A 57,671-nucleotide genomic window follows, 5' to 3' on the forward strand; every position below is an offset into this window, starting at 1 on the left:
GATAAAATAAGCCTTATTTTCAATATTCGTCTATTTTTTAAATGAAAGAGCCGTGGGGATGTGTTATAAATAAGTTGTTAATGTGTTGCAGGGATTATATAAATCATTACCTTTGTGACAATATAAACAATTAAAATCAACAGACTATGAAACACGCTGTAACCTTTCCACAATTTATTAATCCCGAAAGTTGACGATTTAAACAAACCTTGCTATGAAATCAATAAGTTTGTTCGTTTTGTTTTTTGTATCTATCAACATTCATGCTGTTGATAACCTCCGTATTCCCGATATCCGTAGTTTGGGAATGGGAGGAAACGGGGTTACGCAATCTGTTTTGTTTAATCCGTCATTGGTAGCTTTGCATACTGATAAAGTTCTTCATTTAGAATACTTTAACCGTTATGGAGTAAAAGAACTGGGAACGGTTGGAATTGGTTTTGTCTACCCTAATCCGTTGTTGTCGGCAGGTGTTGATATCTCTTCTTTCGGATACGATCAGTATAGGGAAACTCTTTTTCGGTTGTCGGTCGGGAAACGGTTGAATGACCGGTGGAGGATCGGCATTGGTTTCCAATATAAGATGTTACAGACCGACTTGTGGGAAGAAGTACCGAAGCAACTTTCCACAGATGTCGGAATTTTGTTTGCTCCCGTTGACAAACTGTTGATTGGAATGTTGATAATGGATTTTCCTTCTATTGCCATTCATAAACATACTGCTGAAATAAAATGTTTTATCGGTTATTCCGTACAAATAGGTTTTCAATGGGAGGTTATTAACGGGTTGTTGATAGCAGGAACCGTTGAAAGCAATAAAACGCATGTATTGACAGGAAATGCGGGCATTGAATATGCTCCGTTCGGAAACTTTCGTATACGGGCGGGAGTACAGGCCACTCCTCTCCTGCCCACTTTGGGTATCGGATACCGTCTGGTTGGATTTACAGTAGATGTCGCGACAGTTTATCATCCGGTTTTGGGAGTCAGTACCGGACTGGGTTTAAGTTATTCCTTTTAATCAGGCTTGACTATGAAACGAATGTTTATAAACCTGTTGGTATGCTTGTTAATAAGTAGTTATCAACTTAAAAGCCAGACATTATATTCTGTTGATAAGTGGATGGAATATATAGAAGAAATGGCTTCGGAAACAGAAGATGAAGAGCGTATTGAAGCACTTTATACCGATCTTTCCTACCTTGTAGAACACCCTTTCGAACTCAATACAGTGACGGAGGAACAATTGAAACGTCTCCCTTTTCTATCCGATCTACAGATACGGGAATTGTTGGCATATCGTTTGCGCTATGGAAAAATGTTGACTCTTTATGAACTTAAAAATGTGGAAGCGTTCGATTTAGAGACGATTTCCTTGCTTGTCCCGTTTGTTTATATCGGTGAAATAATAGTTGATAAACGTCCTATTACAGTGAAAAACTTGTTGAAACGAGGTTCTAATAGCCTTCAAATCAGATATGACAGATGTTTTCAACAAAAGAAAGGCTATTGTTCATATCCTGACAGTGTATTACAGCAATATCCGAATCGGAAGTATTTGGGAGAGCCGTTTTATCATTCTGTTCGTTATTCGTATGCATTCGATGAACGTATCCGGTTCGGTCTGGTCGCAGAAAAAGATGCGGGAGAACCTTTCTGGAATGAATATCATAAAGGGTATGACTACTATTCGGTACACCTCTTTCTGAAAGATATGAATAAATGGTTGAAAAGTCTTGCCATAGGCGATTATAAAATATCTTTCGGGCAAGGTCTGGTGATCAGCAATGATTTTTCTCCCGGCCGGAATGCCCTTGTCTCGCAAGCGGAAAGAAGGACGAACGGATTCCGTCGGCATTTTTCAACCAATGAAAACGACTTCTTCTGGGGAGCGGCTGCTACCGTCAACTGGAAAAAGTTAGATATCAGCCTGTTCTATTCGTATCGGAAGTTGGATGGAAGTGTGGACAGCACGATCGTTACTTCGTTCAAAACGGACGGTTTGCATCGTCTGGTGCGGGACAGGGAGAAAATGCGTGACGTTTCCATGCGGACATATGGCGGGAACATACGATATGCAACACCCGATTTATGTATCGGCCTGACCGCCCTCTCCTATTCCTTTGGAAACGATTCGATACGGCCTGATCCGAAACCTTACAACCTTTTCTATTTTCGCGGTAACCGGAATTGGAATGTCAGTGTGGATTATCTGTTGAAAAATAAGTTGATCAAGTTTTACGGCGAAACGGCTTTAAGCCGGAATAGGGCGGTTGCCTCCCTGAATGCCTTGCAGTTGACGCCTGCCTCTTATTTTTCCCTGTTGGTATTGTATCGTTATTATGATAAACGCTATCAGGCTTTTTTCGGGAATGCTTTTTCACAAAACTCGGCTGTCCGGAATGAACAGGGAGTGTATATGGGAATGCAATGGACGCCTTTTGTCCGTTGGAAGTTGTCCGCGTATGCGGATGTATTCCGGTTTCCTTGGCTGAGATATGGAGTGGATGCGCCGTCGACGGGAAAGGAATATATGCTTCAGCTCGATTATACACCGAGCCGGAACCTATCCGTGTACGTCCGTTATAAACACAAACAAAAGGAAGATATAGAACCCTACCGTCAACAGCGTTTGCGGATGCAAGTCTTGTATGCGGTTTCTTCGTCCGTCTCGTTGCGGACATCCGCAGACGGCATTTGTTATACGGAAGCAAACGAAAAGAGCAGGGGGTGGCTGATTGCCCAGGGCGTAGGTTGGAAACCGGTTGATATCCCTGTTCAGACAGATTTTTATGTGGCAGGCTTTCATACGGATAATTATCAGACCCGGATATCCTCTTATGAAAAGAATATCTTGTATGCCTTCAATATGCCTTCCTTTTATGGAAAAGGAGTCCGGCTGGCACTTTCTTTCCGGTGGGATATCGTGAAGCGACTTTCACTTTCCGCTAAATTCGGATACACGTATTATGCTGATCGCGATGTGATCGGCACCGACTTGGAAGAGATCGAAGGGCATATCAAAACAGATGTATATACATTGTTGCGCTGGAAATTCTGATAACTTTTGTAGCTTTGCATTCAAATATAAATTATTATGTCTACAATTCTTTTTGATAAAATAGTATTCGGGCCGGTCCATAGCCGTCGGTTAGGTGTTTCTTTGGGTATGAACCTGCTTCCCACAGACGGGAAACTTTGTTCGTTCAACTGCATCTATTGTGAATGCGGACTGAATGAGAACCGTCGTACGCGTAGTAAACTGCCGACCCGTGCGGAGGTAAAGGAAGCTCTGATCGATAAATTGTCTTCCATGCAGGCAGAGGGTATCGCTCCCGACGTAATCACATTTGCCGGGAATGGCGAACCTACCATGCACCCGGAATTTGCCGGTATCATCGACGATACGATCGAGACCCGTAACCGCTTTTTCCCGAAAGCAAAGATTGCTGTCCTTTCCAATTCGACCCTGCTTCATAAGGAGGATGTTTTCCTGGCATTGAATAAGATTGAAGATAATATATTGAAGCTCGATTCCGTATCGGACAGTCGCATCGGGCAACTGAATGTGCCGAATTCCCCGTCCTTTACTTTCGACCGATTGCTGGAACAGCTTTGCCGTTTCAATGGCAATCTGATTATCCAAACCATGTTCCTGAAAGGAGAGGTTGACGGCGAAAGCGTGACGAACACGACCGAACCCGAAATATCCGGCTGGCTGGAGGCTCTGAAGCAAATCAAGCCTAAACAGGTCATGATCTATACAATAGATCGCGAAACGCCCGTAAAGAACCTGAAGAAGGTGACAAAAGACGAACTGGAAGCAATTGCCGACCGTGCACGTCGGGAAGGGTTTGAGGTGACGGTATCGGCGTGAAAATTAAGAATTAAAAATTAAGAATTAAAAAATGGAAGACTATAGGATATTGCAATATCTTTCAATCTTCCATTTTTTAATTCTCAATTTTCCATTTTTAATTTTTAAAACCCTTAATCACCTTTATGTCGTCGTCCGTATGAAGACGGAAGAAGTAAATACCGGAGGGAAGGGAACCGGTTTTAATGATATTTCCCGGATATTTCAGATGCATGAATTTTTTACCATCGATAGAAAATACTTCCAGTAAATCAACCGGTTTATTGCTTGTCAATTGTATTTGTTCCTTGAATACGGTAGGAGTGAGCGATATTTCAGAAAGAGCTATATTTTCAATATCTACGCTTGCATCATAGACAATATCTTTTATATCACTCTCTTCTACGCCATATTGGGCCGATACTCCATATATGTTATCAATAACGGAGATTTGTTTGTCCGTATATTCCCTTTCGGTAGGAGCTACAGATGCGAGCTTAGTATTATTTTTGTAGATATTATATTGGGTGATTTCAGGAAACGCAGTAATTGAATTACCTTCCTGAACTAAAGATTTCAATTGAGACTCTCGGATATCAAAAGAATGTGTCGATTTCTTGATTGCAATTGGTTTACTGTCTGTACCTAAGCTCCGGAGTTGGGTTACCTTTCCTTCTTCGGAACTGACGATTGCCGATAAAACAATGTTACAATCGATATCATCCTGCAAAAGTTCCCAGGTTTTGCCATCCATAGAAATTAAATTTCCTTTTTGATCGATTGCCGGTCCTTCATCCAAATAAACAGGATAAGTTGTCTTATTATATTTTTTAACATGAAAGGCAACAATTAAATCTTCATTTGCATCGATTGTAAACGGAGTTTTTAAAGGGACTGAGTATATTTCATACGGATCATAAGATGTCACGTCTTGTTCGTATGTCCGGTCTCCTTGCACGATGTATACGGAATACTCGACATTCGCTTCAGGAAAGAAGTTTACGGAAGTAATGGTTTTAGTATCGATTGCTTCTAATTCCTTTGCTTCCCATCTTTGTCCTGCATAGAAAGGTTCACCTTCAAGTCCGATCATATAGGTGACATCCTGGCTTCCCCAGCCGATTATTTGTTTGTATACAGGTGCTTTCCAGCTTATTTTTATAGTATTGTCAGAACTAAGTGCAGCTTTTACTTCGGTTGGTTTTTGCAATGAGGTGTTATACTCTTTGCCTGATTGCGACATCCCGTTAAGTAAAGTCACTCCTGATCCGGTAGGGTCTAACCATTTATCCATACGTCCGGTATCGGCTTGGCTGTATTTGTTCCAGTGATAAAATAATTTGCCATAGAGGTTTATGCCTTCCGGATCTTCACAACTCGAATTTCCTCCGCTTAATGTTCCGATTATCAGTTTATTTTGATTGAATACGGGTGAACCGGACGAACCGCCTTCCGTGACACTGTGCCCGTTTGGCGTTTCGTCGAATATGATATTCCAGTGTGCATTTGCCGTTCCTGTTTCATCGCTATCGGAATTTTTCCAAGTGGCGCTTGAAGGCAAATGATTGCCATACGTGGATATTTTCTTATAATCTCCACCTGGGTGATGGATTCCTACTCCGGACAAGCTTATGTTGTTGGTCCGGTCCCATCCGTTAAAATAAACATCATAGTTTTCCGGAATACTTCTGTTAAGCAGTAACAATAAACCGTCTGAACCTTTTTCTATCGGTATGGAAACAACTTTCGAACATCCGACCATTGTCTTATAATTCTGAATGGGAGATGTATTGTCGCATCCTGAATGTTCAAAATGGAAATAGAATAACCATTGATTGTAATCGTCTTTGCTGGTCGACGTATTGTGTTCCAGGTCTTCCGTACAATGAAAAGCTGAAAGTATATAAGGTTTTTTGTCTTTGGCCGTATTGTTGACTAACGAACCGCTGCACAGAAAGGCATAGTTTCCTATTTTTTCAATCATCCGGCAGACTCCTTTTCCTTGGTTTTGCCATTCGTCTCCCTCTTCACAGTTTATATTTACCATGCAGGGACCCGAAAGCTCCTCTTCGGTATCTTTGAAGCGGTTAGAAACAAACAAATGATTGTACCCGTAACCTACTTCATCGATATAGATACGCGGTTTTTCACCGCTTGCAGCTGCTTCATATTCAAGGATGATATCGTCACCGGCCACAAATTCGGTTGCAAATTTTGACGTAACGGAGTTTGCGTGTGTAAAAGCGCCGATTACATGCGACTTATCAGCATTGTAAATGAATAAACGTCCTCCTTCCGGGATATAGAACTCTTTATAATAAAGCATTAATGCGATTGCATTTTTGGCTTGTAAACGTAATTGCCATATCTTTTCACCTCCGGGCAATGTTATCCAGTTTCCCGCATTGTCTATGCTTAAATCGGTCTGTATGAGTTTGGAAACTTTCAGCGGCGCCCCCTGGCTGACCTGCCATCTGTCGACTGTTTTCAGGTCTTCTACGCTGAAGTCGATGGGAATCCGGACGGTTGGCAGATCGCTTTTCAGTGTGTTTTGATACTTGAAAGAAGCGGGTGTTCCACCTTCGCTGATTTGTGCGTAGACGGATTCAGGAAAAGTCGTTCCTGCCAGTAACAGGAGCAGGCTTATCAGCGGAAAGAGAACCTTCTTGTTCATAGGTTTTATTCTTTGATGTGGTGACAAATGTAATATTTATTTCTGATTCGGATAGGGGTTTTTTCAAATTCTGTGTCTACTGAATAAAGTAAATGTATAAAACAATGGAATCACCGAATAGCAAACAGAACGTACCGCAGCTCTGGTATTGGAGCCAGCCGGAGGATGGATTTAGTTTTGAAGATGCGGAAACGATCGCTAAAGAATTCATATTTGAAGCAAAGCAGGATAAATATAAATCGGGCGACCGTTTCCTTCACATCGTGTTTATGTAGTCGCTTCGCGTGCTTTTGCCACAGCCTCGTTTATATTGCTGCAAATATTTTCCGTTCCGATCTTTTTGTCGAAACCCGATTTGACAAGTACGCGGCGTACATGCTCGTTCACACCCGAAAGGATCATGTGGATATGTTCGGCTTGTGACATGCGGAAGAGGTTCTCCAGGTTATGCAATCCGGTCGAGTCCATAAAGGGGACCTTGCGCATGCGGATGATACGGATCTTCGGTTTGTCGCCCATATTGTGCATGATATCGTCGAACTTGCTGGCCACCCCGAAGAAGAACGGGCCGTCGATTTCATATACTTCCACACCTTTAGGGAGGGAAAGGACTTCCTCGTCATGGTGGATTTCACCATCGTCCGAAAGGTCGATCTCGTCTTTTACTACCGACACATGAGTCGTTTCGGCCACACGTTTCATAAAGAGGAACATGGCGATAAGCAATCCGACTTCGATCGCGATCGTCAAGTCGAAGATCACCGTCAGGAAGAAAGTCACCAGCAACACCGACACGTCGCTTTTCGGATTCTTCATCAGCGAACGGAACGTACGCCACTCGCTCATATTATAAGAAACGATAATCAACACACCTGCCAGGCAAGCCATCGGGATATGTTTGGTCAACGGGCCTAAAAAGAGCAAAATCAGCAGCAACACGATCGCGTGGATGATGCCGGCCACCGGTGTACGTCCGCCGTTGTTGATATTGGTCATCGTACGGGCAATTGCTCCGGTCACAGGAATACCGCCGAAGATCGGCACGATGATGTTGGCAGCCCCCTGTGCGATCAGTTCGGTGTTGGAGTTATGCTTGTCGCCCGTGACACCGTCGGCCACCGTAGCGGAGAGCAACGATTCGATCGCTCCTAACATTGCGATAGTAAAGGCGGAAGGAAGCAAGAGGTTGATCGTCTCCATATTGAAGCTGATAGCTTCCGGTCCGGGCAGGGAGGCGTTGATGGTGAAACGGTCTCCGATCGTTTCGATCCCCGTGATCCCCAAATGATAACGCATGACATAGACAACGACTGTCATCAGGATAATAGCGATCAGCGAACCGGGGATTTTCTTCGAAAACTTCGGTGTGACGGCGATGATCACGATACTGGCGAGTCCGATCAATAGCGACCATAGGTTCACCGTGTCGAAATGTTCGAAATAGGCGATCCATTTGGAGATAAAATCCGCCGGAACCTTATCCATCGTCAAGCCGAAAAGGTCTTTCATCTGTGTGGTAAAAATCGTCAGGGCGATACCGCTGGTGAAACCGACGACAATCGGGTAGGGGATAAACTTGATAACCGTCCCTAATTTCAATGCCCCCATGATCACTAAGATAATACCCGCGACTACGGTGGCGATGGCCAGCCCTTCGATCCCGAAATTCTGGATAATGCCATATACGATTACGATAAACGCACCTGTCGGTCCTCCGATCTGCACGTTGTTACCGCCTAATAGCGATACGATGAACCCGCCGATAATGGCTGTGATCAATCCTTTTTCCGGGCTTACCCCCGAAGCGATACCGAAAGCAATAGCCAGTGGCAATGCTACGATCCCGACAATAATACCGGCCATCAGGTCGGTCATAAATTTCTCCTTCGAGTAGTTTTTCAGCGCCGATACCAGCTTGGGCTGAAAATCAAACTTATTCTTCATCTTTCTGCCTGATTATTAAAAAATGCTGCAAAGGTACAAAAAAAGTAGATTATATAATATATTCTTAAATAGAAAACAGAGTAACTCTGTATATGTTCGGCTTTTATTTTAAAAAAACAACAATAACCCCCTCAAAAGAGACGTTTTTTTATCTTGTTGATAATCAGTATTATAATATATGTAAGATTATTAATAAATATTACCCGCAATAGAAAATCGAAAAATATGGGATAGAAATCTCATTTTTATGGGGTAGTATTTCGATTTGGACCAACGGGTATTTTGTAAAAATAGACAATAAGGCAAGAAGGAGTGAAGACGATGGACGCAAGTTTATTAGAATCGGAATAAATTTCGATTCCCGAACCCGGAGTATGGATGGTTGGGAGATTGTGTGACGTATGTCAGATATTGACAAAATGTCGGATTAGCTATCTTCAGGTTTGCCTGTATGTGTCTGTGGCCGGAGTGATTACAAATAAGCTAAGGAAACGGAAGATACGATTGTCATTTTGTTTTCGGAATTGCTTCGATATCTATTTTTTGGCAGGCTGAAAAGCGGAATGATGGCTGAAAAACAGATTGTAGTGTCGATCGGAAGGCTATATTCCCGTCAAAATGTCAATCGCCAAATACCTTTCTGATCAGACTTGTGAGGTGTTAAAATAGCTTTTAAATGCCTTTTTCAACTCTTTCGTACTCCCTTTTTTCCTTTGTTTTGGCTCTTCCGGAAAAATCATCTAAATGATTTTCCGGATTCATCCCGTTGGTTTGCCTGAAATATCTAAATGTTTTTGGAAAAACATCCGGATCATTTTAAAAATCATTTAGATGATTTGGGGAAGAGGTTCGAAAACAAGAGGTCTTTTGCCTGAAGGTTTTGAAAATAAGAATATAGATGTTGGTAAAAATATTAAAAATAAATCAAATTGACAGCAAACATTCTGTTCTTATAATAAATCGATAAGAGGCATCACTGTCTCGTAACGCGTTATCTCATGTTTGCAGTTCATATAAGTCCAAGAACGGTGTTCGGATTTAAATTAGAAATTAATATTTTTTAGATAGTGTATAAAAAAATGCTATATAACATGTTATTATAGTGTTGTTTTTGTTTTTTAGTTATTATTTTTGAAGAATAATCAAAGAGTTGATTTTTCAAAGACATTGAAGGAAAAAATAATGTGTTTTTGAGTTTGATCAAAAAGTGGGGAAGGTATCATGAAAACTTTGTCATATAGAAGATCATAGGAAAAACTCTTTAGAGGACTTCTCGTGCGCGAAAGCAGATATGTAGATTTTATTAACGTTAAAACGTAGAAATCATGAACAAAAGAGTCTTTAAGTTAGAAGAATTGAGTCTTCCATTGGATGATTTGATTCTGGAAGACGATGAATTACGATTGGTTAAAGGAGGTATGGGAGTAACCTCTAATAATGGAAATTGTAATTGCGATTGTAGTTGTTCAACCAATGGTAATTGCAATTGTAGGTGTAGTTGCGGTGGTGCAACTACTGCTTAATTTGCGTAAATTGTATGAAAATTAGTTTTTACACTTACTTTATACCTAAAAATGAGAATGTTATTTGTTATAATACATTGTCTGATACAATAATGTTAATATCAAAAAAAACATATGATAATTTTATTGCAACTAATTTGACGGATTTTGGCGAAAAATATCCTAATGTGTTTAAAGCCTTTATAAGTAATGGATTCATTATAAATGAAGATATAAATGAATTAGAGTTGATTAGAAAAGCAAATTATGATATTATACATAAGTCAAAATATTATCATTTAGTAATACTTCCAACAATTGAATGTAATTTGAGATGTTGGTATTGTTTTGAAACTCATGTAAAAGGAAGGATTAGCGATGAAATTAAAAAGCGTATAGTCAAACATGTTCAGAAAAAAATAGACAAAAGCGAAATAGATAGCATATTTCTTGATTTTTTTGGAGGAGAACCTCTCTTAAATTTTACAGAAGACACATATCCTTTAGCAAAGGAAGTACAGAAAATAATGGAAAATAATAATTTACCATTTTCGACTTTTTTTACGACCAATGGTACATTGATTAATAAAGATATTATTGATAAGTTATCTGAAATTAATCCTTCTTTTCAAATAACTTTGGATGGATGTAAAGAAAGACACGACAAAATACGTTTTTACAAAAGTAATACAAAAGGTTCTTATGAAGATATAATCAATAGTATACATTTGATTAATACAAATATATCAAATTCAAAAATGAATATTCGTATTAATTATGATGAGCAGACATTGAATAGGATAGATGATATTTTAAATGATTTAAAAGATTTAGATAGGAGTAGAATAGAAATACATTTTGAACGGATATGGCAGATCCCTGGAAAAGTGGAAAATAGGAAATTGATTGATATGATAAACTTATTTTCTTTAAATGGTTTTCATGTTTCTTATTTAAATTGGAGAAAAGATTCTTGTGCTTGTAAGGCTGATAGAAAGAATGAAGCTGCGATTAATTATGATGGCTCCGTATATAAATGTACAGGAAGAGATTTTGTTTCAGAAAAAAGGGAAGGAATATTATTGGAAAATGGCGATATACAGTGGAAACAAGATATTGGAAAACGATTTGAAAAAGCAACATTTGAAAATAGAAAATGTTTGTCTTGCAAAATGCTTCCAGTTTGTATGGGACCTTGTTCTCAAAAAATATCAGAATTAAAAGATAAGGAAGATATATCAAGTGTGTGCATGTTTAATGCGCTTGAAATGGAATTGGGTGAATATATAGAGTTATTGTATAATAATAGACTTCTATATGATCGATATAATAGTGTGAATCAATAAAATAATATTATGCAGAATCTAAAGAATCTTTTTCTTTCCCCGAAAGGGCATCTGATGATTTTTGTCTCGAATGTCTTTTGCTTAAGCATTGCGTTTGCTGCATTTGTATTGTTGATGTTCCAGATTAGATATGAGTGGGAGTATGACGGTTTTCACAAAGATGGAGATCGTATTTTTCGATTAGAGATTCGCTTGGCTGATAAAGGGGCAGGAGTTCTTTTTGCTCGACCTATGATTGATGAGTTTCTCAAGTCTTCTTCTATGATAGAGATCGGTGCTCCGATTAGAGGATATATCGGAAAGATTTCTTTTGATATAAAAAAGGGGGAAGAGATGTTCTCTTATATCGAATCTATACGTGAGATTTATCCGCAATATCTTAAGTTGTTTAACTTTGAAGTTGTAGAAGGGGATCTTTCCGCTATGGCTCCGAATAGTTGAGCTATTCCAGAATCCATGGCGAAAAAACTATTCGGAGACGAATCTGCTATAAACCAATCTATTGTTGCCGGTGATGATCTGTTGACTGTTGTCGCTGTTTATAAGGATTTTCCTGAAAATTCTGTTGTTAGGAATATGATCTATTCGATATTGCCGGAAACTCGGGATGTAGGAGAATGGATGAATCTGAATTATCAACTTTTTGTGAAATTGGCGGATGCTAAGGCCGGAGATGAAATTTTGGCTAATTTTAAAAAGACATTTAAAGATGAGAATTATGACTGGAACCGTGGAGAACTTTTCTTTACAAATATAAGCGACATTTATTTTGAAACAGATACTAATTTTGATTCTCATACCGAAAAAGGAAGTCGAGCCATACTGTATACCTTAATTGGTATTGCCTTTCTTATTTTGGTGATTGCTGCTATTAACTTTATGAATTATTGTATAGCTGTAGTTCCGGTTCGGATAAAAAGTATAAATGTACAGAAAGTGTTGGGGCGATCGGATCGGTCTTTGCGTTTGGCTATACTAAAAGAAATTCTTGTTGTGACGATACTGGCATATTTACTAAGTATGTTATGGGTTTTTATGGCTTCTGATAGTGCTATTGCTGACTTGATCAAGCCTGATATTTCATTGTCTGCAAATTGGTATTTTGTTGTAAAATTGTTTTTTATACCATTAACGATTGCTTTTTTAGCAGGGTTATATCCCTCTTTGTATGCGACATCTTTTTCTCCTGCTTTGGTTTTAAAAGGATCTTTTGCATTGTCTCCGACCGGACGGATGTTTCGGAATTGGATGGTTGGATTTCAATTTACGGCTTCTTTTGTCCTATTTATGGCATCTTTCTTTATTTTCTTGCAAAATAAATTCATGAAAAATGGCTCATTAGGATTTGATAAAGATCAGATTGTAATTGTTGAATTAGATCAAAATTTAAATAAGAATTTATCAGTGTTGAAAGAAAAATGGATGGAGTTTAGCTCTGTTAAAAATATATCCTTTACCAGTGTTTTGTTTTGCGGATCTGATTATTATTCGGGCCGTTTTGCCGTGTACAAAGAAAATGAAATACAATTTCAAGCGATGTGGGTCGATTATGATTTTCCTGAGGTAATGGGCATCCCGGTTACAGAAGGGCGCACTTTTAGAAAAGAAGACAAGTTGCAGTTGACTGAAACATTTTTATTCAATGATATTGCTTATAAAAAATACAGTTTGAATACGAACGATTATTTAAAGATGGGGGATCAGGATGGGGTTATCGTGGGTTGTATGCCGGATATCAAATATCGTTCATTTCGGAATGTGACAGAACCTCTGGCTTTTATTTTATCAAAAAGAGATGAAAACAGTAGCTCGCAGTATGCGTATGTGCGTGTGCAAGAAGGAGTGATGATGGACAAAGCTATTACTGATATTCGTAAGGGAATCGAGACGATAGATCCGTCTTCCGAAGTAAATGTTTATCCGTTTAATTATGTATTGGATAATACTTATAAAGCAGAAACGTCTTTGAATCTGATGATTAGCTTGTTTAGTCTGGTTTCTATCTTAATCTCGTTTTTTGGAGTGATCGGGATAGTTGTTTTTGACAGCCAGTATAAGCGTAAAGAGGTTAGCTTGCGCAAAGTACATGGAGCAACAACGATTTCGATTATCAAGCGGTTTAATTCCGCCTATTTTCGGATTTTACTTTTGTCTTTTGTTCTGGCCGTTCCGATAACGGTTTATGGCATGCTTTATTGGTTACAAAATTTTGCTTATAAGATATCTTTAGATTGGTGGGTCTTTGCGGTTGTATTTCTGATAATATCTTCCATAACGGCTTTCATTGTTACAACTTTAACTTGGCGTGTGGCTAATCTGAATCCGGTAGAGAATTTGAAAACTGAATAATGTAATGAACGAGTTGACTGTCATAATCCCGTTTTTGAATGAAGGTTGGGAGATTTATAAAACCCTGGCAAGCATTCGTCGTACGGCAGGTAATCGTGTAGATATACTATTAGTCAATGATTGTTCGGACGATTTATGTAACTATGAAGAATGGTCGAAGTTTTTCGGTACATCCTATATTAGGAACGATCAGCGGAGAGGGGTTGCTGAATCCCGGAATATCGGGGTGAGGAATATACAGACCGAATATTTCCTGATTATCGACGGGCACATGCGGTTTTACGACGATCAGTGGGTGGAAAAACTGCTGTCGAATTTGAAACAGGATGAACGGGCAATTTATTGTTGTAAATGCAGGCCATTGGATGTACAGGGAAAACTGATACCGAATAAGCCGTCTTTTGGAGCTTTTGTCGGTATGGATAATCAGGTCTTATTACCTCAATGGATAAGGGAAGATATACATCCGAATGAAAGAATCGTAAAGATCCCTTGCATATTGGGAGCTTCTTATGCCGGAGCCAAATCTTACTGGGAATATCTGAAAGGTTTGGAGGGGCTTTTGAATTTCGGGTATGACGAAACTTATTTGAGCATTAAGGTATGGCTGGAAGGTGGTTATTGCTATCTGCTGAAAGATATTGAAATCGGGCATAAGTTCAGGGACACTCCGCCTTATTCGTTTGACCAGCCGAAGATATTGTTCAATAAGTTATTGATATTGGAAACTTTGTTTTCGGAAGATTATAAAGAGAGAATTTATAATATGATCCGGAAAGAATCGGGAGCATTGTTCAGAGATGCCCAAATGATTTATTTGGATTATTTGGACGAAATAGGACAGTTGCGGAGTTATTATGACAGCATACGGACAAGAGATTTCGATTCGTTTCTTTCTTTTAATGGCAAGTATTCATCTTTAAACCAGATACCGGTATGCAGGATTTGACAAATATATCTGTGCCGAAAATCAGCATCGTAATGCCTGTTTATAACGGAGCATCCTGTATAGAAGATGCTTTGTGCAGTATTTTGGGGCAGTCTTTCAGTGATTTTGAACTGATAATTCTGGATGACGGCTCTACGGATGATACGGTGGAGATCATACAAGAGTATGCTGACGAACGGATTTGTTTGTACCGTTGTCGGCATGATTTTATAGCTTCGTTGAATCGGGGTATTTCTCTGGCGAAAGGAGATTATATCGTCCGGATGGATGCCGACGATAAAATGTTTCCGGACCGGTTGGCCGAACAGTTCCGTTTTATGGAGGAACATCCCGATATTGCTGTTTGCGGTAGTTGGGCAAGAACTTTCGGAGCAAGTGACGAATTGTTGAGGACGCCTGAACAGGATGTCGATATACGGGTAGGATTGCTTTATTATAATGTCCTTATACATCCGTCCGCGATCATAAGACGGCAAGCGGTAGATAATTTTATGCGAGCGAAGAACAGGAGCGAATTGTATGACAGAGATTATATCTATGCGGAAGATTATAAGTTATGGGTAGAGATGGCTTTATCCGGATTTAGATTTGCTAATCTGTCGAAGGTGCTTTTGCTCTATCGCCGGTCTGATTCGCAGGTGACTTCCTTATTTTTGGATCAGGTTATGCGAAAGACAGGGGATGTTCAGCGTTATTATGTGGAAGCACTTATCCGGGAGCTACCGGATGATGTTTCCTCTTGGTATATTCAGAGTATGGAAATGCCGGAATCTTTGCCGGTTGTAAAGAAACGGCTTTCCGAAGCCTTGTTTTGGAAGGATGAGATTTACAATTATATCCGATGGTATAAAGGTGAGATTCCTCGGTTGTATTTTACGCCTCCCCCTTTGCCGGAACAATGTATAGAATGGGATACGGTTCAAATGTCGGCAATTTTTACATGGACAGAGTTGCATCAGAAGCCGAAATATTTGAAATCTTTGAGACTGTCACCTGATGCTTTTACTGGAAAAAAGGTGTTGGATATTGGTGCAGGGCCTGTTCCGAGCGGAACTTGTTTTGATGATTGCCAGTTGTTTTGTTTGGATCCTCTGAATCCTGTATATCGTATGTTGGGTTTTCCTCAGGATTTATATACGGATGTGGTGTTTATAAATGATCCGGCAGAACAGATATCTGTGGAAGATTGTTTTTTTGATGCTATCATATCGGTCAATGCTATTGATCATGTGGATTGTTTGGAGAAAGTCGCTGAAGAATTACAGAGGGTTGCCAAGCCAGGTTGCAGTTTTGCTATGCACGTGCATTATCATAACGCTACTGTTTATGAACCGATAGAGATTGACGACGAGATGTTCAGTCGATTGTTCGGTTGGGTAGACGGGTTGAGAAAAGTCGGTCGGTCGCAGGAATCTTATAGCCGGTCGGTCGGTGAAGGTGAAGAATTTGTTTTATGGAGTAATATGCATTCCTGATGATAAATGACTTTCCTCATATCAAGCAGCCGGATGCGATGGAATGCGGGGCGACTTGCCTTCGTATGATCTGCAAATATTACGGTAAGGATTATTCTGCCGAAACGATGCAAGATTTGTGTATTGTTACGCACGAAGGAGTCTCTTTGCTTAGTATGAGTGATGCAGCCGAATATTTGGGATTCCGTACAGTGTGTGGTCGTTTGACATTGGAAAAGTTGGTTACACAGCGTCCTTTCCCTTGTATTCTGCATTGGAATCAGGAACATTTTGTTGTTTTGTATGATGTAAAGACCAAACGGAACGGTAAAAACATCTACTATATTGCTGATCCGGGAAAAGGATTGTTGAAATTGCGAGATGATGCTTTCGGAGAAGCTTGGATCTGTACTCGGAGTCGGGGAGAGGAAAAAGGTGTTTTGATGGCTTTGCAACCTACACCGGCTTTTTACCAGAAAGAGGATGTGAAAAGACAGGGCAATCCCTTTCGGTTTTTATGGGGATATATGATGCCTTATAAACGTTTTTTTGTCCAGTTGATATTAGGGCTTTTGTTAGGTAGTTTGTTACAACTATTGTTCCCGTTTCTTACGCAAGCGATTGTTGATAAAGGAATTGCCGGGAAAAATCTGAATTTGATATATCTGATTTTAGCCGGACAGTTGATGTTGGTGTTGAGCCGGGCTTCAGTCGATTTTATACGACGTTGGATTTTGTTGCATATCAGTATACGGATAAATATATCCTTGTTATCGGATTTCTTGATTAAGCTGATGCGATTGCCCATGCAATTTTTCGACACTAAAATGACTGGTGATCTTTTACAGCGTATCGGAGACCATGAACGGGTGGAACGTTTCCTGACGGCACAGACCTTAACAGTGATCTTCTCAATATTCAGTTTTGTTGTTTTTGGAGGTGTTTTACTTTATTACAACCGGTTGATTTTTATGATATTCTTGGTTGGAAGTATGCTGTATGGAGGATGGGTTGTGTTATTTCTGAAAAAACGTCGCCTTTTGGATTACCAGGAATTTGAACAACGGGCACGTAACCAGAGTAAAACGATGCAGATGTTAAATGGGATGCAAGAAATTAAATTGCAGAATTGTGAACGTCGTCGCCGATGGGAATGGGAAGATATACAGGCTGACTTGTTCCAAACCAGTATCACATCCATGAAATTGCAACAAAATCAAGAGGCGGGGAGTATATTGGTCAATGAAATAAAAAATATAGTGATTACGGTTGTGGCTGCAACTTCTGTGGTGAGTGGGGAATTATCATTGGGCATGATGTTGTCCATTCAGTATATTATCGGACAACTGAATGCGCCGATCGAACAGTTTGTCCAATTTATTTATGGTTGGCAAGACGTGCAGATCAGCCTGGAGCGGATGAGCGAAATCCGGGAACGAAAAGAAGAAGAGACAGAAGAAAGACCGGTTACCTGCTTTACGGATGAGAAAGGATCACAAGGTATAGTTCTGCAGCATGTAACGTTTCAGTATGAAGGAATACGTTCTCCTAAAGTTTTGGATGATGTCTGCCTGACTATTCCGGAGGGGAAAATAACGGCGATAGTCGGAACGAGCGGTAGCGGGAAAACGACATTGATTAAATTGCTGTTAGGATATTATAATCCGGTTGGCGGAACTATACAAATCGGAGGGTGCGATTTGAAGTATTTTAATTTACGTTGGTGGCGTAGTCAGTGCGGTGCGGTTATGCAGGACGGATATGTCTTTTCCGAATCAATAGCCCGAAATATTGCGGTGGATGACGGAAATATTGATCAGGCTCGGCTGTTGTTGGCTGCCCGTATTGCCAATATAGAGGAATTTGTAGAACATCTGCCTTTGAAATATAATACAATGATAGGACAAGACGGACAGGGAGTCAGCCAGGGACAGCGACAACGGATATTGATTGCGCGTGCAGTTTATAAAAATCCGTCTTTCTTGTTCTTCGATGAAGCGACCAACTCATTAGATGCCAACAACGAAAGAGCTATAGTGGAAAATTTGACAGGATTTTATAAAGGTAAAACGGTTGTGATTGTTGCACATCGGTTGAGTACGGTCAGAGATGCCGATCAGATCGTTGTATTAGAAAAAGGCCGGATTGTGGAGGTCGGAAATCATGTTTCCCTGATAGAGCAGAAAGGGGCTTATTATAATTTGATACGAAATCAGTTGGAATTAGGAAATTAAACAGAGAGGAGTGTTATATGAATTATGAACAGATGAAGCGACAAGCGGAAGAGGAGCAAGATCAGATCGAATTGCGAAGTGAAAAAATCCGTAATATAATCGGCCAGATGCCGCCTTTTCTGATCAGGTGGGGAAATACGATCTTATTGGTTTTATTTTTATTGCTGGCGGCATTTTTTCTTATCTTTGTTGGCAAATGAATCATAGTACCTCTACCATAAATTTCATTTATCACCCTATAGAAATATTTTTACCTCAATATTTGTAATCCCTCTGAACATTTTCCTACCTTTGAGCGTTATTTATTCAGGGCGATTAGACAAAATCATTTTATATATACATAAATTAGCGTTATGGAAAAAAGTATTAAGGGTACTCGTACCGAGCAGAATCTGCTGAAATCGTTTGCCGGTGAATCTCAGGCAAGAAGTCGTTACACATTTTTTGCAAGTGTGGCTAAAAAAGAAGGCTACGAACAAATTGCAGGCGTGTTTATGGAAACGGCCGAACAGGAAAAGGAACATGCCAAACGTTTCTTCAAATTCCTCGAAGGCGGTATGGTTGAAATCACAGCTGCTTATCCTGCAGGCGTGATCGGAACAACTGCTGAAAACCTGGCGGCTGCTGCTGCCGGCGAAAACGAAGAATGGGCTGATCTTTATCCGGCTTTCGCTGATATCGCAGACGAAGAAGGTTTCAAGGAAATCGCCGTCGTTTTCCGCATGGTTGCAAAAGTAGAAGCCGAACACGAAAGACGTTATCGCAAGCTGTTGGCTAACGTGGAAGCAAACAAGGTATTCGAAAAAGACGAAGCTATTCTTTGGCAGTGCCGTAACTGCGGTTTCGTATTCGAAGGCAAGAAGGCTCCGATGAAATGTCCGGCATGCGCTCACCCGCAGGCTTATTTCGAACCGATGAAACAGAACTATTAATCGATAGATTTACATCGTTTTATTTATTTTGAGGCACGGATTTCACGGATTACACGGTTTAATTTGATTTAAAACTGTGAAATCCGTGTGATCCGTGCCTGTTTTTATATTATAACTCCTATCTTTAGACCCTCTATTTATATGAATCTGAATTTACCTGTTGATGAGCATATCGATAAGAAATCTCAATAAAGTGTATCCGAACGGAAACCATGCGCTGAAAGACGTCTGTCTGGAAATACCGACCGGTATGTTCGGACTTTTAGGGCCGAACGGGGCGGGTAAATCTACTTTGATGCGTATTTTAGTGGCTCTTATGGAACCGACTTCGGGCGAGGTGGATATCTGCGGGTACGACCTGATGCGGCAACGCAAGGAGATACGGGGCATATTGGGGTATCTGCCACAGGATTTCCGGTTTTTTGCCAAATATAAAACGTACGAGTTTCTGGACTACGCCGCGCGTCTTTCCGGCATGAACCGTAAGTCTTTGCGAAAGAATGCGGTGGACGAGATGTTGGAAAACGTAGGGCTTTTCGATGTGCGCGACCGGTATGCCAACAAGCTGTCGGGAGGGATGAAGCGCCGTTTGGGGATTGCGCAGGCGTTGATCCATCATCCGAAAGTGATTATCGTGGACGAACCTACGACAGGGCTCGATCCCGAAGAACGCATCCGTTTCCGTAACCTTCTCTCCGAAGTGAGCGAGAATGACGTGACCATCATCCTTTCCACCCATATCGTGGGCGATATATCGAGTACTTGCAACTGTATGGCATTGATGAATAAAGGGGAAGTTTCTTTCTACGGTTCCCCGCAGGACATGTTGAGGCAGGCGGAAGGGAAAGTGTGGCGCATACGGGTGACCGGCGACGAACTGCATGAGGTGGATAAACTGTACCCGGTTATCTCGACGATCCCGTCCGGTACGGGTTGGGAAGTGCAGGTCGTGGCCGACGAGGTGCGGGGATATGACGCGGAGTCTTATCCGCCGAACCTGGAACATGCCTATGTCTACTATATGGAAAACAAGTTGGACCGTTGGAGAAACGATTAAAAGAGTTCGCCTGCCTATGTCATTTATCACGAACATACGATCCGTAGCCAAATACGAAAGCAAGATATTGGTGAGAAGTTGGTTCTTCCGTCTCTTCACCCTGCTTGCCGCGTTTATTTTAGGTGTTCTCAGCTTTAGCTTGTTGTTGGCCGAAGATTCCGGAGGTTTTTGGTTCGGGAAAGCGGTTCCATCCAATATACCTTATCTGATCTTGTTGCTGTTGAACACGGGGCAGGCGGTGGTCGCTGTCTTCCTTTCGTCCGAATTTCTGAAACGGGACAAGAAGCTCGATACTTCCGAGGTTTTTTATGTCCGGCCGCTCAGTAATGCCGAGTATGTGGTCGGGAAGATATGGGGAAATCTCAGGGTGTTCCTGCTCCTGAACCTGCTGATATTGGCGATTGTGCTGGCTTTCAACTTTATGGCATCGGGCGTGGCGGTCGACTTGCCGGCTTATCTGGTTTATTTCTTCCTGATCAGTATTCCTACTTTGATCTTTATCATCGGGCTTTCTATTTTCCTGATGCTGCTGTTGAAGAACCAGGCGCTCACTTTTATCCTTTTGTTAGGGTATATCGGGCTGACGTTGTTTTATATACAGGATAAGTTCTACTACCTGTTCGATTATATGGTGTATAACCTGCCGTTGTTCAAATCGACGATCGTCGGGTTCAGCAATCTGGAGCTGATCTTGAACCACCGGGCGATTTATTTCTTTGCCGGACTGGGATTCATCTTCTTTACGATCTTTCTGTTCAGGCGGTTGCCGAATGCCAGGAGGAGCCATTATCCGTGGCTGTTCCTTTCGCTCTGCATGTTCTTATTGGCAGGGACGGCGGGTTTCCGGCATGTACGTTCGATTCTCAGGGAAGGGGAGGTGCGTGCTTTGTACACGAGCATCAATAATAAATATGTCCATGAGCCGAAGATGGCGATCGACCGGTACGATATTTCGGTGGAGCAGAAGCCTGAAACGATCCGTTCCGTTGTCGGGATGGAAGGGACGGCACTCGCTGCGTCGAAAGTATTTACTTTCTGCCTGAATCCCGGATTGAGGGTCGAGGAGGTGAAGGAGGGGGAGAAGCCGTTGGACTTCAAGCGCGAGGAACAGATTTTAACGGTGGATTTCGGAAGGAGGATAGCCGAGGGGGACACCGTTTCGTTTTCGGTCCGCTACGAGGGGCGGATAAAGGATGATTTCTGCTATCTGGACATCCCGGCGGAGGTCCTGCAGCAACCGTATGACAAGGAAATGCTCAAGCTCGATAAGAAATATAGTTTCCAGACTCCCGATTATGTGCTGCTTACGCCCGAAACCTATTGGTATCCGCGTCCCGGCACGGGGTATAGCGACAAGAGTCCCGACTGGGGGCAGACCTATTTCAGCCGCTTTCAACTGGATGTGAAGCCGCTTCCCGGACTGGTCTCTGTTTCGCAGTCGGCAAACAACCCTTATCAGTCCGTATCCCTGATTATCGGGAAATACGAGCAGAAAAGCGTGGAAAGCGACAGTACGCTCTATAGTGTCTGGCACATAAAAGGGCACGATTATTACGAGGCGGCGTTCGATTCGATCCGCGATACGATTCCGGGATTGATCCGCAACCTGCGGGAGAACCTCGAACGCACGTATAAGTTGAGTTACCCGTTTGACCGTTTTTCGGTGGTGGAGGTCCCGGCGCAGTTCTACAGCTATGTCCGTTCCTGGTCGCAAGCGCAGGAAGTGGTGCAGCCGGAAATGGTCCTTTTCCCCGAACTGGGCTGCATGTTCAATCAGATGGACTTTGTCAAGCAGAAGAAAAACCAGTTGAAGTGGTCGAAGCGGGGAGGGCGTGAGATCAGCGAGGAGGAGGCGGAGATTCGGGTGATGAACAGTTTCCTGTGGATTTTCTCGCAGACGGAGGGCAACTATAATTTCTCTTCCGGAAGCCGGGGCAAGTATAATATCTCTTCCCAGAACAATCCGTATTTCCTGTTTCCCGAACTCTATAACTTCCGGTATAATATCTATTCTTCCGAATGGCCCGTTACGAACCGGCTGGTCGAACTCTACCTGCAAAAGAAGTCCGATAACAACGGATGGGAACGCGAGATAAACGGGATCAGCAATAACGAGAAAGCGAACCTGCTGATGGAGAAACATTCTTTTAAGGAGCTTTTGTCCGATGTGGAACACCGCGATTTGCTGAATAACACGATCAGCCTGAAAGGATATTGCCTGTTTGCTCCTGCCGAAGTGAAGATGGGGGTGAGCCTGTTCCGGGATTCCCTGTATGCCCTGCTGGAACGGAACGAATTTCGGAATATGCGTTTCGAGAACCTGTTGGATACGTTGGGGATGATCAGCGGGTCCGATATCCGTGCGGGTATTTCCGGGTGGGACCGTCCGACGCCTCTGCCTTTCTATACGATCGGCCGGCCCGAAGTGACCAAGATCACGAACAAGGGACAGGAGAGCTTCGTGCTGAAGCAATTAGTCAGCAATAATTCCGATCACGACGGCATGCTTCAACTCGATATACAGGCCGGAGGCTATGGCCCGGATATCGATCCGCGTACGAGCCGTAAACTGCCTCTTGCCGCCCGTCAGACCAAGCTGCTGGTAACGGTCTGGGAGGAAGCGCCTCGACAGGTGGATGTGAATACGCTGATAGCCGGCAACTTGCCGAATGTCCTGAACCTGCCTGTCACCGACATCCGGGAAGAGCGGGAGAGGGCGGTCGATGCCGAAGGGGATTTCATCGTTGCGGACTTTTCTCCCGTAGCGGAAGGGGAGGTGATCGTGGATAATGAAGATCCTCTTTTCTCCCTGTCCGAACCGGCCGTGGTCGGACTTCTGCCCAAATGGCTCGACAAGGTGGAAGATACCTCTTTCAAGTATGCCGGTGTCTCTCCCTGGCGTGCCCCGTTGCAGTGGACGGCTACGACGAATGCCGCCTACTATGGCCGTTATATCCGGTCCGCCTATGTGATCAAGAGCGGCAACGGCAGCCAGACGGCGACCTGGAAAGTCCCGGTCCCTTCTGCCGGGCAATACGACGTCTACTATTATGTCTCCAAAGACAATGAGCTGAAATATAATAAACAGGCCGGCGGGGAATACCACTTTAAGGTGGAGTATGACGAGGAAAACGAAGATGCTTACATAGACCTGAAAAGGGCGAATGAAGGCTGGGAACCCATAGGCGCCTACTATTTCGGTTCGGATACGGTCCGGATCACCCTGACGAACGAGTGCAAGCTACGGAGCGTGACGGCCGATGCGGTCAAAATAGTAAAACGATATTAATAGAATTAGATACATGATACGAAGAGAGTTACTATCCATGAAAAAGATAATGCTGACGGCCGCCGTTTGCTTAGGGGTGTCTGTCCCGTCGCAGGGACAGGTCTCGCTGACGATCGAGAAGGCGATGGATATAGCGGAAGCGCATAGCCCTTCCCTGCGCCGTTCCCACATGAACCTGGAGCGCTATCAGCAGAACCTGGTTGCACAGCGGGCTTCCCTGAAGTCGAAGTTCTCGTTGAACCTCAATCCGGTGGATTACAGCAAGAGCCGCAGTTTCGACAACCGCCTGTCCCAGTGGTACACGAACGAGCGGTTCAGTACGACCGGAACGTTCCAGGTGGACCAGCCGATCTTGTGGACGGATGGTGTCCTCTCGTTGATCAACCGTTTCGGCTGGCAGGATAACAACTCCAATATCGACGGGACGAAGACCAGTAACAAGGCATTCAGCAACGACCTCTACCTGCAACTCTCGCAACCCGTCTTTACTTATAACAAGCGTAAGATGGAACTGCAACAGATCGAATACGATTATGAGAATGCCAACATCAGCTACGCCCTGCAACGGTTGAGTACGGAAAAGGATATTACCCAACAGTTCTATTCCGTCTATATGGCACAAAGCCAGCTGGCGATTACGAAAGAGGAACTGACCAATGCGCAGCAAAGCTACGAGATTATCAAGAATAAGGTGGAAGCCGACCTGGCTGCCCGCGATGAGCTGTTCCAGGCGGAAGTGAACCTCGCCTCCGCACGCTCTTCCCTAGAAGAGCAGCAGGTATCGCTCGAAAACTCGAAAGACCAGTTGAAGCAGACGTTGGGGATGGACCTGGACGAGGACATCATGGTCTTTGCCGAAGTAAAGATCAAGCCGGTGGAAGTGAATCTGCAAAAGGCGATACAGCATGGCCTCGAATCGCGCCTGGAACTGCGTCAGCGGGAGATCGAGAGCAAAGAACTGGCATTCGATATGATCAAGACGAAGGCTCTGAACGAGTTCAAGGGCGACATCTCCCTTTCCTTCGGCCTGATCGGCGATAACCGCCATCTGGAAAAGATATATAATAACCCGACGCAGAACCCGCGTGTCGCCATCAGCTTCAGTGTCCCGATCTTCGACTGGGGAGAGAAGAAAGCCCGTGTCAAGGCGCAGGAAGTAGCCCGGAAGATCAACCAACTGGAGTTCCATGAAGACAAGGTCAGCATCGAACTGAACATCCGCCAGACCTGGCGCAGCCTGGAGAACCTGCTTTCGCAGATCAAGATAGCCGAGCAGAACGTCGCGAATGCGCAGCGTACCTACGACCTGAACCTGACCCGTTACCGGGAGGGCGATATCACCGGTATGGACATGAACCAGTTCCAGACCCAGCTTTCGAATAAAAAGATCGCCTATACGCAGGCGCTTATCAATTATAAGATCGAATTGTTGAACCTCAAGATACTTTCCCTCTACGACTTCGAGCACGATGTGCCCATTGTCCCGATGGAAGATTTAGTAACGAAAAAGTAGTATGAATATGAACTATACAGTCACATCCCTCTTATTGTTTGCCCTGTTGGCGACCGGTTGCAATCATCAGCCGCAGAGTACGCAGAACGATATCGCCACGCCCGTGTCGGTAACGGAATTGAAGAAAGGCTCTATCAGCAAGCTGGTCAATACGACCGGGACGGCACAGCCAACCTGCGGGGTAACGCTCAATTCCGAAATGAGCGGCCTCTATAAGCTGCAAACCAATCCCCGTACAGGCAAGCCCTTTAAACTGGGCGATATCGTCTCCAAAGGACAACTGATCGTCCGCCTGGAAGACCGGGAATACGAAAACGGCATCGCTATCGACGCCAAGGAGTTGAGCCTCGAAATAGCCGAGCAGGAACAGGTGAAGCAGAAAGCCCTGTATGAGAAAGGCGGTGTGACGCTTAGCGAAATGCGTAACACGGAAGTGAAGGTGACGAACGCCCGCTACGACTACGAGAACGGCAAGCTCAATCTGGAGAAGATGAATGTCAGAGCGCCTTTCGACGGGGTGATCGTGGACCTGCCCCACTACACGTCCGATGTCCGTATCGAACAGGGAAAACCGGTAGCCGGCATCATGGACTATGCCCGCATGTACATGGATATCAACCTGCCGGAAAGCGCTATCGGGTATGTGAAAGCGGACCAGCCGGTCTATATCACCCATTATACGTTGCCCGAAGATACGATCCGGGGAGTGATCAGCGAACTGTCGCCCGCCATCAGTTCCGAAACCCGTACCTTCAAAGGGAAGATACTGATCCGGAACGAGGGGTTGAAGCTCCGTCCCGGTATGTTCGTCAAAGCGGATATCGTGGTGGACAAGGCGGACAGTGCCATCATCATACCGAAAGACGTGATCCAGTCCAACCGCCGTGTCAAATACGTTTATGTCGTCGAGAAGAACACGGCTTTGCTCCGCGAGCTCAAGACCGGGCTGGAGGACGACAAGAGCATCCAGGTGCTGGAAGGGCTGAAAGAGAACGATAACCTGGTGGTGAAAGGTTTCGAGACATTGAAAGAGAATGCAAAGGTAAAGGTTCAGAGATGAAAAGGATGATCAAATTTGCGGTAAGCAAACCGGTTACGATCTGTATGCTGGTACTGGCGATCCTGCTGTTGGGCAAGATTTCGTACGACCAGTTGGCGGTCGACCTGTTGCCCGACCTGAATAATCCCCGCCTCTTCATCGAGCTGAAGGCAGGTGAACGTCCGCCGGAGGAGATCGAGAAGCAGTTTGTCAAGAACATGGAGTCGATGGCGATCCGGCAGAGCGACGTGACACAGGTATCGTCCGTGATCCGTGCCGGTTCCGCCCGCATCACGGTCGAGTACACCTGGAAGAAAGATATGGACGAGGCTTTTCTCGACCTGCAGAAAGCCATGAACCCTTTTGCCCAGAACAAGGATATCACCGAACTCAAGATCACGCAGCACGATCCGAACCAGTCCCCCGTCGTCCTGATCGGACTTTCGCACCGCAGCATTACCGATATGGCGGAGCTTCGGAAGGTGGCGGAGAGTTATATCCGTAACGAGTTGATCCGTCTGGAAGGGGTGGCGGATGTCACGCTGTCGGGTGACGAGGTCAGTACGCTGACGATCCGCACCGACCCTTATAAATTGGATGCCTTCAAGCTGACGATAAATGACCTGTCTTCCAAGATAGAGGCGAACAACCAAAGCATATCCGGCGGCCGTGTCAGCGAGTTGGGCTTGCAATACATCGTCAAGAGTTCGAGCCTGTTTGCGACGGAGCGCGATTTCGAGAATCTGATTGTCGGCTACAAGCCGGTTACGGCCGAGACGGGCGGGACGGCAGCAGCGGGGACTTCCGGCGCGGTCGTTTCATCGTCTGCGGACAAAGCTCCGATCTTCCTGCGCGAAGTCGCTACCGTCAGCTTCGAGAATGCCCGCCCGGAAAATATTGTCCGCATCAATGGCGAGCGCAGTATCGGGTTATCCGTTTATAAGGAGATGCGTTTCAATACGGTGAAGGTCGTCGATGGCGTGATCCGCCGGTTGGCGGTTATCGAGCAGGCGTTGCCCGGCTACCGTTTCCAGGTGATCACGAACCAGGGAACCTTTATCAAGAACGCGATAGGGGAGGTGAAGAGCAGTGCCGTCCTGGGGATTATCCTCGCGGTGGTGATCCTGTTCGTCTTCCTACGCCGCCTGGGGACGACGCTGATCGTCAGCCTGGCGATCCCTATTTCCATTGTCGCCACGTTCAACCTGATGTTCTTCAACCATCTTACGCTGAATATCATGACGCTCGGCGGATTGGCCCTCGGAGCCGGTATGCTGGTGGACAATGCGATCGTGGTGATCGAAAGCATTTTCCGTAACCAAGAGAAAGGGATGACGGTGCGTGAGGCCGCCATAACGGGAACCTCCGAGGTGGCCGGTGCGGTCATGGCCTCGACGCTGACGACGATCGTCGTCTTCCTGCCGATCGTCTACCTGCATGGCGCCTCCGGAGAACTGTTCAAGGATCAGGCCTGGACGGTGACGTTCTCGCTGGTATCGTCGTTGTTTGTGGCTATAGGGGTGATCCCGATGCTATACGACCGGATTACCGGACGTCCCAACCCTTTCTCGCGCTTGACGCGTGATCGCAAGGAAACCGACGGTGATAGTGCCGGTTCGCCTGCTTCCCCGCGTCGGGCGCGGGGACAAGGGATCCGGATTGCCGCTTACAGTCCCTTGTTGCGCACCCTGCTCCGCCGCCGTTGGGGGGTGATCGGCTGCGCTTTGCTGTTGTTGGTGATAGCGGGGTTGTTGGTTCCCTTTATCGGTACGGAGTTCATGCCGAGAGCAGGGAGCAGGGCCTTCTCCGCCGTTATCAAGTTGCCGGAGGGGACCCCGTTGGAGCGCACCGCTTCGGCTGTCGGGAATTTGGAGGAGCTGATGCGTGCTGTCTCGCAGGACTCCCTGTGTACGGTCTACAGCCATATCGGATCGGGCAGCGGTTCGGAGAATGATATATTCGAAGGCGAGAACACGGCTGTCATGAAAGTGATCCTTTCTCCCTCCTGCCCGGTTCCGCCCGAAGAGGTGATGGCGCGGTTCGTCCGGACGACCGAGGACACCGAAGGGCTGGAAGTCACCCTGAAACAGGAAGAGAACTCCCTCAGTTCCCTTTTGGGAAGCGAAGGAGCCCCTATCGTGGTCGAGGTGAAGGGGGAGGAGCTGGACGAGATCGGCGCCGTCACCGCTGAAGTAATGGAACGGATAGCCGGCATTCCCGGAATCTATAACCTCCGTTCGTCCGTCGAAGACGGCGCCCCGGAGGTAACGGTCTCCGTCGACCGTACGGTTGCCGGCATCCATAATGTCAGCGTCTCGACCGTCATCGAACAGTTGAAGCAGCAGCTCGGCGGTCTCGAATCCGGCAAGATGGAATACCGGGGAGAGATGCGGGATATCCTGATCAAGGTGCCCGATATCACCTTGCACGACCTCGGCGGGTTGGTCATACGAAACGGCGAGAAAGAGTTCCGCCTGCAGGAGATCGCCACGATCACCCGTTCGCAGGCTCCGAAAGAAATCTTCCGGCGCGGGCAGAACCGCATCGGCAAGGTGACGGCCGACCTCGGTGCGGGCTATTCGCTCGACAAGGTGGCGGACGGGATACGCCTTGCCGTGAAAGATATCGACCTGCCTGCCGACTACTCGGTTACCGTCACCGGCGAGGAAGAGAAGCGGCAGGAATCCATGAACAGCCTGATGTTCGCCCTTGTCCTCTCGGTGATCCTGGTCTATATGGTGCTCGCCTCGCAGTTCGAGTCGCTGTTGCACCCCTTCACGATCCTGTTGACGATCCCGTTGGCGGTGGTAGGAGCGGTCCTGCTGTTCTTCCTGACGGGGACGACGATCAACATGATGGGAGTGATCGGCATCGTGATGCTGGTCGGTATCGCGGTGAACAACTCGATTATCCTGGTCGACCGCATCAACCAGTTGAAACAGTCGGGGATGGAGCTGACGGATGCCATCGTCGAATCCGGCCAGCAGCGTATCCGCCCGATCCTGATGACGACGCTCACGACGATCCTCGCCCTCCTGCCGATGACGTTCGGCTTCGGCGAAGGCGCTTCGCTCCGTTCGCCTATGGCGATCGCGGTGATCGGCGGGTTGGTGACTTCGACCGTCATGAGCTTGGTGGTGATCCCCTGTGTGTATGATGTGTTTGAAAGGATGAAAAGGGGGAAAAACCGTATTTCCGGGGGAGACTGTCCGAAAATTCGGTCATAGCTTACGTTATGTTATGATTTTAGGCACGGATTTCACGGATTACACGGAAAAGATAAAGAAAAATCCGTGAAATCCGCGTAATCCGTGAAATCCGTGCCTAAAAGAAAGTATAACACGGGGTTCGGGAAGGTGGATCGCCTGCCGTTGGAGGCGCCGAAGGGGTTCGGGAAGGTGAACGGCGGGCCGTTGGAGGCGCGAACCTTGGTTCCGAGGCCGAACCGCCCGCCGTTGGAGGTTCCGAAGCCCTTCGGAAGGGCAAACCGCCTGCCGTTGGAGGTTCCGAAGCCCTTCGGAAGGGTGAACCGCCCGCCGTTGGGGTTCCCGAAGCCCTTTGGAAGGGCAAACGGCCTGCCGTTGGGGTTCCCGAAGAGGTTCGGAGGGCAAACCGCCCGCCGTTCGGATATTTGTCATGAATGATCATAAAGAAAAGCGATATGAATTTTTTACTACATAGAAGGATTGCCATCTGCATGCTGTTCATAGCCCTGACGGGGTTGGGCTACGTGTCGTACAAGCAGTTGCCGGTCGAGCTGTTGCCCAATGCGGAGCTTCCGATGCTGTTCGTGCAGGTCGCGTCGTCGCAGGATATGGACCCGTCGTATGTGGAGTCGGAGGTCGTGATCCCCCTCGAAGGAGCCATCGGCACGATCGGCGGGGTGGAGCAGATCGAATCCCGGATCGACAGCCGCCAGTCTTCCATCAAGATCGACTTCAAGCCGAATGTCAACTTCAAGATCACCGCCCTGAAGTTGCAGGAGAAGATCAACGAGACCGCCTCCTCGCTTCCCGAAGGCTTTACGGTACAGGTGCGGAAGGTCGATGTCTCGATGCTCAGCGGCGGCTTCATGTCGCTTCAGGTGCGCGGGTCGGGCGGTACGGACCGCGTCCGTAACTTAGTGGAGAAAGAGATACGGCCCGATCTGGAAAACATCGACGGCATCGCCTCCGTCAATGTCTATGGCGGACGTGAGAAGGCCATCGAGGTGCAGCTCGATCCCGATGCCTGCAAAGCCCTTAATCTGACTCCTTCCGGTATCGGCAGCCTCCTGACGCAGAATACCGAGGAGAAGGCCTTCGTCGGCTATGCCAACGAGCCGGACGGGAAATACTTCGTCCATGTCAACTCGCCTTATACCGAAGTCTCCGACCTCGAAAACATCGTCGTCGCTCCCGGTCCCGTCCTGCTGAAGGACATTGCGACGATTTTCTTCGATATGAAGGAAGAGACGAGCTATAGCCGCGTGAACGGGAAAGAGGCCGTCTCCGTCTCCCTGCTTGCCGATTCGCAGGCGAACCTGATCGGGCTTTCCCACCGGACGGTCGAAGTGGTCGACCGCCTGAACGAACGGCTTGCCCCGCTCGACCTGACGATCGTGGTGGAGAACAACCAGGCCGAGACGATGGAAGACAATATCGACCAGATTATCCGTCTCGCTTTCGTCGGCGGCCTGCTTGCCGTCGTCATCCTCTGGCTCTTCCTGAAGAACCTCCGGTTGGTGTTCTTCATCGCCCTGTCCATCCCGATCTCCGTCTATACGGCGTTCAATTTCTTCTACGGGGCGGGGATTACGATCAACAGCCTTACGCTGGTCGGCATGGCGCTGGCGATCGGCATGTTGCTGGACAATAGCGTGGTGGTATTGGAGAACATCTACCGCCTCAATGCCGCCGGAAGCACGCCCGAACGTTCCGTGACGCAAGGGACGCGCGAAGTCTGGCGTTCCATCCTCGCCGCCACCTTGACGACGGTCACGGTCTTCCTGCCCTTCGTCTTTTCCGACAATTTCCTGATCAAGTTGATGGGCCACCATATCGGCGTCTCCATCATCTCGACCCTCCTGATCTCCCTGGCCGTCGCCCTTCTTTTCATCCCGATGGCCACCTATACGGTGTTGCGCCGCCCTTCCCTGTCCCCGCGTCCTGTGTCCCCGCGCTTGACGCGGAGCCGTAAAAAGACAGGTCGTCTCGAAGGATTCCGTAAATGGCTCGAACCGATGCGGTCCCGGCTCAAGGGCGGGGACACTGTCTTTTATGAGAAGGTGTCTGTCACGCAGCGGCCGGTACAGATCTATCTGGTGCTGTTGAAGACCTGTATGCGGAATCCCGGCGTGACGGTCTTCGGGGCCGTCATCCTGCTGTTCCTTTGCCTGATCCTCTCTGTCTCCCTGGATATCCAGGACCGGAAAGAGGTGGAGAGCGACCGGTTCGGCATCTATGTGACGATGCCGACCGGCAGCACGTTGGAGAATGCCGACGAGGTGGTCCGTGTCATAGAAGGACGCCTTGCCGGGTTCCCGGAGAAGCAAGACCTCATCAGCCGTGTCCGGGAAACGGATGCCGAGCTGACGTTCGTCCTCAGGGAAGATTACCGGGAGATCGGGAGACGCAGCATCTCCGACATCAAGTCCGACGTGCAAACCCGTCTGCGGAATGTGAATGGCGCTGAAATATCCCTTTCCGAAGCCGGGAGCGGCGGCGGGCAAGGATCCGTCTTGGAAGGTGGAGGCGGCATGTCAGGCATGTCCGGCTTCATGCGCCTCTTGGGGATCGGCGACAACCGCGAACGCATCGTGATCAAAGGCTCCGATTTCGACCTTATGCAGCGGGTGGCGGAGGATTTCCGCTATTACCTCGACGAACAGGAGTTCATCCGCACTACCCGTGTCTCCTACAACAGCCGCCAGCCGGAGATCCGCCTCGGTTTCGATCCGGTCCTGCTGACCTCCTACGATATCTCCCGCCAGAACATAGCCTCCGGCCTCACGTCGTTGAATCCGGAGATTTCGTCCGGCACTTCCTTCAAGGTGGGGGAAGACACCTACGATATCATCATCCGCAACCGTTCGAACGGCACGGAAGAAGAGCGGGAGGCGGAGAAGGAGCGGGAAAAGACGGTGGACGACCTGCGCGAAGTCCGCATACCGGGCGCTTCCGGCGGCTTGCACAGGTTGCAGGATATCGCTTCCGTCGACTATGGACGCGGACGTGCCCGCATCACCCGTGTGAACCAGGACAAGCAGATCGAGCTGTTCTATTCTTTCTCGCGCGACGTCGAAGAGTCGAAAGACCTCCTCGAAGGCTACCGTTCGGATATCGACCGGTTGGTGTCGGGCTATAACTTGCCTTCGGGCGTGGCGGTCGAGGTGTTTCATGAAGAAGAGATGCTGGCCGACTTCAAGTTCCTGCTGTTGGCGGCCTTTATCCTGATCTTTATGATCCTGGCTTCGGTGTTCGAGTCCTTTGCGACGCCGTTCGTTCTGCTGTTCTCCATCCCGCTGGCTGCGATCGGTTCGCTGCTGGCCTTGTTGCTGACGGGCAACAGCTTGCTGAACAATGCCAACGTGATGGTCGGCTTCCTGATCCTGCTGGGAGTGGTGGTCAACAATGGCATTATCCTGATCGACTATGCCAACATCCTGCGCCGGCGCGGGTATCGCCGCAACCGGGCGTTGATGACGGCCGGGTTGTCGCGTATCCGTCCGATCCTGATCACCTCCATCACGACCATTGTGGCCCTGTTCCCCATGGCGATGGGCAACTCGGAGTATGCCGGGGCGATTGGGGCGCCGTTTGCCATCACCGTGATCGGCGGTCTTTCCTTCTCGGCGTTGCTGACGCTGATCCTGATCCCTACCGTCTGCATGGGGCTGGAAAATACGTTGGCGTGGTATCGCGGTCTTTCTCCGAAGATATGGGGGTTGCACGGCGTGCTCTTTGTGGCGGGTGCGGGCTGTATCTGCCTCTATGGCGGCAGCCTCCTGTGGCAGTCCGTCTACGGGGTGGTCTTGTCGGCCGGTATTCCGGGCGTGACCTATTTTATGCAGGCAAGCCTGCGCCGCGCCCGTTCGAAGGTGATCGACCCGGAGGCGGACATCCGGATTTCCGTCCGCAACTTGGTGAAGATATACGATTGGCCGGGACGCGTCAGCCGCCAGTGGCGGAGCGGCCGGCTGATCCGCCGGCGGTTGGGGATCGACGGCGAATGCCATTCGTTGAAAGACTTTATAAATGTGAGCTGGCAGTTTGCCCTTTTAGGGTTCGGGATCTGGTTCACCTGGTTCTTTGCCGACAGCCGGCTGTGGATCTTTATCCTTTCCTTCGCGGTCTATGCGGCTGCCCTTTACCTGTGGCGGAAGGTACGCGAATACCTCTACTGGCGGTTTGCGGGGAGCCGGGCGGTGAAGCATCTCAACCGCATCCTCTTCTGGAGCATCCCGCCGCTGATCCTCTTCGGCCTGTTCCGCAGGTTGGACAATCCGAACCTGGTGGGGACGGTCGGGCTGGTGTGGGCGTTCTGTATCGCTGTCTACGTAACTTCGGGCTATCTCTACGAGAAGGAGATCAATATCGAGCGTGTGAAGGGGCGTTTCGCCGGGCTACGCCGTTCGTGGTTCCGCATGGTCAAGGGGATTCCTTTGATCGGCAGGCGGAAGCGTCCGTTCAAGGCGCTCCGTGGCGTATCGTTCGAGATCCGTACCGGCATGTTCGGCTTGTTGGGGCCCAACGGGGCAGGCAAGTCGACGCTGATGCGTATCGTCTGCGGCATCCTGGAGCAGAGCTACGGCAGTATCTGGATCAACGGATTGGACACGCGTGTCTACCGGGAGGAGTTGCAGAGCCTGATCGGTTTCCTGCCCCAGGAGTTCGGGACGTACGAGAACATGTCGTCCTGGGAATTTCTCGACTACCAGGCGATCCTGAAGGGCCTCGTCGACAGTACTGTCCGCCGCGAACGCCTCGAATATGTCCTGAAAGCTGTCCATATGTACGACCGCAAGGACGAGAAGATCGGTTCTTTCTCCGGTGGTATGAAACAGCGTATCGGCATCGCCCTCATCCTGCTGCACCTGCCGCGCATCTTGGTGGTGGACGAACCGACTGCCGGACTCGACCCGCGCGAGCGCATCCGCTTCCGTAACCTGTTGGTGGAGTTGAGCAAGGATCGCATCGTGATCTTCTCCACCCATATCATCGAAGACATATCCAGCTCGTGCAGCCAGGTGGCCGTGATCAATAAGGGCAGCCTCAAGTATTTCGGCGATCCGGTCGATATGGTCGGCATGGCGGCAGGAAAAGTCTGGCAGTTCGATATCGATAAGATAGAATTTGAACAGGCATTGGATAAGTCCCGCATCGTCAACCATATCCAGAGGGACGACCGGATCCGCGTCCGTTACCTCTCGTCCGCCTCTCCTTATCTGGGGGCGGTACAGGTGGAACCGAACCTGGAAGATGCTTATCTTTGCTTGTTGAAAGGACTTTAAAAATTTATGATTTATAATTTATGCGTCGGTGATCAATCATAAATTATAAATCTCAAATCATAAATCATTATGACACTGAAACAATTCATATCCCTCTTGCCCCGCCTGGTTAAATATAACCTGAAGATCATCTTTGCCGGGAAATTCATCTGGTTCCTGCTGGCGGCGTTCCTGTTCTTTGGCTATTTCATGTTCCAGACCGCCTGGAGCCGGTCGGAGGTCAACGAAGGGGTGGTCTATAACCTCCTGATGTTCCCTTGTGTCCTGTTGGTGTTCTACCCTGCCGTTTTCGGCATCCAGAACGATGAGGACAGCCGGATACTGGAAATCCTGTTCGGCATCCCCGACTATAAATATAAGGTATGGGGCATCCGCCTTATGATGATCTATGTGGCGGTCTTCGCGATCCTGGTCGTCTTCTCCTGGCTGGCTACGCTCTTGCTCTATCCCGTCAATCCTCTTGAGATGTCGGCGCAGCTGATGTTCCCGATCCTTTTCTTCGGGAACCTCGCCTTCATGTTTTCCACCATCACCCGCAGCGGCAACGGGACTGCCGTTCTGATGATCGTCATCGGCATCGCCCTGCTGATCTTCAGCAACACGCCCCTTATCGAACGTTCCTTCTGGAATATCCTCCTCAATCCCTTCTCCATCCCCCGCAATTTCCTGCCGGTCATCTGGGAAGGTATCATCATCAAAAGCCGCATCTTCCTTCTCACCGCCGGCATTGTCTGGATGCTGATCGGCCTCCTGAACTTACAGAAGAGAGAGAAGTTTGTCTGATCGTGCGGGTCATGCAAGGAAAATATAAACGTAACAGCTTGAAAAACAGTAAATCTTACCAGCCAAAAACTGTATAGGGCGGACATGCGGAATCTGCGGAAACTTATTCCGAAAATGCTGTTTTGTGAAAATACATTTAGAAAACTGTCGGCAGGTTTTTGTGAAAAAACGTAAGCGTTTTTCCTGAAATACTAATATATTTTGATAATCAAACCTTATTTGCAAATCAAAAATCTATCCTAAAAATGACTAAAAAAAACGATCGTTTATTTTAGTCATCAAAAGTCAACATTATTTTTCAATCCTCCAAACTTTTTCAAAAATAAATACGCCTTAATTATCAATAGTTATCGTCGATTTTTGCCTAAAAACTCTCCAAACCCGCATCCAGACAAAAAATGACTAAAAAAAACGATCGTTTTCGGTCGTCAAAGTACATAAAATCACACCTGTTAACTTCTGTTAGATGATAAACGTGCGTATGGGGTAAGTTAATAAAGCGATTGGAGCAGAGAGAGTATAATATCATTCAATAAACTCATTATTAATGCTTTAATTAAAAAAGTTATGAAGAAAAGATTACTTATGTTGTTCGCCGTCTTTATGGCGGTGACGAGTGTGGGGTGGTTGCAGGCGGCAGATATTTTCTGGACAGTCGATGCAGCTCGTACAGAGGCAGATACCCAAAAAGCCTTTAAAACATTGAAAGCTGCGGTACAAGCAGCCAATAAATTGGGAGGAACCGATAAGCTTGTTATCACTGTTGCTCCGGGTGATTATAACATCGAAAGGACTGATGCGACTACCGAAGACGGAAATTATTTGGCTATTACCCGTGACAATGTCGAAATTGTCGGAGGTGGTACAGAGTCTTCAGCTGTAAAGATTTATTCTTCAACAGATGCTGTTAACGGAAACTGGGTAGACCAGAATCTGATCACGATTCATGGAGATAATGTAAAGATTCAGAATCTAACCATTACTTGTAAAAAGGAAGTAAACAAGGTGATCGAAGTCTTGGGAGACCATGTGACTTTGAATAATCTTGTATTCAACGCTCCGGAAGGAGAAAAATTTGCAGGATCGATCTACTTCAATTCTCCGGCGGATGATACGGAAAAGAATATTGGTACGGCTACGTTGAAGAACTTAGTTCTTAATAACGGACGTATCACATTTACTGGGGCAGAGAAGGGTACGGTAAATATGGAAAATATTGACATCTATTATAATGAGATGGCTATAACGGCTACAAGCATGAGTGACCTTCAAAAGTATACTCCTTTTGGGGCAATAGCCAATAAGCCGGAACTTACCATAAATGCAACCCTGCATTCGGTTAATGTATATTTGACAAGCTCCGAAGGTTCCTATAAGTTGGATGCAGCTACGGTTGCTAATCTGCCGGCTGGTTCTATTTTGAATCTGGGCAAAGGAGAGTATTCTCTTTCGGAACAATTGGTGATCACCAAACCGTTGACATTGGGCGGATTAAAAAATGAATCAGGAGAGCTTTTGACGACATTGAGTGCAAAATCAGACGTAAGTTGGGCAACAGGTAGCAAAGCCAATCTGATATCCATAGAGGGAACTGTCGCTACTGATGGTGATTTTGTCATGTTGGCAGATCTTTGTGTTAAAGGATCTAAAGGATCAGGTGTCAATGTTCAATCCAAAATGAAAACGTATTTTCAGAATGTTACTTTGGATAGTAATGCAAATGCCGGTCTGCTTGTCCATTCGGAGGTAGAAGCAAGAAGTTTGCATACGAAGGATAATACTTGGGGCGGTGTAAATGTAGATAAAGGAAGTCCTGAATATCCTCGTAGATTCACTTTCGATGAAAATTCTTCTTTTGCCGAACAATCCAAAATTTGGTCCGAAGATACGACAACGGAACCAGCTCAATTGGTTGAAGGTCCTAACGATTGGACTTCCTATGTCGGTGTACAGGGGGCAAGTTCTAAGGAGATGCGCTATTGGACGAACTCGAAATTGCAGATGGAATATGTTACAAATTTTTATACAGATAAGACTTTAAGTGAAGGCTATACATTAATATATGCGAATGGTAATCCTGTTACAGTAGAAGCATCGGGTAACGATAAAGTTAAAATCAGTGCCGGAACAAATGATGTACTGGAAGTCGCAACTGCTAAGAACCCGATTATTTTCGGTGGTGCTAAATTTGGTGATGTTGAATCTTCAAATGTAACCATGAAGAGCGGTAAGGTGGAAATGATTATCGGTGGTGGTTATTTAGGAAATGTGAAGAATGCTAATGTTACTGTTATTGGTGGCGAGATTATCAATTTGCTGGTTGGCGGAGGCTATGGTCCAAAGCAGGGTTTTGATGCAGCAAAAAGACAAACGGCAGATATTACAGGCAAAGCAGTCGTTAAAATTGAGAATGCAAAAGTTCGTTATTTAATTTCTGCTGGTTTAATGTATGCTAAAGCAAAAGAAGTGAATGTTGAGATCATTGGGAACAACACACAATTAACATATATATTAGGCGGTGGCTATGCTCCGGTTGGTATTGGACAAACAGAACAAACCGACTATGCAACTATTGCTAATGGTGTTGAAACAACCAACTTTAAGATGACAAATGGTAAAATTGCAGGTGATCTTTTTGTTGGGGGTGGATACAGTTATTCTTATTCAAGAAATGTAACTGCCATATTGGAGAATGTTGAGTGTGCAGCTCTATTGGGTACAGGTTCTAATGGACGCTCTGATAATGTGAAAATAGAAGCTACTGGCTGTAAGTTTGTAAAAGCAACAAATTGGCCTTTAGAAATAGCAGCTGTCAATCGTGGTAAGGTTGGAACAGTAAGTATGGATTTCAAAGGCTGTTCTTTTCCAGAAGATGCTGAAACTAAATATGTTTATTTAGGTGCAACTTATCAGTGGCAAACAGGTTCTTACCCTGTTCCGACAGCAGAAAAAATTTCTTTCTCGTTTGATGATAAGTGTACAAATACTCCCGTTGTTGGTGTAAGTGAGGGTATTCAGAATGTAGTCTTGAATGGTGCTGTAGCTAATGTGGGTTCTTTTAGCCAAAAAGATGCAACTGATATTAAAGATTTCACAATTCAGAAAGGAAATGTTTGGGCTTTGAATAAAGGGCTAACCATTGCTGAAGGTTGTAAACTGACAAACAACGGTACATTAAATATCCCGGCAGCATCCATCATGTCCGCTATCGAAGCCGGAGGTGTTTTGGTTGTCGATACTATATCTACTGCCGTTGTTGCTGAAATGAACAAGGCTACAAGCAAGGCCGACCTTTCCAGTAAGACTTTCTCTATCGAATGTAAAGACGGCGTTATCGCCTCTAACAAAGAGGTTGCAAAAGAATTATTGAAGGCTGGTAAAGTCGTTAAGGTATTGAGCTTTGCAAACGACACTTATTCCATTGATTCTTTCCAGACAACATTGGCCAAGATCACTAACCTTCCGGATAGCGTAGTGTTTGGTACGGAACCTATCACGCTGGCATTCAACTTGCCGGGTACGGAAGTTTCGATATCAGGTACGAGTGAAGTCGTAATACTCAATGGTGGCGTTCTGACTATCAAGAAACCGGGTACTGTTACTTTTGAATTGAGAGTTAAAAAAGATACGAATGGTGATGGTAAGATAGATGACGCTGATAAAAATAATGGCAACTTCACTTATGACGAAGATGCCGCCAATAAGCAAACCCTGAAAGTCACCAAACGTAAGGTTACATTGACTGGAGGTTTGAAGGCTACGGATAAAACGTATGATGGCGCGAAGACCATAACTCTAACAAAGGAGACATTGAAATTCTCCGGTAAGTTAGGTGATAAGACCGGTTTGGATTTGGCAGCAAGCCCTACTGGTGAACTGGTTGATGCAAATGCTGGAGAAAACAAAGAGGTCATCGTTACAGCTACTTTAAGTGGTGACTCTGCCGCATTCTACGAACTGGCCCCGATCACATTTGTAAAAGTAAAGGTTGCTCCGAAAGTTGCAACTGTTACGGCTGCTGCCAAATCGCGTAATTATGGTGAGGAGAACCCTGAATTTACAGCGACAACTACCGATCTGGTTGAAGGTGACCAACTTGATGGAATCCTGAAATTCACTTGCTCCGCAACCAAAGACTCGTTAGTGAAAGAAGGTGGTTACGATATCATACCTTACGGTCTGACTTCCGATAACTATGAGATCACTTTTACGAAGGGGACATTGACAGTCAGTGCTGTTAATCCTGTAATCGAACTGACGGAAGCAAAGACCGTGTTGAAGAGTGATAATTCGGCTAAGGAAATCCAATTGAAAGCCAAATTGATCCATGCCGGTGGCGCCAAGGCGATTTCTTCTGTTAAGTTTGTTCAGGGAAGCACGGATGTTACTGCCACTTTAGGCGATGATGGTTTCTATACCGGTAAGTTTGATGTTTCTGCCGGTACTACTTATTCTGTTAAGGCTTCTGCTACGGCAGGTGACAAGACTGGAGAAAGTAAAGCGATCACCATTGCTGTTGATGCCTTGACTCCGCAGGTCGTTTCTTTCGGAAAATCTGTTTTGCCTACAATGGTTTATGGTAACGAAATGACATTGTCTGCTACAAGCGACAAAAGTGCTGCAACAGGAGCATATACCTATAGCGTAGCTGAGAGCGATCCGGCAACGATTGCAGATGGCAAGCTGAAAGCTACCGGAGTCGGTAAAGTTACTTTGACTGTAGCACGTGCTGCCGATGCAACTCACTCTGCTGCCGTAGCCACTAAGACAATTGAAATCACTCCGAAACCGGTCACTGTTGCGGTAGGTGAAATCACGAAAGTGTATGATGGGACAACAGCTATCACGACACTTCCGACCTTTACATTGTCCGGTGCAGCTAACGGTGTTGCTGTCAAAACAGAAGGTCTGACGTTGAGCTTCGCAAGCAAGAATGCGAGTGAGAGTGTGAAAGTCCTGATGCCTGAATTGACATTGACGGGTACAGGTGCAGACAACTACACTCTGATCCAGCCTACAAACGTGACAGGCAAGATCACGAAAGCTCCGCTTTCTGTTAAGGTAAAAGATGTGACCCGCATGTGGAACCAGCGTTATACGAAATATGAATTCGAAGCAACAGGCTTGGTGAATGGCGAAACATTGAGCAGTGTTTATACCGGTGCGTTCACTGTTACAGAAGAGGGCACTACCTTGAATCTGGCAATGGATGCTGCCAAGTGTACGAACTATGCACTTACGACGGTTTCGGGCATGTTGACAGTAGAGTTGGGTACTCCGAAAGCGGTCGTCTATGGTACGTCAAGTGACAAAAAGGCAATGATCGTAGATGAAGCCGGTTACACCGGATTGAAAGCTTCTGAAGTAGGAACAGATGGCTATGCTAATATTTTGGATGCAAGTGGCAAGGTGATAGGCCAGAGTTTGAATAAGATTTCTACTTCTTCTGTTACAGCATCTTCGTTTAAAGCGCCTATGCAGACGAAAGCTGCTGTTGCCGGCAATTGGAATAAGGAAACATTCACGGAAATACCTTACGGTGCTTCTTACGAAGTGACGAAAGTTGGAGATGGTTATACTTATGAATCGACAAATACCAATGTGTTGGCTGTTTCAACAGATGCTTCATCAGGTGATATCGTTTGTACTCCTGTCGCAACAGGCAAGGCAACGATTCTGGCTATCAGTGCAGATGAAGTCAAAATCCTGAATCTCGAAGTTGCTCCAGCTGACTTAACGATTAGTGCAACCGGTATGGATAAGACTTACGACGGAACTACTCTTGCCTCTGGAACGCTTGCATTAAGAGATGTAGATGGAAAGGACGTAGCCCTGGATCTCTCCGGCATTACATTCAACTTTGATGATAAAAAGGCAGGTGAAAACAAAAAGATCACTCCGTCTCAGCCATTGGTTCTGATCGGAAGTGAAGCTAACAATTATGTCTTGGAAGTAAACCTGACCGGTAAGATCGATATGAAAGAAGTGACAGTCGGAACTCCGCTTAGTGCTTACTACAACGGAAAGATAGATATGGAATTGACTGATTATGCATCGAACGACCGCATCAGTGGCGATATTGTTCCGTTAAAAGTAACTTTTGGAGCTGCTACAGTCGGCGAACAAACAGTAACGCTTAAAATGGGTACGACTGGCGATGCCGGAAATTATACGTTGGCAACCTCTGGCCAACCAGCGAAAGGCAATATTCTGAAATCGACAGTGGTTGCCGTATTGCCGGAAGGCGCTTCTTCTGCAAGCGACCTGAAGAGCAAAATCAAGTTGACAATCCGTGAAACAGGTGAAACCGTTACAAGTAGTGCAATCGGCTTTAATCCAACAGTTACTTCCGAAGGCAGTGGCAGCAGTGCGGTTTATTACGTAAACGGTGGTGAAACAGACAACTATTCTGTCGTCTACGACAAGAACCAGATCGGCTTCAAGTCCTCAGGAAGCAATCCTCCTTCCGGTGGCGATGAAGATGAAACCGTTACGATCTCTTTGGATGCGACTTCGAAGACGTTGCCGCGTACGGAAGAGTTTGTTTTGAAAGCAACTGTTTCTCCTTCCGGTAAAACAGTAACATGGAGCAGCAGCGATCCGACGATCGCCAGTGTGACAGCCGATGGCAACAAGGCAACCGTCAAGGGTCTTAAAGTCGGGACGGCTACGATCACAGCCAAGATCGGTGACGTGACCGCAACTTGCCAGGTGACGGTAAACTTCGCAACCGGCCTCGAAGAAGCCCTTGCCAATACGGAAGTGTTTGGAAGAAAGGGGAATATTTATGTGAATCCGATTCAGCCGCTGCAGGTGACCGTTGTGAACATGATCGGTAAGATCGTCTACAATGCACGTATCAGTGGCAATACGCAAATACCGGTAACAAAGGGCATTTACATTGTGAAATTAACCAATGCCGGCAATTCTATTGTTACCAAGGTTAATGTATACTAATCCATTATGTATAGAGAGTTTTAGTATTGAATGAGAAAGGGCGTCCGCGAGGATGCCCTTTTTTTATATCCCTGCCCGTACACAAATCCCCCTAACACAAAAAAGAGAGCCTCTTTTCAAAGAAACTCTCTTTACATATATACCTACCCTTGCAAGAACTTGTATTCTTGAACTTCGTTTTTTCTTCATAGTCAAGACTTTTTGTGTTAAACATTAAGTAACAACAAAGGTAGAAAAGATATCAAACCTTTTCTACCTTTTCAGTCTATTTTTTGATAGAGATGGGGTTATGCCTCATCCTATATGCTTAGGGAAAACGATCTACATAGGACGCAGTTCCACCGTTAATCCCATTGCGGCAGCTATACGGTATAGGGTGGAGACGGTAGGAACAGTCAATCCTCTTTCGATTCTTGAAATATACCCTTTGTCCGCACCTATGCGCTTAGCAAGCTCTGCTTGCGTTAGTCTTGCATTCTTGCGGGCATCCAACAGGATTTGGGCGTTATATTCCTCCCATGCCTTTTCAACAGCTTTCTCCCGTTCAGGAGTGCCTATTTCTCCAAATTCTCTCGCGAGTTCGGCACTTACATCATAGATCTCATCATTCTTGCTCATAATATTCATTTTTTAATCTGATCGCTTTTTCGATTTCGCTATTAGGGGTTTTCTGTGTTTTCTTCTTGAAGCAGTTGAATAACACGACTATTGTGTCTCCGTCATAGATGAAAAAGATGCGAAACTCATTATTGCCATTAGTTTACCCGAAATTCATAAACTCCATCTCTTATGTATTTGATGTAATGGCTTGGTATTCTATCTTCTGTTTCAAACAACAATAAAGCTTGCCTTACTTTTTTGCGTTCTTGCTTTGACAGTTTAGGCATAAAATCTGGATAATACCCTTTGTATGCGATTATCTTTTTCATGGGACAAATATAATGTAAGTTATATATATGTACAACTTTTGTTGATGTTTTATTGACGTTTTATTTATTAATTTCTCTCATCCGGCCAAGGGCAAGCCTTCCCTGTCGCCTTGAAAGACGGACGTTGGGCGTCTACTTTGCGGAGGTGGTCGCCGAGTTCTTTGGAGAGACGTTTGACGATTTCCGGGTGACGGGTGCTAAGGTCGTTCTTTTCGCCGATGTCGTCGGAGATGTTGAACAGCTCTTTCTTACCGGTGCCGTAATAGTAAATCAGCTTCCAGTCGCCATTGCGGACCGCACAGTTGAAGTTGATGCCCGGACCGTCGTTGCCCCAGTTGTTCGGCATATTCCAGAAGAGGGAACGCCCTTTGGAAGGATCGCCCGTCCCGATGAGCAGAGGAACGAAACTGATGCCGTCGATCGGTTGCACCGTCTCGTAGTCCTTCACTCCGGCCATTTCCAGAATAGTCGGGTAGAAATCTTCTATCAGCAGGTATTTGTCGCAACGGGTATTCGGTTGGGCTACTCCCGGCCAACTGACGATCATCGGTTCGCGGATTCCCCCTTCGCAAAGCGAGCCTTTACCGCTCAGCAACGGGTAGTTCTGCGTATGCAGCGGACCATCCCTCCAGGCTGATTCAGAGGCAAGGCCGCCGTTATCGCTCATGAAGAGGATGATCGTATTGTCCGCCTCCCCGTTCTTTTCCAGCCAGTCCATCAGGTCGCCCAAGCTCTTGTCCATTCCTTCGATCAGGGTGGCGTAGGCAGCCTCATGATCCGTCATTCCTTTCTTCTTGTATTTCTCGTAGAAGCGCATGTCTTTGTTCAGCGGGATATGGATGGCATAGTGGGACATGTAGAGATAGAACGGCTGGTTGTATTTCTTCGCCTTGTCGAGCGCCTTGATCGCCTCCAATGTCAAGGCTTCGGTAGCGAATGTCTCCGTGCCCCAATACTTTTCGAGGCCGGGGATGGACATCAGCGAAGTTGGTTTGCCATCCTTCGTATGGCCGTAATTCTCTTCGCCTAAATAGCTTGCCAGACCGCCGGCGGCATGACCGGCAATGTTGACTTCGAATCCCCAGTGGTGCGGGTCCTCTCCCGGAGTGTCGATCGCGCCGAAATGGGCCTTTCCGCAGTGGATCGTGTGGTAGCCGCTGTTCTTCAGGAGTTGGACGAAAGAAGTCCCGACGAAGGTGTTGTTGGTCCCCGGAACCTGGCTGACGCCGTTATAGTTCCAGTCCGGTATGTCGAGCAGGCTGTCTTTGCGGTCGGTCGTCTTGTTCTTCTGGAGCGTCCAGTTGGTGACACGGTGGCGGGCGGCATTCGTCCCGGTGATCAGGCTGCAACGGGACGGGGAACTGATGCTACTGGCATACGCTTCGGTGAACATGACTCCCTGGCGGGCGAGGCGTTCCATGTTGGGCGTCTCGTAGACTTCGTTATAATGTGTCTTTTCTGTCCAGAAGGGCAGGGAAGTGTCTTCCCATCCCATATCGTCAACCATAAAGAGGATGATGTTCGGCCGTTTGGCAGGTTGGTCGGCTGCCTGCATGTTTCCTGTCTGGAAAGCGGGAAGGATTGCTAAAGGCAATAAAATTCGTTTGTCCATCTTTTTTGTGTTTTTCGGTTTATATTCCTGTGAAAGTCACGAATATGACAAAGGTACGCTTTACAGAAGAAATGGAAGAGGCTTCGGAATCCTTTAGTGAATATTTGCATTTTGAGGGCTATATATTAAATTATTGCTAAATATAGTAGTTTAACTATTTATCGTAGTTGTATTATTGCACTTTATAGTTATCTTTGAGCATTCACCTGATAAATGAACATCGAATATGAAGAAACTGACTCCCAAAGAAGAAGATATCCTGAGTTATTTCTGGACGAACGGCCCGTTGTTTATCCGTGAGTTATTGGAATTGCAGGAAGAGCCTAAGCCGCACTACAACACGTTGTCCACGATCGTACGAGTGCTGGAAGAGAAAGGCTATATCGGGTATCGCCCGTATGGAAACACCTATCAGTATTATGCGTTGGTTTCGGAAGAGGAATACCGGAACAAGACGTTGAAGAACGTGGTAAGCCGCTATTTCGGCGATTCCTATACGCGTGTCGTTTCTTCGCTGATAGACCGTGACGAACTGTCGGTCGAGGAATTGGAAGAATTGCTACAGCAGATCAAGAACCGTAAAAATAAATGAGATGGTTGCCTTCCTCCTTTATATCGTCAAGTCTACTTGTTGCCTGACTCTGTTTTACTTGGGTTATAAAGCCTTGTTGAGCAACGAGACGTTTTTCCGCTTCAACCGGATGGTGCTGCTGGCGGGGATGCTGGTGTGCATGCTGCTGCCGTTTGTCGAGCTACGGACGGAATCGCCCGGTGTGCTGCAAATGCCGTTGTTGCAGTTGGAAGAGATGATACAGGAAGGAATGGGGGAGACGGTTTCGCAGCACTCCGTTGTCCAGGTTGGAACGGAGGTTGTACCGGCTGTACGGGAGGCTTCCGGCTCATGGGGAGAGTGGGCGGTTTACCTGTATCTTGCGGGGATGGCGGTTGTCCTCTGCCGGCTGGTCCGCTCGTTTGTGAGTTTGCTTTGGCTGATCCGGAGCGGCGAGAAGATACGGAAAGAGCGTTATACGCTGGTGCTGGTCGGCAGGCCGGTCGCTCCTTTTAACTGGGGGCCGTATATTGTCCTGTCGTTGAAAGATTATTGTGACTATCCGGATGAGATATTGACGCATGAGCAAGTTCACCGGCGCAAGCATCATTCGTTGGACTTGATCTATACGGAGGCAGTCGTGCTCCTGCACTGGTTCAATCCCGCAGCCTGGCTGTTGAAACGGGAACTCCAGGAGGTTCATGAGTACCAGGCGGATACGGGCGTACTTAAAAATGGCATCGATGCAACAAAATATCAATTGTTATTAGTGAAAAAAGCTGTTAGCGCGAGCTCCTACACCTTTGCTAACAGCTTCAATCACAGTAAAATTAAAAAACGAATTACTATGATGTTAAAAGAGAAATCGAACAGTTGGGCCCGGTTGAAGCTCGTGCTTTTAGTTCCGGTGGCAGCATGTAGCATGCTCGCTTTCGCCCGCCCGGATGTAAACCGGGAGTTGACAAACTTAATGCAGAGCGAAGATACGACAATTTCTCCGGTCGGACAACCGTACACCCGTGAATTCTTCGACAAGGAGATCGACCGGTATATCGGACAGGCGGGAGGCGGACAGCTTTCAGGCTCGGAAAGACTTGAGTTCATGGAGAAACATGTGACGCGAACGGACTTCCTGATTAATGCCAATGACCAGATACTGTATGGCAACGATTTTGCAGAGATGTCCGAAATGCCGGCCAAGTTGAAAGCGACTCTGTCCGGGGCATCCGGTAAAAAGCCGGTGATGATCTTTTTCCTCTGTGATGCGCATACAAGCGATGCGGCAGTTGAAAAGGCGTTGGAAGTAGCGGGCAAAGCTTTTGCCGACTATCAGGCAACGGAGTCCGGAAAGAATACCCCGACCCTGTTTTTCTTTGGAGAACCGCGTAAGAACTATCCTCCTAAAAAGAAATAGTGCGTAATAAAAGGGTACATGCTTTTCCAAAAGAGGATGCATGCTCTTTGAAAAAAGGATGCATGCTTCCTCCGGTTTTATCGGGTGAGGCTTATTTCTCAACCAACTCGAACTTCCGGAAACTGAGGATATCGTCGCTAAACCGGGGATTCAGATAATGACTGTCGGAAATGTATAGCCCTTCGGGACGAACCAGCATGATGGTTGGGTTGTAGGTATTGTCGGGGAAGAGGGTTTCGCCGAGAATACGGAACTCTTTATCGAGAATGATAATGCTGAAGTTCTTACGCCCGAATTGTACGAGTTCCATAGGGCGGACGCCTTTATCCAGGGTCGAGGGCGGATAAGCGATCCGGTAATAGACTTCCCGGTAAGGGTCGTACAGCAGGTCGTTATACCAGGCATTCACACAGAAATCTTCGGGGCTTGCGGTAAGCTCGTCCGGCAGTTGTACTTTGTCGAAGTATTTGCTTTTGACCGGAATTTTCCGTATCGAGTCGTGTTCGGGAGTAGCCACATAGATATTCTCGTCATAATGGAACGAGTAAACGAAATGTTTTCCGTCATAACAACGGCTGTAACTGGCTTCCATGCCGTACCGTTTCAGCTTGACTTCCGAACCGGGATAATCGGGATAATCGAAAGGCAGTTTCTTTTCCTCTTTCGTGTTCATATCGATTGCGACGGAAACAGGGTCATGCTCGATCAGGCGATTCGGCTCTATGCAGGTATATAGAGTGTGTTCGATACGTACAGGCAATTGTGAAGCTGTAACCATAAAACAGGAAGGCTTTAATCCAGGGAAAGGCTGCTTATCGAGAAGTTCGCAGTCCTTATTAATCAAGTATAGCCCACTTTCGTAAAAACTAAAGACGTAAATACTGTCGAGATTCTGAATATAATAACCGAATGTCCTCCCGACGCCGTTACTTCCTTCCCGCGGCGGGGTGATCCTGAATACCGGCTTCTGCTGTTTCAGGTCATAGAAGTGGATCGTATTGTTTTCCAAGTTCTGGAAAGTGAAATATTCTTTTCCGTCTTTATCTTTATAGAGGGAATAAATGTTGAAGTTGTTTTTCGTGTCCGAATCGATCGGGAAAGACAGCGTTTCGTCTGTCTCTTTCAATTCGCAGGCTCCGTACTTTTTGTGTGTTGAACAGGCGACGGACAGGAGTAGGAGGAATAGTAATAAATAGTGTTTCTTCATATTCGTATAAAAATTAAGAAAGAGGAATGTGCCAAATCTCTTTCTGACACATTCCTTTCCGAAGTCCTTTAATCTTTCTTTACCGGCGGATAGTCGATCGTGTAGTGTAGTCCGCGGCTTTCCTTGCGCTCCATAGCCTGGCGGGTGATCAGGTAACCGACGTTGATCATGTTACGCAGTTCGCACAGCTCTTTGGAGGCCTTGCAACGCTTGAAGAGGCTTTCCGTCTCTTCGTACAGGATGTCCAGGCGGTTCCAGGCGCGGGTCAGGCGGGTATTGCTGCGGACGATGCCGACGTATGATTCCATGATCTGGTTCACCTCCTTCATGCTCTGGGTGATCAGCACGCGCTCTTCGGTGGAGATCGTGCCCTCGTCGTTCCATTCGGGGATGTCGGTGTTGAAGTCGTAACGTTCGAGGACGCTCAGGATATGTTTGGCGGCTGCATCCGCATATACGACCGCTTCGATCAGCGAGTTGGAAGCCAGACGGTTCCCACCGTGCAGGCCGGTATTGGAACATTCGCCGATCGCATACAGGCGGCGGATGCTGGATTGGCCGTTCAGGTCCACACTGATACCGCCACACAGATAATGGGCGGCCGGTGCTACCGGAATATAATCTTTGGTGATGTCGATGCCGATGCTGAGGCATTTCTTGTAGATGTTGGGGAAATGCTTCTTCGTCTCTTCCGGATCTTTATGTGTCACATCCAGGTAGACGTGGTCTTCACCCCGGAGCTTCATCTCGTTGTCGATCGCACGGGCTACAATGTCACGCGGAGCCAACGAGAGGCGCTTGTCGTATTTCTGCATAAACTCTTTTCCGTCCAGCGTACGGAGGACGCCGCCATACCCGCGCATAGCCTCGGTAATGAGGAAGCAGGGACGGTCGCCCGGATGGAAGAGGGCAGTCGGGTGGAACTGGATGAACTCCATGTTTTTGACAGCTCCCTTGGCGCGATAGACCATTGCGATACCGTCGCCCGTAGCGATCAGCGGGTTGGTCGTGTTGCGGTAGACGGCTTCACAACCGCCTGTAGCCATGACCGTCACTTTGGACAGGAAAGTGTCTACCTTGCCGGTGTCTTCGTTCAGCACGTATGCACCGTAGCATTTGATGCCCGGCGTATGACGGGTGACGATGATACCCAAGTGATGCTGCGTGATGATCTCTACCGCAAAATGGTGGTTGAATATCGTAATGTTGGGATGTCTCTTGATCGCTTCGATGAGGCTAAGCTGGATCTCGGCGCCGGTATTGTCCTTGTGGTGCAGGATGCGGAACTCGGAATGTCCTCCTTCGCGGTGAAGGTCGAACTCGCCGCTCTCCTTCTTGTCGAAGTTCACGCCCCAGCCTATGAGTTCTTTGATCTGGTCCGGTGCATGTCGTACGACCATCTCCACGGCTTCCCGGTCGTTGATCCAGTCGCCGGCAATCATTGTGTCTTCAATATGCTTGTCGAAATTGTCTACCAGCAGGTTTGTTACCGAAGCGATGCCTCCCTGCGCGAAGTAGGTGTTCGCTTCTTCCAGCTCTGTTTTGCAGATGATGGCTACTTTCCCCTTATCGGCTACCTTCAAGGCGAGGCTCATGCCGGCGATACCGGAACCGATCACTAAGAAATCGAATTGTTGTACCATAGTTTATATCCTTTGTGGCTGACAAAGTTAGGAATTAACTTATTTGGTTGTACCTTATACAGCCCGCTTTCGTGCAAAATAGTCCGCATTACTGATTCTTTGGATATTTTAAACTTCCCGTCGTAAACATCTCAGAATGGAACCCTGTTCTATTGGGGCATTGGATATCCTGCTAATTATTAACACTTAAACGTTTTAAAATATGAAATCTAAAGTTGTATTGAGCGCCCTGGCCCTGCTGTTTGCGGCCGGTGCGATGGCTCAGGATTGTACGTTCTTTTTCCCGCAGACCAAAGGCACGCAGCTTGTTAAAAAAGGCTACGATGCGAAAGGAAACCTGCAAAGTGTGATGACCTACACGGTCGATGAAGTGAAGAACATCCCGTCCGGCCTGGAAGTGGAAGCCGATTATGTGTTCGTGAATAACGCAGGGACGGTTTACGACAAGGGCGACCTGGAAGCATTCTGCAAGGACGGCGAGTTCTTCATGGAAATGAAAGAAGTATTGTCCAACCCGTCTTTTGTCTCGACCGTACAATCGGATGTGGCTGCCACTGATGCCGTCATCAATTATCCGAGCGTCTCGAACGCGCCATCCGGCAACGGGGACGATATGTATTTTGACGATGCCTATATCCAGATCTACTCGAAGAAGGACCGGAAGGATCGCAAGAACGTGTCTATCTACGACCGCGAATATGTGACGACCGAACAGGTGGCGACTCCTGCCGGCACGTTCGACTGCACGAAAGTAAAGTATAAGATCAAATCCCGCTCCCCGAAGGAAACGATCGAGGGCTACGGATATGAATGGTACGCTCCGAATGTGGGGGTCGTAAAGAACGAACAGTATGACAACAACAACCAGTTGCAATACTATACTGTCCTCGAAGTTGTAAAGTAATGTAAGATATATTCCTTTTTGGAATTGTTTGACCGGTTTAAGTGGATGCGCTGTTACTGAGAAGTTGCAGCGCATTTTCTTTTCCCTGAATCGCCAAAAGAAATAAAATGATTATCTTTCGGCAAAATTCAGGATATGGACAGAGTCTTTAAATCGAAAGTAGGTTGGTGGTATCATCTGATACTGTTGGTGATGGCGGCAAGCACTGTTGCTGCATTTGTGGGCGGCAAGTCTCCCGTAACGATGATCGTGCTGCTGTTGTTTACATTGGAGTGTATTCACATGCTGTTGTCGACCTGGTATAAAATAACGGCGGATGGTTATCTGATTGCCCATTGCAGTATTTTCCCGGAAAAGCGGATTCCTATTTCGGAGATAAGCGCCGTCGAAGTGACAGTGATGCCTGTTTCGAGCTACGCCCTGTCGTTGGACCGCCTGATCATCTACAAAGGCGACACGCAGTGGCTATTGGTCTCGCCGGTCAACAAGCAGGACTTCGTCAAGCTGCTGAAGAAGCATAATCCCGATATACAGATAAAAGATCCGATAATATAAAACTTAATTAAATCTGAGAACATGAAATACGATGTTGCCATAATCGGGGGCGGTCCTGCCGGTTATACGGCTGCTGAAAAGGCGGCTGCGGGTGGTTTGTCCACCGTGCTTTTCGAGAAGAACGCGTTAGGCGGTGTGTGTCTGAACGAAGGATGCGTGCCGACAAAGACGTTGCTTTACTCTGCGAAAGTGTATGATACGATCAAACACGCTTCCAAATATGCGGTGAGCGCAGAGAATCCTGCTTTCGATTTCCCGAAGATCATCGCCCGTAAGAATAAAGTCGTAAAGAAACTGACAGCCGGCATCCGCATGAAGATGAAGGAGAACGGCGTGGAAGTGGTGAGCGGCGAAGCCGAAATCAAAGGCCGGGCAGCCGACGGAACGATCATTGTCGCCTCGGGCGAAGCTGTTTATGAAGCCGCCAACCTGCTTATCTGCACCGGTTCGGAAACCGTCATACCTCCCATTCCCGGGTTGGCGGAAACGGAGTACTGGACAAGCCGTGAGGCGTTGCTGTCCAAAGAACTGCCGGCTTCGCTGGTGATCATCGGCGGCGGTGTGATCGGCATGGAGTTCGCTTCCTTCTTCAACAGCATGGGAACGGAAGTGCATGTGGTCGAGATGCTGGATAAGATTCTCGGTCCGATGGACAGGGAGTTGTCCGGGATGTTGCAGGCCGAATATGCCAAACGGGGCGTCAAGTTCTATTTAGGACATAAGGTGACTGCCGTAAACGGCGGCGATGTGACGGTCGAGAAAGACGGCGAGACATCAGTCATCCAAGGCGAAAAAGTCCTGTTGAGCGTAGGCCGTCGTCCCGTGACCAAAGGTTTCGGCTTGGAAACACTGGCCCCCGAACCTTTCCGCAACGGGATCAAAGTGAACGGATTTATGCAGACTTCCATCCCGAATGTGTATGCCTGCGGCGATATCACCGCTTTCTCCCTGTTGGCCCATACGGCTGTCAGCGAAGCGGAAGTGGCTGTCGATCATATTTTAGGCAAGAACCGCAGCATGAGCTACAAGGCCATTCCGGGCGTTGTCTATACCAATCCCGAAATCGCAGGCGTCGGCAAGACCGAAGAGGAACTGCAGGCCGAAGGCACGCCCTACACCGTCAAGAAGATACCGATGGCGTTCTCCGGCCGCTTTGTCGCCGAAAACGAGCAGGGCAACGGTGTCTGCAAGCTGATTCTGGCCGAAGACGAAACGATCGTCGGCGCCCATCTCCTGGGAAATCCGGCCTCCGAACTGATCGTCATCGCCGGTATCGCCATCGAAAAAGGCATGAAGGCCGACGAGCTGAAAGCCATCGTCTTCCCGCATCCGACCGTGGGCGAGATCCTAAAGGAGGCGCTCTGATAATTATTCCCCATACATGCCCGGTCCCGGTCCACCCCGACAAACTGTCCGGTGGGCCGGGATCTTTTTGTTGAAAGCCTTGCTTTAATTCTCCTGAAGAGTGAAATGTTTCACTTTTTTTCATGGGGTGAAAATTTATTTTCCCGCCAGTGAAAATAAATTTTCTCCGGCAAGAAACAAAAGTTTCATGCCTATGGAACAAAAGTTCCCCTTCTATGAAACTGTCCCGAAATAGGCAACCGTCCGTCCTTTTCCGGGCGGGAGAAGATTCCGTTTTTCCGGTGTTTCTTCGAAAATATCCTTATAAGATGCTGAAAATGCTACAGGTTACCGAAAAAATCATTTACTTTGCAACCTTAATAGTGTGCCAATGCGCAAAAATGGCACATTGGCACATTAATTAATTGGCAAATTATTATTATGGCACAAGAAGATGTATTTAAGAAATTAGTTTCCCACTGTAAAGAATACGGGTTCGTATTCCCCTCCTCAGAGATTTATGACGGACTGGGTGCAGTGTACGATTACGGGCAGTATGGCGTAGAGTTGAAAAATAACATAAAGAAATACTGGTGGGACAGCATGACGCTGTTGCACGAAAATGTAGTCGGCATCGATTCGGCTATCTTTATGCACCCTACTATCTGGAAGGCATCCGGCCATGTCGACGCGTTCAATGACCCTCTGATCGATAACAAGGATTCCAAGAAACGCTATCGTGCCGATGTACTGATCGAAGACCACCTGGCGAAGATCGAGGAGAAGATGAATAAGGAAGTGGCCAAGGCCGCGAAGAAATTCGGCGAAGCTTTCGACGAAGCCCAGTTCCGCGCGACAAACGGACGCGTGCTCGAATACCAAGCGAAATGGAATGAGATCCACGAACGCTACTCGAAAGACATGAACGATTCCAATTTCGAAGACCTGCGCCAGCTGATCCTGGATTGCGAAATCGTCTGCCCGATCTCCGGAACCCGCAACTGGACCGATGTCCGCCAGTTCAACCTGATGTTCTCTACGGAGATGGGTTCTACCTCAGACGGCGCCATGAAAGTATATCTGCGTCCGGAAACGGCACAGGGTATTTTCGTCAACTTCCTGAACGTACAGAAGACCGGCCGCATGAAAATACCTTTCGGTATCGCCCAGATCGGAAAGGCTTTCCGTAACGAGATCGTTGCCCGCCAGTTCATCTTCCGCATGCGCGAGTTCGAACAGATGGAGATGCAGTTCTTCGTTCGTCCGGGCGAAGAGATGGAATGGTTCAAGCAGTGGAAGGCTACCCGCTTGAAATGGCACCAGGCCATGGGGTTGGGTAACGAAAAATATCGCTATCACGATCACGAAAAGCTGGCCCACTATGCCAACGCCGCTACCGATATCGAATATGAAATGCCGTTCGGATTCAAGGAAGTGGAAGGTATCCACAGCCGTACGAACTTCGACCTGAGCCAGCACGAAAAGTTCTCCGGCAAGAAAGTCCAGTATTTCGATCCCGAACTGAACCAGAGCTATACTCCGTACGTGATCGAAACTTCTATCGGCGTCGACCGTGTTTTCCTGAGTGTGATGGCCGGTTCTTACTGCGAAGAAACGTTGGAAAACGGCGAAACGCGTGTCGTTCTGAAATTGCCGGCAGCGTTGGCGCCTATCAAACTGGCTGTCCTGCCGCTGGTCAAGAAAGACGGACTGCCCGAAAAAGCTGAAGAGATCGTAAACATGTTGCGTTTCGATTTCCGTTGCCAGTATGATGAAAAAGATTCTATCGGCAAGCGCTATCGTCGTCAGGATGCGATCGGAACCCCGTACTGTATTACAGTTGACCACGATACTTTGAAGGATAATTGTGTCACGATCCGCTTCCGCGATACGATGGAACAGGAACGTGTAAGCATCGACAAGCTGCATGACATTATCACTGAAAAGGTAAGCATGAAGAATTTATTAAAAAAGATAATGGAGTAAAAACGAATGAAGAAATACCTGCATATCGCGTTGATGTTGTTGTGTGTCCTCGTTGTCTCTTCCTGTAAGGATGACGACGATGATACCGAGGCTGTTGAAAGAGAGGCTTATAAGTTGGAACAGGACATTGCCTTCCAGGCAAAAGTGAATGAAACCGGTTTCGAAAGATGGAACTCGGAAGCCGGTGACGGTTATGTTTTTGCCAAACTGATTAAGAAGGGGGATGGCGAGAAAGTTTATTTCAATAGCCGTGTCTCGGTCTATTATAAAGGTTCTTTGACAGACGGAACGGAGTTTGATGCCCGGTTGTTTGAAGACGGTACGCCCTTAAAATGCGCAGTCTATTCTGCCTATGCTAATTATGATTCGCGAACTAATCCGAATGGATATGGTTCCGTCATATCAGGTTGGACAGTCGCTTTGCAACACATGGTTGAAGGGGATAAATATGAGGTTTGGATTCCGCAGCAGTTAGCCTATGGCGCAAGCGACAACGGCGATATCCCAGCTTATTCGACTTTGATATTCGAAATCGAACTGGTATCGGTGGATGAGCAGGCGGCGAAGCCGAGTTAAACGAGATCGTTATCGAGCGATAGAAACAGAAAGGGTTGTCTGCGATGTGCCGGGCAACTCTTTTTCTGTATGTAAGGTCGTGTTAAAAGTTCAACTATCTGTGAAACAAATGACTTTTGCGAATGTTCTATCCATATATCAACTTAAGATCGATCCTATGTTTTTGCTGAATATTTTAATCAAATTGGTAAATGATGAATTTAGACGAAGTTCTTGAATATAGACGTTCCGTACGGGTGTTTGATAAAAACAGGCCGGTAGATACTGCAAGGGTAAAGCATTGCTTGGAACTGGCAACATTGGCTCCCAACAGTTCGGATATGCAGTTATGGGAATTTTACCATATAACGGACCCGGAACTGTTGGCGAAGGTCTCGAAAGATTGTCTTGGACAGAAAGCGGCCGCCACCGCTTCACAGATTGTCGTTTTTGTCGTGCGGCGTGACTGGTATAGGAAGCACGCACGTTTCGTGCTCGATTTCGAACGCGACAACATCCGCCGCTACAGTCCGAAAGAACGTCAGGACAAACGTATCAAGGACCGGGAGCTCTATTACGGCATGATAATGCCTTTCCTCTATGCCCGGTTCTTCGGGATCCTGGGGCTGTTCAGGAAGTTATTGGCTACTACCATCAGCCTTTTCCGGCCGATGATGATTGATGTATCGGAGAATGATATACGTGTGACTGCCCATAAATCTTGCGCCCTTGCCGCCCAGACGTTTATGATTGCGATGGCAAACGAGGGATATGACACCTGCCCTTTGGAAGGGCTGGACAGCCGTCGGCTGAAAAGAACATTGGGATTGCCTCATGGCGCTGAAATAAACATGGCAATCCCTTGTGGCATACGAGATGGAAATAAAGGGATCTGGGGAGAACGGTGCAGAGTCCCGTTTGATGAAGTGTATCGCCAACTTTAATGTTTCTTCTGTTTCAATATCCTCTGTGCGCAGTCAGAAAGTACAACGATTGCCCCGGCAATGATTGCCGTGTCTTTTATCACCAGTCTGCCTGCCCCGGTCAGCAGCGGGAATCCATGTTCTCCGCTTCCCAAGTCCGGTACCCATACTTCAGGCGTCGTCACCAGGAAAGAGAGCGTTCCGATCGTCATGATAATGGCAAGTCCTGCACCTACCAGGCCGATTTTAGGGGAGAAAATCCCTAAGAACGTCAGGATACCGATCGCCATGATCAGAATGCCTAACCCGTGCGAGAAGCCGTACGTGTTGTTTTCCACATGCCACTGATGTTTGGCCTCGTTGAATTCCCCCTCTTTCAGTTTATATTCTTTATATTCGGGAGCGCTTTTCGTATAGAAGAAGCTCATAAAAGGACTGTTCGCCACAAACGGCACGATACCTTCTGCTTCATAGTTATAGAATTTCAATCCTCCGATCCATACGAAGATGATCAGGATTGCCACGCGGATCAAGTTAATGCCCAATTTTTGAGTCGAAGCTGCAATGTTCAGGAAAGTGTAAAATAGATTACTTAATTTAGTCGTCATGTCTTTGCTGTTTTATATGTTTGTTTTATAATGCAAATATCGGCCTATTGCGGCTTGCGGTAAATGGCAATTTTGCCGGATAACTTATCAATTTTCCCTGATCTGGTTCTTTATCAGGAAAAGGAGACCCCTATAAACAATTAAAGGCTGTCTCACGACAACCCCTAACCAAACTTTGTTAACCTTAAATCTAATACTATTATGAAAAAACCACGATGCAAAGATACGGGTTTGTCCGAACTTGTCAAGAGCCAAGATGCTAAATAGTGTTGTAAGAGGTATAAGAAAAATTAATTGCAGATGAATAAGCCTTTTATTGAAAATAAAATTATCTTTGTCTGGAAATATAAAGAAAAACGTAGAAGCGTTTCGTATTATTCTTTGTTAGGAATCTGGTAAATTCATTGTACAAAAAGAATAATAGGCAAAAACGCTCGCGCTCCCATAGGGCGTGGGCTATTGCTTATTTGTTGTACAAGCTTACCAGAGCTCCTAACCGGATGAGACAATAGCTCCACGCTTTTTTACCACAAATAGAAAGAATACGATATGATGGAAGCGAAAATTGACATTGAAAAAGTCAGGAAAGGAGATCATGCTGCTTTTAAAACTTTCTTTGAATGTTTCTATCCTAAATTGATGGCGCTCGCTTGTCGTTTTGTAGATGAGCAGGTTGCCAAAGATTTGGTGCAAGAAGTCTTCACTTCCTATTGGGAACAGAAAAAGGTTATACAACCCGACAATATCCAATCTTTCCTTTTTAAATGGCTGCAAAATAGTTGCTTGAACCACATCAAACACCAGATGGTTGTTGACGAGTACGAATCACGTGTTCGCATCGCTGAGGCGCGTATCGCTTTTTGGGGCGAGTCCACCGACTCCAACGATGTTCTTAGGTCTGTTATTAATCAGGATTTGCGGGAAATCATAGAACTCTCCGTTAATAAACTGCCTCCCAAATGCGCACAGGCTTTCCGTCTGGCCTATTTCCATGATATCAGCCATAAGGAGATAGCCGAGATTATGGGAATTTCTCCCCGTACAGTCGAAGGACATATCCGGCAAGCGCTTG

General features: G+C 46.7%; 39 protein-coding genes (1 of these 39 running past the window's edge). 30 read left to right on the forward strand and 9 right to left on the reverse strand.

Going from position 1 to position 57,671, the window contains the following annotated elements:
* Positions 1–214: 214 nt before the first annotated feature.
* The 3 genes from RDN79_RS08305 to RDN79_RS08315 are packed head-to-tail and all read left to right on the forward strand — an operon-like array spanning position 215 to position 3,877.
* The gene (locus RDN79_RS08305; protein WP_298548091.1) at positions 215–1,021 is read left to right on the forward strand and encodes a hypothetical protein; all 807 of its coding nucleotides are present in this window, start codon (positions 215–217) and stop codon (positions 1,019–1,021) included.
* A gap of 12 nt (positions 1,022–1,033) precedes the next feature.
* Positions 1,034–3,061, forward strand: coding sequence for a helix-hairpin-helix domain-containing protein (locus RDN79_RS08310; RefSeq protein WP_308573126.1), 2,028 nt, complete (start codon positions 1,034–1,036; stop codon positions 3,059–3,061).
* A gap of 36 nt (positions 3,062–3,097) precedes the next feature.
* Positions 3,098–3,877 carry a radical SAM protein gene (locus RDN79_RS08315; RefSeq protein WP_298548098.1) on the forward strand — a complete coding sequence of 260 codons (780 nt, stop codon included), beginning with the start codon at positions 3,098–3,100 and terminating at the stop codon, positions 3,875–3,877.
* A gap of 97 nt (positions 3,878–3,974) precedes the next feature.
* Here RDN79_RS08315 and RDN79_RS08320 read toward each other — a convergent pair whose 3' ends face one another.
* Complete coding sequence (locus tag RDN79_RS08320; protein ID WP_298548100.1) at positions 3,975–6,530, reverse strand: protease; 2,556 nt, start codon at positions 6,528–6,530, stop codon at positions 3,975–3,977.
* 104 nt (positions 6,531–6,634) lie between these two features.
* On the opposite strand from RDN79_RS08320, the gene RDN79_RS08325 reads away from it, so the two are divergent.
* Positions 6,635–6,805: a hypothetical protein gene (locus RDN79_RS08325; protein ID WP_298548103.1), complete on the forward strand. Its 171-nt coding sequence runs from the start codon at positions 6,635–6,637 to the stop codon at positions 6,803–6,805.
* Here RDN79_RS08325 and RDN79_RS08330 read toward each other — a convergent pair.
* Positions 6,798–8,474: a SulP family inorganic anion transporter gene (locus RDN79_RS08330; protein WP_298548105.1), complete on the reverse strand. Its 1,677-nt coding sequence runs from the start codon at positions 8,472–8,474 to the stop codon at positions 6,798–6,800. The genes RDN79_RS08325 and RDN79_RS08330 overlap by 8 nt on opposite strands.
* A 1,537-nt stretch (positions 8,475–10,011) precedes the next feature.
* Here RDN79_RS08330 and RDN79_RS08335 point away from each other — a divergent pair.
* The 17 genes from RDN79_RS08335 (at position 10,012) to RDN79_RS08415 (ending at position 42,369) form a co-directional block, all read left to right on the forward strand.
* A complete protein-coding gene (locus tag RDN79_RS08335) occupies positions 10,012–11,322 on the forward strand; it encodes a radical SAM/SPASM domain-containing protein (protein ID WP_298548107.1) in 1,311 nt (436 codons plus the stop codon).
* A 9-nt stretch (positions 11,323–11,331) separates the two neighbouring features.
* Positions 11,332–11,763 carry a hypothetical protein gene (locus RDN79_RS08340; protein ID WP_298548109.1) on the forward strand — a complete coding sequence of 144 codons (432 nt, stop codon included), beginning with the start codon at positions 11,332–11,334 and terminating at the stop codon, positions 11,761–11,763.
* Between the two features lie 15 nt (positions 11,764–11,778).
* Positions 11,779–13,671 carry an ABC transporter permease gene (locus tag RDN79_RS08345; protein WP_298548111.1) on the forward strand — a complete coding sequence of 631 codons (1,893 nt, stop codon included), beginning with the start codon at positions 11,779–11,781 and terminating at the stop codon, positions 13,669–13,671.
* 4 nt (positions 13,672–13,675) lie between these two features.
* Positions 13,676–14,620 carry a glycosyltransferase gene (locus tag RDN79_RS08350; protein WP_298548113.1) on the forward strand — a complete coding sequence of 315 codons (945 nt, stop codon included), beginning with the start codon at positions 13,676–13,678 and terminating at the stop codon, positions 14,618–14,620.
* The gene (locus RDN79_RS08355; protein WP_298548116.1) at positions 14,608–16,095 is read left to right on the forward strand and encodes a glycosyltransferase; all 1,488 of its coding nucleotides are present in this window, start codon (positions 14,608–14,610) and stop codon (positions 16,093–16,095) included. The genes RDN79_RS08350 and RDN79_RS08355 overlap by 13 nt, the downstream gene beginning before the upstream one ends.
* Complete coding sequence (locus tag RDN79_RS08360; RefSeq protein ID WP_298548119.1) at positions 16,095–18,308, forward strand: peptidase domain-containing ABC transporter; 2,214 nt, start codon at positions 16,095–16,097, stop codon at positions 18,306–18,308. The genes RDN79_RS08355 and RDN79_RS08360 overlap by 1 nt, the downstream gene beginning before the upstream one ends.
* A gap of 17 nt (positions 18,309–18,325) precedes the next feature.
* Complete coding sequence (locus tag RDN79_RS08365; RefSeq protein WP_298548122.1) at positions 18,326–18,508, forward strand: hypothetical protein; 183 nt, start codon at positions 18,326–18,328, stop codon at positions 18,506–18,508.
* A 153-nt stretch (positions 18,509–18,661) separates the two neighbouring features.
* Positions 18,662–19,240, forward strand: coding sequence for a rubrerythrin (gene rbr, locus RDN79_RS08370; RefSeq protein ID WP_298548124.1), 579 nt, complete (start codon positions 18,662–18,664; stop codon positions 19,238–19,240).
* 163 nt (positions 19,241–19,403) lie between these two features.
* Positions 19,404–20,297, forward strand: coding sequence for an ABC transporter ATP-binding protein (locus RDN79_RS08375; protein WP_298548127.1), 894 nt, complete (start codon positions 19,404–19,406; stop codon positions 20,295–20,297).
* A 16-nt stretch (positions 20,298–20,313) separates the two neighbouring features.
* Entirely contained in the window at positions 20,314–23,586 is a 3,273-nt protein-coding gene (locus RDN79_RS08380) for a xanthan lyase (RefSeq protein ID WP_298548129.1), read from the forward strand.
* 37 nt (positions 23,587–23,623) lie between these two features.
* Complete coding sequence (locus tag RDN79_RS08385; protein WP_374044500.1) at positions 23,624–25,099, forward strand: TolC family protein; 1,476 nt, start codon at positions 23,624–23,626, stop codon at positions 25,097–25,099.
* Between the two features lies 1 nt (position 25,100).
* Complete coding sequence (locus RDN79_RS08390) at positions 25,101–26,159, forward strand: efflux RND transporter periplasmic adaptor subunit (RefSeq protein WP_298548133.1); 1,059 nt, start codon at positions 25,101–25,103, stop codon at positions 26,157–26,159.
* Positions 26,156–29,365, forward strand: a complete 3,210-nt coding sequence (locus RDN79_RS08395) for an efflux RND transporter permease subunit (protein ID WP_298548136.1) — start codon at positions 26,156–26,158, stop codon at positions 29,363–29,365. Before RDN79_RS08390 ends, RDN79_RS08395 begins: the two co-directional genes overlap by 4 nt.
* A 93-nt stretch (positions 29,366–29,458) precedes the next feature.
* Positions 29,459–29,782: a hypothetical protein gene (locus tag RDN79_RS08400; RefSeq protein WP_298548140.1), complete on the forward strand. Its 324-nt coding sequence runs from the start codon at positions 29,459–29,461 to the stop codon at positions 29,780–29,782.
* Between the two features lie 17 nt (positions 29,783–29,799).
* Positions 29,800–34,629: an efflux RND transporter permease subunit gene (locus RDN79_RS08405; RefSeq protein WP_298548144.1), complete on the forward strand. Its 4,830-nt coding sequence runs from the start codon at positions 29,800–29,802 to the stop codon at positions 34,627–34,629.
* 69 nt (positions 34,630–34,698) lie between these two features.
* Positions 34,699–35,412 carry a hypothetical protein gene (locus RDN79_RS08410; RefSeq protein WP_298548146.1) on the forward strand — a complete coding sequence of 238 codons (714 nt, stop codon included), beginning with the start codon at positions 34,699–34,701 and terminating at the stop codon, positions 35,410–35,412.
* A 567-nt stretch (positions 35,413–35,979) separates the two neighbouring features.
* Positions 35,980–42,369 carry a YDG domain-containing protein gene (locus tag RDN79_RS08415; protein ID WP_298548149.1) on the forward strand — a complete coding sequence of 2,130 codons (6,390 nt, stop codon included), beginning with the start codon at positions 35,980–35,982 and terminating at the stop codon, positions 42,367–42,369.
* 321 nt (positions 42,370–42,690) lie between these two features.
* Here the strand turns inward: RDN79_RS08415 and RDN79_RS08420 are convergent, their stop codons facing one another.
* From RDN79_RS08420 to RDN79_RS08430, 4 genes are all read right to left on the reverse strand, one after another.
* The gene (locus RDN79_RS08420; protein ID WP_298548151.1) at positions 42,691–42,987 is read right to left on the reverse strand and encodes a helix-turn-helix domain-containing protein; all 297 of its coding nucleotides are present in this window, start codon (positions 42,985–42,987) and stop codon (positions 42,691–42,693) included.
* Positions 42,974–43,072, reverse strand: a complete 99-nt coding sequence (locus RDN79_RS19060) for a type II toxin-antitoxin system RelE/ParE family toxin (RefSeq protein WP_374044501.1) — start codon at positions 43,070–43,072, stop codon at positions 42,974–42,976. Before RDN79_RS19060 ends, RDN79_RS08420 begins: the two co-directional genes overlap by 14 nt.
* A gap of 52 nt (positions 43,073–43,124) precedes the next feature.
* Positions 43,125–43,298 carry a hypothetical protein gene (locus tag RDN79_RS19065; protein WP_374044502.1) on the reverse strand — a complete coding sequence of 58 codons (174 nt, stop codon included), beginning with the start codon at positions 43,296–43,298 and terminating at the stop codon, positions 43,125–43,127.
* Positions 43,299–43,365: 67 nt separating this feature from the next.
* Positions 43,366–44,910, reverse strand: a complete 1,545-nt coding sequence (locus RDN79_RS08430) for a sulfatase (RefSeq protein WP_298548154.1) — start codon at positions 44,908–44,910, stop codon at positions 43,366–43,368.
* A 226-nt stretch (positions 44,911–45,136) separates the two neighbouring features.
* Here RDN79_RS08430 and RDN79_RS08435 point away from each other — a divergent pair, with 226 nt between their 5' ends.
* Both RDN79_RS08435 and RDN79_RS08440 read left to right on the forward strand, forming a co-directional pair.
* A complete protein-coding gene (locus tag RDN79_RS08435; protein ID WP_293732514.1) occupies positions 45,137–45,502 on the forward strand; it encodes a BlaI/MecI/CopY family transcriptional regulator in 366 nt (121 codons plus the stop codon).
* Position 45,503: 1 nt separating this feature from the next.
* Positions 45,504–46,874: a M56 family metallopeptidase gene (locus tag RDN79_RS08440; protein ID WP_298548157.1), complete on the forward strand. Its 1,371-nt coding sequence runs from the start codon at positions 45,504–45,506 to the stop codon at positions 46,872–46,874.
* Between the two features lie 91 nt (positions 46,875–46,965).
* Here RDN79_RS08440 and RDN79_RS08445 read toward each other — a convergent pair whose 3' ends face one another.
* Together RDN79_RS08445 and nadB are read right to left on the reverse strand one after the other, a co-directional pair.
* A complete protein-coding gene (locus tag RDN79_RS08445; protein WP_298548159.1) occupies positions 46,966–48,081 on the reverse strand; it encodes a DUF4221 family protein in 1,116 nt (371 codons plus the stop codon).
* Between the two features lie 68 nt (positions 48,082–48,149).
* Positions 48,150–49,724 (reverse strand): L-aspartate oxidase, encoded by a 1,575-nt coding sequence (gene nadB, locus RDN79_RS08450; protein ID WP_298548162.1) that lies wholly within the window; start codon positions 49,722–49,724, stop codon positions 48,150–48,152.
* 202 nt (positions 49,725–49,926) lie between these two features.
* On the opposite strand from nadB, the gene RDN79_RS08455 reads away from it, so the two are divergent.
* From RDN79_RS08455 to RDN79_RS08480, 6 genes are all read left to right on the forward strand, one after another.
* On the forward strand, positions 49,927–50,628 hold the full coding sequence (locus tag RDN79_RS08455) for a hypothetical protein (RefSeq protein WP_298548165.1): 702 nt from the start codon (positions 49,927–49,929) through the stop codon (positions 50,626–50,628).
* A gap of 135 nt (positions 50,629–50,763) precedes the next feature.
* Complete coding sequence (locus tag RDN79_RS08460; protein ID WP_298548167.1) at positions 50,764–51,183, forward strand: PH domain-containing protein; 420 nt, start codon at positions 50,764–50,766, stop codon at positions 51,181–51,183.
* A gap of 21 nt (positions 51,184–51,204) precedes the next feature.
* Entirely contained in the window at positions 51,205–52,548 is a 1,344-nt protein-coding gene (lpdA, locus tag RDN79_RS08465) for a dihydrolipoyl dehydrogenase (RefSeq protein ID WP_298548170.1), read from the forward strand.
* Between the two features lie 420 nt (positions 52,549–52,968).
* Entirely contained in the window at positions 52,969–54,513 is a 1,545-nt protein-coding gene (locus tag RDN79_RS08470) for a glycine--tRNA ligase (RefSeq protein ID WP_298548172.1), read from the forward strand.
* Between the two features lie 6 nt (positions 54,514–54,519).
* The gene (locus RDN79_RS08475) at positions 54,520–55,089 is read left to right on the forward strand and encodes an FKBP-type peptidyl-prolyl cis-trans isomerase (protein ID WP_298548174.1); all 570 of its coding nucleotides are present in this window, start codon (positions 54,520–54,522) and stop codon (positions 55,087–55,089) included.
* 194 nt (positions 55,090–55,283) lie between these two features.
* Positions 55,284–56,012 (forward strand): nitroreductase family protein, encoded by a 729-nt coding sequence (locus tag RDN79_RS08480; RefSeq protein WP_298548265.1) that lies wholly within the window; start codon positions 55,284–55,286, stop codon positions 56,010–56,012.
* Here the strand turns inward: RDN79_RS08480 and RDN79_RS08485 are convergent.
* Positions 56,009–56,599: a DUF417 family protein gene (locus tag RDN79_RS08485; RefSeq protein ID WP_298548176.1), complete on the reverse strand. Its 591-nt coding sequence runs from the start codon at positions 56,597–56,599 to the stop codon at positions 56,009–56,011. The genes RDN79_RS08480 and RDN79_RS08485 overlap by 4 nt on opposite strands.
* Positions 56,600–57,148: 549 nt before the next feature.
* Between RDN79_RS08485 and RDN79_RS08490 the strand changes: the two genes are divergently transcribed.
* Positions 57,149–57,671, forward strand: partial view of an RNA polymerase sigma-70 factor gene (locus RDN79_RS08490; RefSeq protein WP_298548179.1) — the 5' portion only. The gene runs 65 nt beyond the window's last position; 523 of the gene's 588 nt are visible here — the first part of the coding sequence; it begins with the start codon at positions 57,149–57,151; its stop codon lies off the right edge, out of view.

Origin of the sequence: uncultured Parabacteroides sp., from assembly GCF_902493135.1 — a bacterium.
Lineage (GTDB): Bacteria > Bacteroidota > Bacteroidia > Bacteroidales > Tannerellaceae > Parabacteroides.

Coding starts and splice junctions, on each gene's coding strand:
- RDN79_RS08350 (WP_298548113.1), top strand. CDS start 13,676: ATGAACGAGTTGACTGTCATAATCCCGTTTTTGAATGAAGGTTGGGAG.
- RDN79_RS08470 (WP_298548172.1), top strand. CDS start 52,969: ATGGCACAAGAAGATGTATTTAAGAAATTAGTTTCCCACTGTAAAGAA.
- RDN79_RS08345 (WP_298548111.1), top strand. CDS start 11,779: ATGGCGAAAAAACTATTCGGAGACGAATCTGCTATAAACCAATCTATT.
- lpdA (WP_298548170.1), top strand. CDS start 51,205: ATGAAATACGATGTTGCCATAATCGGGGGCGGTCCTGCCGGTTATACG.
- RDN79_RS08330 (WP_298548105.1), bottom strand. CDS start 8,474: ATGAAGAATAAGTTTGATTTTCAGCCCAAGCTGGTATCGGCGCTGAAA.
- RDN79_RS08445 (WP_298548159.1), bottom strand. CDS start 48,081: ATGAAGAAACACTATTTATTACTATTCCTCCTACTCCTGTCCGTCGCC.
- RDN79_RS08480 (WP_298548265.1), top strand. CDS start 55,284: ATGAATTTAGACGAAGTTCTTGAATATAGACGTTCCGTACGGGTGTTT.
- RDN79_RS08390 (WP_298548133.1), top strand. CDS start 25,101: ATGAATATGAACTATACAGTCACATCCCTCTTATTGTTTGCCCTGTTG.
- RDN79_RS08335 (WP_298548107.1), top strand. CDS start 10,012: ATGAAAATTAGTTTTTACACTTACTTTATACCTAAAAATGAGAATGTT.
- nadB (WP_298548162.1), bottom strand. CDS start 49,724: ATGGTACAACAATTCGATTTCTTAGTGATCGGTTCCGGTATCGCCGGC.
- RDN79_RS08380 (WP_298548129.1), top strand. CDS start 20,314: ATGTCATTTATCACGAACATACGATCCGTAGCCAAATACGAAAGCAAG.
- RDN79_RS08420 (WP_298548151.1), bottom strand. CDS start 42,987: ATGAGCAAGAATGATGAGATCTATGATGTAAGTGCCGAACTCGCGAGA.
- RDN79_RS08440 (WP_298548157.1), top strand. CDS start 45,504: ATGGTTGCCTTCCTCCTTTATATCGTCAAGTCTACTTGTTGCCTGACT.
- RDN79_RS08405 (WP_298548144.1), top strand. CDS start 29,800: ATGAATTTTTTACTACATAGAAGGATTGCCATCTGCATGCTGTTCATA.
- RDN79_RS08310 (WP_308573126.1), top strand. CDS start 1,034: ATGAAACGAATGTTTATAAACCTGTTGGTATGCTTGTTAATAAGTAGT.
- RDN79_RS08485 (WP_298548176.1), bottom strand. CDS start 56,599: ATGACGACTAAATTAAGTAATCTATTTTACACTTTCCTGAACATTGCA.
- RDN79_RS19065 (WP_374044502.1), bottom strand. CDS start 43,298: ATGAAAAAGATAATCGCATACAAAGGGTATTATCCAGATTTTATGCCT.
- RDN79_RS08315 (WP_298548098.1), top strand. CDS start 3,098: ATGTCTACAATTCTTTTTGATAAAATAGTATTCGGGCCGGTCCATAGC.
- RDN79_RS08340 (WP_298548109.1), top strand. CDS start 11,332: ATGCAGAATCTAAAGAATCTTTTTCTTTCCCCGAAAGGGCATCTGATG.
- RDN79_RS08320 (WP_298548100.1), bottom strand. CDS start 6,530: ATGAACAAGAAGGTTCTCTTTCCGCTGATAAGCCTGCTCCTGTTACTG.
- RDN79_RS08385 (WP_374044500.1), top strand. CDS start 23,624: ATGAAAAAGATAATGCTGACGGCCGCCGTTTGCTTAGGGGTGTCTGTC.
- RDN79_RS08360 (WP_298548119.1), top strand. CDS start 16,095: ATGATAAATGACTTTCCTCATATCAAGCAGCCGGATGCGATGGAATGC.
- RDN79_RS08395 (WP_298548136.1), top strand. CDS start 26,156: ATGAAAAGGATGATCAAATTTGCGGTAAGCAAACCGGTTACGATCTGT.
- RDN79_RS08430 (WP_298548154.1), bottom strand. CDS start 44,910: ATGGACAAACGAATTTTATTGCCTTTAGCAATCCTTCCCGCTTTCCAG.
- RDN79_RS08375 (WP_298548127.1), top strand. CDS start 19,404: ATGAGCATATCGATAAGAAATCTCAATAAAGTGTATCCGAACGGAAAC.
- RDN79_RS08475 (WP_298548174.1), top strand. CDS start 54,520: ATGAAGAAATACCTGCATATCGCGTTGATGTTGTTGTGTGTCCTCGTT.
- RDN79_RS08435 (WP_293732514.1), top strand. CDS start 45,137: ATGAAGAAACTGACTCCCAAAGAAGAAGATATCCTGAGTTATTTCTGG.
- RDN79_RS08365 (WP_298548122.1), top strand. CDS start 18,326: ATGAATTATGAACAGATGAAGCGACAAGCGGAAGAGGAGCAAGATCAG.
- RDN79_RS08355 (WP_298548116.1), top strand. CDS start 14,608: ATGCAGGATTTGACAAATATATCTGTGCCGAAAATCAGCATCGTAATG.
- RDN79_RS08455 (WP_298548165.1), top strand. CDS start 49,927: ATGAAATCTAAAGTTGTATTGAGCGCCCTGGCCCTGCTGTTTGCGGCC.
- RDN79_RS08415 (WP_298548149.1), top strand. CDS start 35,980: ATGAAGAAAAGATTACTTATGTTGTTCGCCGTCTTTATGGCGGTGACG.
- rbr (WP_298548124.1), top strand. CDS start 18,662: ATGGAAAAAAGTATTAAGGGTACTCGTACCGAGCAGAATCTGCTGAAA.
- RDN79_RS08460 (WP_298548167.1), top strand. CDS start 50,764: ATGGACAGAGTCTTTAAATCGAAAGTAGGTTGGTGGTATCATCTGATA.
- RDN79_RS08410 (WP_298548146.1), top strand. CDS start 34,699: ATGACACTGAAACAATTCATATCCCTCTTGCCCCGCCTGGTTAAATAT.
- RDN79_RS08305 (WP_298548091.1), top strand. CDS start 215: ATGAAATCAATAAGTTTGTTCGTTTTGTTTTTTGTATCTATCAACATT.
- RDN79_RS08325 (WP_298548103.1), top strand. CDS start 6,635: ATGGAATCACCGAATAGCAAACAGAACGTACCGCAGCTCTGGTATTGG.